The sequence below is a fragment of the Streptomyces sp. NPDC059092 genome, assembly GCF_042756365.1.
Taxonomy (GTDB): Bacteria; Actinomycetota; Actinomycetes; order Streptomycetales; family Streptomycetaceae; genus Streptomyces.
Genome location: NZ_JBHZEJ010000004.1, coordinates 171990 through 228313, shown reverse-complemented (window position 1 = coordinate 228313; position 56324 = coordinate 171990). Strand labels below are relative to the sequence as shown.

At 71.9% G+C, this 56324-nt stretch carries 55 protein-coding genes (2 of these 55 cut by a window edge); 35 read left to right on the top strand and 20 right to left on the bottom strand.

Features of this window, described 5'->3' with window-relative positions; translation table 11 throughout:
* Window positions 1-380: the start of an SDR family oxidoreductase gene (locus tag ACFXPL_RS04650; RefSeq protein WP_384912404.1), read on the bottom strand. 775 nt of this gene lie to the left of the window's left edge; the window shows 380 of its 1155 coding nt (coding positions 1-380); the start codon lies at window positions 378-380; the stop codon falls past the left edge of the window.
* Between the two features lie 598 nt (window positions 381-978).
* On the opposite strand from ACFXPL_RS04650, the gene ACFXPL_RS04645 reads away from it, so the two are divergent.
* The 3 genes from ACFXPL_RS04645 to ACFXPL_RS04635 all read left to right on the top strand — a co-directional run bounded on the left by ACFXPL_RS04645 (window position 979) and on the right by ACFXPL_RS04635 (window position 4007).
* A complete protein-coding gene (locus ACFXPL_RS04645; RefSeq protein WP_384912401.1) occupies window positions 979-2349 on the top strand; it encodes a wax ester/triacylglycerol synthase domain-containing protein in 1371 nt (456 codons plus the stop codon).
* Window positions 2350-2544: 195 nt separating this feature from the next.
* Complete coding sequence (locus ACFXPL_RS04640) at window positions 2545-3159, top strand: ABC transporter ATP-binding protein (RefSeq protein ID WP_384912398.1); 615 nt, start codon at window positions 2545-2547, stop codon at window positions 3157-3159.
* Window positions 3156-4007 (top strand): ABC transporter permease, encoded by an 852-nt coding sequence (locus ACFXPL_RS04635; protein ID WP_384912395.1) that lies wholly within the window; start codon window positions 3156-3158, stop codon window positions 4005-4007. The genes ACFXPL_RS04640 and ACFXPL_RS04635 overlap by 4 nt, the downstream gene beginning before the upstream one ends.
* Before the next feature lie 259 nt (window positions 4008-4266).
* On the opposite strand, the gene ACFXPL_RS04630 is transcribed toward ACFXPL_RS04635, so the two are convergent.
* Window positions 4267-5022, bottom strand: coding sequence for a class I SAM-dependent methyltransferase (locus ACFXPL_RS04630; protein ID WP_384912392.1), 756 nt, complete (start codon window positions 5020-5022; stop codon window positions 4267-4269).
* Between the two features lie 370 nt (window positions 5023-5392).
* Between ACFXPL_RS04630 and ACFXPL_RS04625 the strand changes: the two genes are divergently transcribed.
* From ACFXPL_RS04625 to ACFXPL_RS04595, 7 genes are all read left to right on the top strand, one after another.
* Window positions 5393-6619: a sensor histidine kinase gene (locus tag ACFXPL_RS04625; protein ID WP_384912389.1), complete on the top strand. Its 1227-nt coding sequence runs from the start codon at window positions 5393-5395 to the stop codon at window positions 6617-6619.
* Window positions 6616-7263, top strand: a complete 648-nt coding sequence (locus ACFXPL_RS04620) for a response regulator (protein ID WP_384912386.1) — start codon at window positions 6616-6618, stop codon at window positions 7261-7263. The genes ACFXPL_RS04625 and ACFXPL_RS04620 overlap by 4 nt, the downstream gene beginning before the upstream one ends.
* A gap of 458 nt (window positions 7264-7721) precedes the next feature.
* Window positions 7722-11384, top strand: a complete 3663-nt coding sequence (locus ACFXPL_RS04615; RefSeq protein ID WP_384912383.1) for a nitrate reductase subunit alpha — start codon at window positions 7722-7724, stop codon at window positions 11382-11384.
* A complete protein-coding gene (gene narH / locus ACFXPL_RS04610; protein WP_384912381.1) occupies window positions 11384-12994 on the top strand; it encodes a nitrate reductase subunit beta in 1611 nt (536 codons plus the stop codon). Before ACFXPL_RS04615 ends, narH begins: the two co-directional genes overlap by 1 nt.
* Window positions 12991-13614 carry a nitrate reductase molybdenum cofactor assembly chaperone gene (gene narJ / locus ACFXPL_RS04605; protein ID WP_384912378.1) on the top strand — a complete coding sequence of 208 codons (624 nt, stop codon included), beginning with the start codon at window positions 12991-12993 and terminating at the stop codon, window positions 13612-13614. Before narH ends, narJ begins: the two co-directional genes overlap by 4 nt.
* Window positions 13611-14366 carry a respiratory nitrate reductase subunit gamma gene (gene narI, locus ACFXPL_RS04600; RefSeq protein ID WP_384912375.1) on the top strand — a complete coding sequence of 252 codons (756 nt, stop codon included), beginning with the start codon at window positions 13611-13613 and terminating at the stop codon, window positions 14364-14366. Before narJ ends, narI begins: the two co-directional genes overlap by 4 nt.
* Window positions 14363-15421, top strand: coding sequence for a tellurite resistance/C4-dicarboxylate transporter family protein (locus ACFXPL_RS04595; RefSeq protein ID WP_384912372.1), 1059 nt, complete (start codon window positions 14363-14365; stop codon window positions 15419-15421). Before narI ends, ACFXPL_RS04595 begins: the two co-directional genes overlap by 4 nt.
* Here the strand turns inward: ACFXPL_RS04595 and ACFXPL_RS04590 are convergent.
* Entirely contained in the window at window positions 15380-15586 is a 207-nt protein-coding gene (locus tag ACFXPL_RS04590; RefSeq protein WP_384912369.1) for a hypothetical protein, read from the bottom strand. The two genes, ACFXPL_RS04595 and ACFXPL_RS04590, sit on opposite strands and share 42 nt — an antisense overlap.
* Window positions 15587-15696: 110 nt before the next feature.
* Entirely contained in the window at window positions 15697-16656 is a 960-nt protein-coding gene (locus tag ACFXPL_RS04585) for a zinc-binding alcohol dehydrogenase family protein (protein WP_384912366.1), read from the bottom strand.
* A 150-nt stretch (window positions 16657-16806) separates the two neighbouring features.
* On the opposite strand from ACFXPL_RS04585, the gene ACFXPL_RS04580 reads away from it, so the two are divergent.
* From ACFXPL_RS04580 to ACFXPL_RS04550, 7 genes are all read left to right on the top strand, one after another.
* On the top strand, window positions 16807-17685 hold the full coding sequence (locus ACFXPL_RS04580; RefSeq protein WP_384912443.1) for a helix-turn-helix transcriptional regulator: 879 nt from the start codon (window positions 16807-16809) through the stop codon (window positions 17683-17685).
* A 347-nt stretch (window positions 17686-18032) separates the two neighbouring features.
* Window positions 18033-18878 carry a HipA family kinase gene (locus ACFXPL_RS04575; protein WP_384912364.1) on the top strand — a complete coding sequence of 282 codons (846 nt, stop codon included), beginning with the start codon at window positions 18033-18035 and terminating at the stop codon, window positions 18876-18878.
* Complete coding sequence (locus ACFXPL_RS04570) at window positions 18875-19303, top strand: DUF3037 domain-containing protein (protein ID WP_384912361.1); 429 nt, start codon at window positions 18875-18877, stop codon at window positions 19301-19303. The genes ACFXPL_RS04575 and ACFXPL_RS04570 overlap by 4 nt, the downstream gene beginning before the upstream one ends.
* Before the next feature lie 194 nt (window positions 19304-19497).
* Entirely contained in the window at window positions 19498-20259 is a 762-nt protein-coding gene (fabG, locus tag ACFXPL_RS04565) for a 3-oxoacyl-ACP reductase FabG (RefSeq protein ID WP_329823190.1), read from the top strand.
* Window positions 20260-20274: 15 nt separating this feature from the next.
* Window positions 20275-21063, top strand: coding sequence for an SDR family oxidoreductase (locus ACFXPL_RS04560; protein ID WP_384912358.1), 789 nt, complete (start codon window positions 20275-20277; stop codon window positions 21061-21063).
* Between the two features lie 134 nt (window positions 21064-21197).
* Entirely contained in the window at window positions 21198-21881 is a 684-nt protein-coding gene (locus ACFXPL_RS04555; RefSeq protein ID WP_384912355.1) for a uracil-DNA glycosylase, read from the top strand.
* Window positions 21882-21951: 70 nt separating this feature from the next.
* Complete coding sequence (locus ACFXPL_RS04550) at window positions 21952-22416, top strand: hypothetical protein (protein ID WP_384912352.1); 465 nt, start codon at window positions 21952-21954, stop codon at window positions 22414-22416.
* A gap of 16 nt (window positions 22417-22432) precedes the next feature.
* On the opposite strand, the gene ACFXPL_RS04545 is transcribed toward ACFXPL_RS04550, so the two are convergent.
* The 3 genes from ACFXPL_RS04545 to ACFXPL_RS04535 form a co-directional block, all read right to left on the bottom strand.
* Window positions 22433-22918 (bottom strand): hypothetical protein, encoded by a 486-nt coding sequence (locus ACFXPL_RS04545; protein ID WP_384912349.1) that lies wholly within the window; start codon window positions 22916-22918, stop codon window positions 22433-22435.
* Between the two features lie 153 nt (window positions 22919-23071).
* Window positions 23072-23635 (bottom strand): DinB family protein, encoded by a 564-nt coding sequence (locus ACFXPL_RS04540; RefSeq protein WP_384912346.1) that lies wholly within the window; start codon window positions 23633-23635, stop codon window positions 23072-23074.
* A gap of 32 nt (window positions 23636-23667) precedes the next feature.
* Window positions 23668-24396, bottom strand: coding sequence for a TetR/AcrR family transcriptional regulator (locus tag ACFXPL_RS04535; RefSeq protein ID WP_384912343.1), 729 nt, complete (start codon window positions 24394-24396; stop codon window positions 23668-23670).
* 103 nt (window positions 24397-24499) lie between these two features.
* Here ACFXPL_RS04535 and ACFXPL_RS04530 point away from each other — a divergent pair, with 103 nt between their 5' ends.
* Together ACFXPL_RS04530 and ACFXPL_RS04525 are read left to right on the top strand one after the other, a co-directional pair.
* Complete coding sequence (locus ACFXPL_RS04530; protein ID WP_384912340.1) at window positions 24500-25702, top strand: FAD-dependent monooxygenase; 1203 nt, start codon at window positions 24500-24502, stop codon at window positions 25700-25702.
* A 104-nt stretch (window positions 25703-25806) separates the two neighbouring features.
* The gene (locus ACFXPL_RS04525; protein ID WP_384912337.1) at window positions 25807-26712 is read left to right on the top strand and encodes a Gfo/Idh/MocA family protein; all 906 of its coding nucleotides are present in this window, start codon (window positions 25807-25809) and stop codon (window positions 26710-26712) included.
* Here ACFXPL_RS04525 and lnt read toward each other — a convergent pair.
* The 3 genes from lnt to ACFXPL_RS04510 all read right to left on the bottom strand — a co-directional run bounded on the left by lnt (window position 26636) and on the right by ACFXPL_RS04510 (window position 29067).
* Window positions 26636-28171 (bottom strand): apolipoprotein N-acyltransferase, encoded by a 1536-nt coding sequence (gene lnt / locus ACFXPL_RS04520; protein WP_384912440.1) that lies wholly within the window; start codon window positions 28169-28171, stop codon window positions 26636-26638. The two genes, ACFXPL_RS04525 and lnt, sit on opposite strands and share 77 nt — an antisense overlap.
* A gap of 145 nt (window positions 28172-28316) precedes the next feature.
* On the bottom strand, window positions 28317-28772 hold the full coding sequence (locus ACFXPL_RS04515) for a nuclear transport factor 2 family protein (protein ID WP_384912334.1): 456 nt from the start codon (window positions 28770-28772) through the stop codon (window positions 28317-28319).
* Between the two features lie 124 nt (window positions 28773-28896).
* Window positions 28897-29067 (bottom strand): hypothetical protein, encoded by a 171-nt coding sequence (locus tag ACFXPL_RS04510; RefSeq protein ID WP_384912331.1) that lies wholly within the window; start codon window positions 29065-29067, stop codon window positions 28897-28899.
* A 166-nt stretch (window positions 29068-29233) separates the two neighbouring features.
* Between ACFXPL_RS04510 and ACFXPL_RS04505 the strand changes: the two genes are divergently transcribed.
* Entirely contained in the window at window positions 29234-29413 is a 180-nt protein-coding gene (locus tag ACFXPL_RS04505) for a hypothetical protein (RefSeq protein WP_384912328.1), read from the top strand.
* 71 nt (window positions 29414-29484) lie between these two features.
* On the opposite strand, the gene ACFXPL_RS04500 is transcribed toward ACFXPL_RS04505, so the two are convergent.
* Window positions 29485-30357 (bottom strand): undecaprenyl-diphosphate phosphatase, encoded by an 873-nt coding sequence (locus ACFXPL_RS04500; protein WP_384912325.1) that lies wholly within the window; start codon window positions 30355-30357, stop codon window positions 29485-29487.
* Window positions 30358-30816: 459 nt separating this feature from the next.
* Between ACFXPL_RS04500 and ACFXPL_RS04495 the strand changes: the two genes are divergently transcribed.
* From ACFXPL_RS04495 to ACFXPL_RS04480, 4 genes are all read left to right on the top strand, one after another.
* Entirely contained in the window at window positions 30817-32712 is a 1896-nt protein-coding gene (locus ACFXPL_RS04495; protein ID WP_384912322.1) for a methylmalonyl-CoA mutase family protein, read from the top strand.
* Window positions 32712-35006 (top strand): methylmalonyl-CoA mutase, encoded by a 2295-nt coding sequence (gene scpA / locus ACFXPL_RS04490; RefSeq protein WP_384912319.1) that lies wholly within the window; start codon window positions 32712-32714, stop codon window positions 35004-35006. The genes ACFXPL_RS04495 and scpA overlap by 1 nt, the downstream gene beginning before the upstream one ends.
* Window positions 35007-35010: 4 nt before the next feature.
* Entirely contained in the window at window positions 35011-35997 is a 987-nt protein-coding gene (gene meaB / locus ACFXPL_RS04485; RefSeq protein WP_384912316.1) for a methylmalonyl Co-A mutase-associated GTPase MeaB, read from the top strand.
* Between the two features lie 95 nt (window positions 35998-36092).
* Window positions 36093-37178, top strand: coding sequence for an enoyl-CoA hydratase/isomerase family protein (locus tag ACFXPL_RS04480; RefSeq protein ID WP_384912313.1), 1086 nt, complete (start codon window positions 36093-36095; stop codon window positions 37176-37178).
* A 15-nt stretch (window positions 37179-37193) separates the two neighbouring features.
* On the opposite strand, the gene ACFXPL_RS04475 is transcribed toward ACFXPL_RS04480, so the two are convergent.
* Window positions 37194-37934: a TVP38/TMEM64 family protein gene (locus ACFXPL_RS04475; protein WP_384912310.1), complete on the bottom strand. Its 741-nt coding sequence runs from the start codon at window positions 37932-37934 to the stop codon at window positions 37194-37196.
* 381 nt (window positions 37935-38315) lie between these two features.
* Between ACFXPL_RS04475 and tuf the strand changes: the two genes are divergently transcribed.
* From tuf to ACFXPL_RS04460, 3 genes are read left to right on the top strand one after another with little or no spacing between them, the layout of a single operon-like run.
* Complete coding sequence (gene tuf / locus ACFXPL_RS04470) at window positions 38316-39494, top strand: elongation factor Tu (protein ID WP_384912307.1); 1179 nt, start codon at window positions 38316-38318, stop codon at window positions 39492-39494.
* 57 nt (window positions 39495-39551) lie between these two features.
* Window positions 39552-40397 carry a spermidine synthase gene (locus ACFXPL_RS04465; protein ID WP_384912304.1) on the top strand — a complete coding sequence of 282 codons (846 nt, stop codon included), beginning with the start codon at window positions 39552-39554 and terminating at the stop codon, window positions 40395-40397.
* Window positions 40398-40425: 28 nt separating this feature from the next.
* On the top strand, window positions 40426-41073 hold the full coding sequence (locus ACFXPL_RS04460; RefSeq protein ID WP_384912301.1) for a class I SAM-dependent methyltransferase: 648 nt from the start codon (window positions 40426-40428) through the stop codon (window positions 41071-41073).
* A 117-nt stretch (window positions 41074-41190) separates the two neighbouring features.
* Here ACFXPL_RS04460 and ACFXPL_RS04455 read toward each other — a convergent pair whose 3' ends face one another.
* Window positions 41191-42303, bottom strand: coding sequence for a hypothetical protein (locus ACFXPL_RS04455; protein ID WP_384912298.1), 1113 nt, complete (start codon window positions 42301-42303; stop codon window positions 41191-41193).
* 92 nt (window positions 42304-42395) lie between these two features.
* On the opposite strand from ACFXPL_RS04455, the gene ACFXPL_RS04450 reads away from it, so the two are divergent.
* From ACFXPL_RS04450 to ACFXPL_RS04440, 3 genes are all read left to right on the top strand, one after another.
* Window positions 42396-42848 (top strand): DUF4442 domain-containing protein, encoded by a 453-nt coding sequence (locus tag ACFXPL_RS04450; RefSeq protein WP_384912295.1) that lies wholly within the window; start codon window positions 42396-42398, stop codon window positions 42846-42848.
* 197 nt (window positions 42849-43045) lie between these two features.
* Window positions 43046-43714: a DedA family protein gene (locus ACFXPL_RS04445; protein ID WP_384912292.1), complete on the top strand. Its 669-nt coding sequence runs from the start codon at window positions 43046-43048 to the stop codon at window positions 43712-43714.
* 107 nt (window positions 43715-43821) lie between these two features.
* Window positions 43822-45048, top strand: a complete 1227-nt coding sequence (locus ACFXPL_RS04440; RefSeq protein ID WP_384912289.1) for a cytochrome P450 — start codon at window positions 43822-43824, stop codon at window positions 45046-45048.
* Between the two features lie 104 nt (window positions 45049-45152).
* Here the strand turns inward: ACFXPL_RS04440 and ACFXPL_RS04435 are convergent, their stop codons facing one another.
* From ACFXPL_RS04435 to ACFXPL_RS04415, 5 genes are all read right to left on the bottom strand, one after another.
* On the bottom strand, window positions 45153-46421 hold the full coding sequence (locus ACFXPL_RS04435) for a cytochrome P450 (protein ID WP_384912285.1): 1269 nt from the start codon (window positions 46419-46421) through the stop codon (window positions 45153-45155).
* Window positions 46418-47032 (bottom strand): ATP/GTP-binding protein, encoded by a 615-nt coding sequence (locus tag ACFXPL_RS04430; RefSeq protein ID WP_384912281.1) that lies wholly within the window; start codon window positions 47030-47032, stop codon window positions 46418-46420. Before ACFXPL_RS04430 ends, ACFXPL_RS04435 begins: the two co-directional genes overlap by 4 nt.
* On the bottom strand, window positions 47013-47369 hold the full coding sequence (locus ACFXPL_RS04425; RefSeq protein ID WP_384912278.1) for a DUF742 domain-containing protein: 357 nt from the start codon (window positions 47367-47369) through the stop codon (window positions 47013-47015). The genes ACFXPL_RS04430 and ACFXPL_RS04425 overlap by 20 nt, the downstream gene beginning before the upstream one ends.
* Complete coding sequence (locus ACFXPL_RS04420; RefSeq protein WP_384912275.1) at window positions 47366-47785, bottom strand: roadblock/LC7 domain-containing protein; 420 nt, start codon at window positions 47783-47785, stop codon at window positions 47366-47368. Before ACFXPL_RS04420 ends, ACFXPL_RS04425 begins: the two co-directional genes overlap by 4 nt.
* 118 nt (window positions 47786-47903) lie before the next feature.
* A complete protein-coding gene (locus ACFXPL_RS04415) occupies window positions 47904-49721 on the bottom strand; it encodes an ATP-binding protein (RefSeq protein ID WP_384912273.1) in 1818 nt (605 codons plus the stop codon).
* Between the two features lie 496 nt (window positions 49722-50217).
* Between ACFXPL_RS04415 and ACFXPL_RS04410 the strand changes: the two genes are divergently transcribed.
* Window positions 50218-50790, top strand: coding sequence for a helix-turn-helix domain-containing protein (locus tag ACFXPL_RS04410; protein WP_384912270.1), 573 nt, complete (start codon window positions 50218-50220; stop codon window positions 50788-50790).
* Window positions 50791-50836: 46 nt separating this feature from the next.
* Here ACFXPL_RS04410 and ACFXPL_RS04405 read toward each other — a convergent pair whose 3' ends face one another.
* Window positions 50837-51271, bottom strand: coding sequence for a CoA-binding protein (locus ACFXPL_RS04405; RefSeq protein ID WP_384912268.1), 435 nt, complete (start codon window positions 51269-51271; stop codon window positions 50837-50839).
* A gap of 303 nt (window positions 51272-51574) precedes the next feature.
* On the opposite strand from ACFXPL_RS04405, the gene ACFXPL_RS04400 reads away from it, so the two are divergent.
* Complete coding sequence (locus tag ACFXPL_RS04400) at window positions 51575-52219, top strand: SMI1/KNR4 family protein (protein WP_384912264.1); 645 nt, start codon at window positions 51575-51577, stop codon at window positions 52217-52219.
* A 195-nt stretch (window positions 52220-52414) separates the two neighbouring features.
* Complete coding sequence (locus tag ACFXPL_RS04395; protein WP_384912261.1) at window positions 52415-52831, top strand: cold-shock protein; 417 nt, start codon at window positions 52415-52417, stop codon at window positions 52829-52831.
* 331 nt (window positions 52832-53162) lie between these two features.
* Here ACFXPL_RS04395 and ACFXPL_RS04390 read toward each other — a convergent pair whose 3' ends face one another.
* Window positions 53163-54761, bottom strand: a complete 1599-nt coding sequence (locus tag ACFXPL_RS04390; protein WP_384912258.1) for an MFS transporter — start codon at window positions 54759-54761, stop codon at window positions 53163-53165.
* 306 nt (window positions 54762-55067) lie between these two features.
* Between ACFXPL_RS04390 and ACFXPL_RS04385 the strand changes: the two genes are divergently transcribed.
* A complete protein-coding gene (locus ACFXPL_RS04385; RefSeq protein WP_384912255.1) occupies window positions 55068-55703 on the top strand; it encodes a YigZ family protein in 636 nt (211 codons plus the stop codon).
* 126 nt (window positions 55704-55829) lie between these two features.
* Window positions 55830-56324, top strand: partial view of an exonuclease SbcCD subunit D gene (locus ACFXPL_RS04380; RefSeq protein WP_384912252.1) — the beginning only. 672 nt of this gene lie beyond the right edge of the window; the window shows 495 of its 1167 coding nt (coding positions 1-495); it begins with the start codon at window positions 55830-55832; its stop codon lies beyond the right edge, outside the window.

Here is a 56324-nt window from a genome sequence, read left to right as displayed (position 1 = left end):
GCGGCGGCCAACTCCAGTACGTGCCGGGTTCCTTCGACGTTGGTCCGGCGCAACTCGGGTAGTTCTCCCTCCAGGTTGATACTGCCCGCGCTGTGCCAGATCGCGCCGAGACCGTCGGCCAGTTCCTGGAAGGCGCGCTCCGGGAGACCCAGCCGGGGCCGCTCCAGCTCGGTCTCCACCACCCGCAGCCGGTCGGTGAGTTCGGCGGTGAACTCCCCGGGCGCGCCGGTCAGTTCGAAGAACCGGGTGATGCGGTGCAGCGCGTCGCCCGAGCCCGCGTGGGCCAGGACCGTCACCGATCGGTGCGTGGCGAGCAGGCGACGTAACAGGCGCAGTCCGAGGAATCCGGTGGCGCCGGTGAGGGCGACCTGCACGACCATGCCTCCAAGGCTTCGAAAGGGACGAGACCGCGACCGCGTACGGTGGCGGGTTGTCGTCGGTGCGGAGCTATCAGGGCATTTCGGCAACGCGGAAAGCGCGCGTGCCGATGCGCGACCGCCCTGCCAGAGGTCACCCGAGAGGCTCTCAGGCCCTCCCCCGGGACCGGTGACCCGCTGACGCACCGCACACAGTGTCAGAAGGCGGCCGGCGGCCGGGCGCCGTTTCCCCCTACTCACCCGAACGGGGGACCCGCACCACGGCGCGGGTGCGCCTGGGACGGCCCCGCGGAGCCTCCGTCGCAGGTCAGGGTGGTCGACCGTACGCATGTACGGGCTGCCCGCGGTCATGTCCTCCTTTCGGGTGGTTCCACGGGCGCAGGCCGGGACGTGACCCCGGGGCGCGCGACGCTGGTCGACGGCCCGCGCGGGCCGGCCCCGGGGCGATGGTCCGCCGCGGCCCGTCGGGCGGCGCCCGGTCCTGGCCGGTCGGGCCGTCCGCCCGTCCGGGCTCGCCCCGCCACCGGTCCGCCACCGCCATGCCACCGACTCGCCCCGCCACCGGCCGGCCCGCCCCGTCGGCACGAACTGGAGTCCTCCGATGCCCGAGTCCGTTCCGTCAGTCCCGGCAGTCCCGTCCGTTCCCTCGCCCCGCCATCCCGCCCACGCGCTCGACCGCGCGTTCCTCAACCTGGAACGCCGCCACCCCGACGTCCGCTGGGACGCCGGCGGCGTCGCGTATCTGAGCGGTCCGCCCCCGAGCCTGGCGGACCTCCGCGCGTACGTGGGCTTCCGCCTGCCCCAACTGCCCCTGCTGGCCAGCAGGGTCGAGGGCGGACCGCGAAACCCCCGATGGCGGACGGACGCGGACTTCGCCGTCGACCGGCACGTCCACGAAGTGGTCGCGGACGGCCCCGGGCAGTGGGACCCAGCTCTGAACACCGCGCTCAACGCGCCGTTCGCGCCCGGCACCTACTGGGGGGTCTGGCTGATCCACGGCCACGCGCCCGACCGGTACGCGGTGTGTTACCGCTTCCGCCACGCCTGCCAGGACGGTTCGGCCGCCGCGATGACGTTCCGGGCCATGCTGGGCGAGGGGGAAGCCTCGGCCCGCCCGGTACCGGGGAGGGGCCGCGGGGCCGACCTGCCTCGACGGGTGGGCAGGGCCGTCGGGCTGGCCGCGAAGTTCGCGGCCGGTGCCCTCGTGGTCCGAGGTCCCCGTCCGGCCGTCCCCTTCGTCCGCACGGGCGAGAGGCGACTGTGGCGCGGCCGGGTACCGGCGGACGCCCTCCGCCGGATCGGCGCGGCGCGCGGCGGCTCGGCGCACGACGTGCATCTGGCGGCGCTCGCCGGGGCGTTGGCGGCCTGGTCGGCGCGGTCCGGTGTACCGCTCCCACGGGTGACGGCACTGGTACCCGTCGACGCGCGTCGCCCCGACGAGGACCAGACCTGGGGCAACCGCTGTTTCGCCCTGCCGCTGGAGCTGCCCGTACGGACGGGCCCGAACGGCACGGACGCTTCCCAGGGCGCGCAGGGCGGTCTGGGCGGTCTGCGCGGTCAGGATGGGTTGGGCGGCGATTCGCCCCTGTGGCGAGTGGATCGCGTCATGGCGAGGACCCGGGAGCTGCGCGGCGAGGCCTGGCGCCGGGCCATCCAGGACCTGGTCCGGTTCATGCCGAGCCGTCCGACCGAGTGGTACCTGCGACGGGTGATCTCCCCGCGCGTCACCCACGTCATGGCCACGTCCATGCCTCTCGCCGACAAGGGCAGCCTGGGGGAGACCCGGGTGACGGGAACCGCCCTGCTCCCCCTGCTCGTGCCCGGACACCTCTTCGGGGTGGGCCTGTCCTTCTTCGACACCTGGGCCGAGGTGTCCTTCCTGGCCGACCGATCCCTCCCCCTGGGGGAGGCGCTGCCCGGGCTGTGGGAGCGGGCCGTGGCCGAACTGGAGGAGGCCCCGGCGCCCAAGTGAGCGACGTGCGGCGCCGTTTCCGCCGCGCCGCACGCTCGTTGTGCACGGACGGGGCGGTTCCGCCGCCGTCCGGAAGCACCGAGGACGGAAGCCGCAAAGATCCGAAGTCGCGAAGCCCGGAAGTCCCGAAGCCCGGAAGTCCCGAAGAACCGAAGACCGGAAGTCCCGAAGACATGGCATTGACGGAGCGGCCCGATGGACGTCAGAGAAGTGCGTCATTCCTACCGTCGGCACGCCGTCCTGCGGGGCGTCGACCTCCATCTGGGATCCGGGGTCCTCGCCGGGATCGTCGGGGAGAACGGCGCGGGGAAGACGACGCTGCTCAAGATCCTCGCCGGTGAACTCGCGCCCGACCGTGGCTCGGTGCACCACAGCGGGAGGTTCGGCTACTGCCCGCAGTCCGTGGTCCTGGACGACTCCTTCACCGTCCGCCAGCACCTGGACCTCTTCCGGCACGCCTTCGGGCTCGCGGATCTGCGGCGGGCCGAGGAGGTGATGGAGACCCTGGCCCTCACCGAGTACCTCGACCAGCGCGCGGGCCTGCTCAGCGGGGGCTCGCGGCAGAAGCTGAACCTGACCCTGGCCCTCATGCACGACCCGGACGTACTGCTGCTGGACGAGCCGTACCAGGGCTTCGACTGGGAGACGTATCTGCGCTTCTGGGAGCTGGCGACGGAGCTGCGCGACGCCGGACGGTCGGTGCTGGTCGTCTCCCACCTGGCGTACGACGTCGACCGGCTGGACGAGTTGTGGCGCTTGGAGGGCGGACGTCTCACCCGCCAGGACCGGCGGCCGGAGGCGGCGGCATGAGAAGGCACTGGGCCCTGTTCACCACGGCTTCCCGGTACGCGCTGATCGGACACGCCCGCAACCGGTTCGCGATGCTGCTGGTCGTCGTGTACATCCCCGTCTGGATCACCCTGGCCTACGTGACCATTCCCGACCGGCCGGCGCCCTTCCGGCTCCGGGCCACGGGCGAGGTGCTGTCCCCGCCCGGCAACCACCTCACCCAGATCACCGGAGCGCTGAACGCGGTCACCCTGATCGCCGGGTTCATGATGTTCGCCGCCACCTTCACGGGCGGTGCCTTCGACCGGCGCCTGGCGATGGCGGGATACCCGCGCTTCCACCTGGTGCTCGCCAAGCTCTCCGCGCTCACCCTGGTCTGCGCCGCCATCGCCGCGTACGCCACGGCCGCCGCCGGCTTCGCCTGGTCCCCCCGGCAGCCCCTCATGCTCGCCGCCGCGCTGTTCTGCGCCGCCATGACCTACGGCGCGCTCGGAGTGGTCTTCGGGTCGGTGCTCCGCCGGGAGGTGGAGGGGATGTTCGCCATCCTGATGATCAGCATCCTCGATGTCGCACTCCAGAACCCCCTCTCCAGCTCCGGATCGGACAGCGCCGTCGTACGCTTCCTGCCCTCGTACGGGGCCGTGCAGGCCAGCATGTCCGCGGCCTTCTCCACCGCGTCGGTGGCCCAGGGCCTCGCGATCCAGCTCCTCTGGCTCACCGGCGCGGCGTTCGCCGCGTTCCTGGTCTTCCGCCGGCGTACCCGAAACGCGCTCCCACCGGTACGGAAGCGACGCACCCCGGACCGTCGCGGGCCGAACACGGACACGGCCGTGCGGCGCGAACACCACGACCGACCACCGGCCAAGTGACGTGGAGCGCCCGTTGCGTGGAGACCCGCACGGCGGGTGCGAAGGACGGGGGCGGGGAAACGGGTTGGTCGTAAGGCCAGTGCCGCGCCCCGGCCGTAAACGGCGGTGATCTCGCGAGGGTGCCACCGGCGCGGGTGGGTCCGGAGCCGCACGGCTGCGCCGAGGCGACGCCTCACGTCGACGATCGACGACCGTGACCGTACCGCGTGGGACCGGAGACGAGTTGGTTGAGCACCGGACGCCGCCGAAGCCCGGCAGGTCATCGGCCCGGGGCTTGCCACGGCTTGACCGCTCGGGCGGTTGCCCGGGGAAGCGGACGAGGTTTCGCCGCGGGAACGCCGACGTGCCACACGCGTGCCGGGGGCACATTGCCCCACACGGTGCGGCAGTCGGCACCATGGGTCTGCTGGAAGGCTTCGAGGACATGGGTGACGCCGCTGTGCCGGGCCAGGCTCCGGGAGGTGCCCAGCAGCGCGCGGAGGCGGGCGGTGCCCCGATAGCCGAAGTACGTCAGATGGCCGCCGGGCTTGAGCGCGGCCAGATAGCCCGCGAGCAGACCTGACACCTCGTCGGGGGCGAAGTTGGCGAACGGCAGCCCGGAGACGATCACGTCGTAGCGCGCCCGGGGGTCGAGCTCCGCGACCGGCCCGGCGATCAGCGTTACGCGTTCCCCATGGGCCGCCAGCCGCGGATCGGCACGCAGATCGGCCGCGAGCAGACGGGCGAAGCGGGGGTTGGCCTCGACCAGGTCCAGAGTGTCCTCGGGGCCGAGCAGGTCCGCCAGTACCCGCGAGACCGCACCGGTCCCGGCGCCTACCTCCAGCACCGTGCGCGGCTGCCCGGTCCGGTGCGCCAGCGGCGCGGCGAGCGCCTCGGCGAGGTGACGGCTGCTGGGGGTCACGGCCCCGGTCGTACGGAAGGTCCGGAGTGTCTCGGCGAGGAACAGCCGGCGGTCGGCGAGACGGCGGGCCGGGGCGGGTCGGACGGCTGGGGCGCGCGTCGGGGAGAAAACCATGACAGGGACGCTAGGCAGCTCCGGACGCCACGGAATCGGCCGATGTGCGGCGACGGCACCCGACGAAAGTCGGGGGTCGCGATGTCCGTTCGTCGGGGACACGGGGGCAGGTCGTCCCTAGGCTCTGTCTGACGAATAGCGCCGTCCGCCCGTAGGACGGGGCGCGCGGCGTCCGGTGCGCTGCACTCGCTCCGCTCGCTCCGTCTCGGCACACTGGATCCTCCTTCGGATGCCGAGCGCGATCGCGAGGAGGAGGATCGGCACCCTCGATGGCCCGGACGTACGTGGACGACTCCGACAACGCGGCGAGCGTGCGTGCCAGGCGTCGCGTGCCAGGCGGGATTTGTCAGACAGAGCCTAGGATGGCGAGGTGACATCCGGAGCAGAACGCGGGGTGCCGCTGTGGGTTGAGGCGCCGGCGGCGGTGCTGCTCGCCCTCCTGTCCACGCTGGAGGGCTTTCGGGCCGCCGGTGACACCCTGGCCGATCCCGCGCCGTGGGTCGCGGCGGCCGGGTCGGTCGGGGCGCTCGGCCGCCACCGGTTCCCGCGGGTGGCGGCGGGCCTTGCGTTGGCCGCGGTCGTCCTGGGCTCGGTGTTCCCGTTGCTGGTGACTCTGTATCACTTCGCCTCGCGGGGCCGGTTGCGGGCGGTGTGGGTGTGCCTGGGAATCGCGTGCGGCGCCGGGCTGCCCTGGCTGGCTCTCGCGCCGGCGCTGGGACGCCCGCTCTCCTGGGAACGGCTGAGCACCTGGACCGGCTCCGGCGTCGGCAATGCCGTACTGGTGGCCCTGGCACTGGCCCTCGGTATGTGGGCGGGCAGCCGGCGCAAGCTGCTCGGCGCGCTGCGGGACCAGGTGGAACAACTGCGGGTGGAGCGCGAACTCCGGTCTGAGCAGGCACGGTTGGCGGAGCGGGCCCGGATCGCCCGGGAGATGCACGACGTGCTCGCCCACCGGCTGAGCCTGCTGATGCTGCACGCCGGAGTGCTTCAGTTGCGCGAGGAAGGGATGTCCCCGGCCGGCCTGGAGCGATTGGCTCTGTTGCGCGGCACGGCCGGGCGGGCGCTGGACGATCTGCGCGAGGTGCTGGGGGCGCTGCGGTCCGACCGGCCCGACGAGGCCGAGGGCGCGATACCTGTTCCGGCGCCGGCTCTGCGGGACCTGGAAGAGTTGCTGACCGAGGCCAGGGCCGCCGGTCAGGTGATCGATTCGGTGGTGTCCGGTGAGGTGGAGAGCGCGTCCACCAGCCACCGGCTGGCGGTCCACCGCCTCGTACGGGAGGCTCTGACCAATGCCCGCAGACATGCCCATGACGCACCCGTCGTGGTCAGCGTGCACTACGGGCCACCGGCCACCATGGTGGAAGTGGTCAACGGGCCCGTTGACCGCATCGGAGGCATCGGAGGCATCGGAGGTAGCGGACACTCCGCGGCCTCCGAAGATTCCACGGTGCCGGGCGGTTACGGCCTGATCGGTCTGGCGGAGCGGGTCGCGGCGCTCGGCGGCCATCTGCACGCCGGTGCCTCCGGTGACGGTTGGCGGCTCTCCGCCCGGTTGCCCGCGCCTTCGTCCGTCCCCCCGTCGGCGTCGGTCTCATGATCAATGTTCTGGTGGTCGACGACGACGCCTTGGTCCGACTAGGTCTCGTCGACCTGCTGTCCACCGACCCGGGGCTCACCGTCGTCGCCGAGGCGTCGGACGGCCTGGCCGCGGTCGAACAGGCGAGCCTGCACCGGGTCGACATCGCCCTGGTCGACGTGCGGATGCCCCGCATGGACGGCATCACCGCGACCCGACGGCTGCGCGCGCTCCCCAACCCACCGCGGGTGATCACCCTGACCACCTTCGACCTGGACGAGTACGTCTACGACGCGCTCGCCGCCGGTGCCGACGGTTTTCTCCTCAAGGACACCGAACCGCGCGAGATCATCCGCGCGGTCCACGTGGTGGCGGACGGTCACGGCATGCTGCATCCGGCCGCCGCCCGTCACCTGATCGACCACTTCCACCGCGCGGCCCGCCCCGAGGCGCTGGAAGCACGCGCCCGCGTCAAGGGACTGACGCCCCGTGAGACGGATGTCCTCGCACGGCTCGCACAAGGCGATTCCAACGCGGAGATCGCGACGGCGCTGGGGATGCGCGAGAGCACCGTGAAGGCACACGTCAGCCGGATCCTCAACGCCTTGGGCTCCGGCAATCGCGTCCAGGCCGCCCTGCTGGCCCGCGACGCGGGGCTTGAGTGATCAACAGGCCCCACGGGACGGGCTCCGCTCAAGCGGAGCGTGGCCCTGGTCGGCGGGTTGCCACCCTGGTGGGCCGGGCTGCCACACCGCCCGTTCACAGTCATACGGCTCACGGAAATGGAACCGCCGTTCCCCCGGGGAAGCCGGAGGCGACCATTTCGCGTTGGGCCGTCGGTCGAATTGAGATCCGAACACATCGTCCGTAAACCGGGCGGCAACTATTTCTTTCCAAGCGGCGAATTCACCTCAGGTCGCCGCGCGGTCATATTTTGCACGGTCTCCGCTTTCACCCTCCATCAACCATTGCAAAGGGCAAGAAAAATAAGTTCTAGGAACATCCAAGTGGGCGGAAAGCGATCCACGCCGCGACTCCGGCAGGCGCACTCTGTACTCCGTTCACCCAGGTCCGCACCGGACGGCGTGTTCCGGTGCGGCGTTCCCCGAGGGGAGTCCGTGGAATGGTGCGTGGCAGGGCGAAAGCGGAGCGCCTGGCGATGGAAGCGTCCGAACGGCTGTTGTCGGCCGGTCGATTGCTGTCGCGGGCGCCGACGACACCGGAGGGGCGAGCGGTCATCCGTACGACCCAGACGGTCAATGACGCGCCGTATCGGGAGCGTTGGGCGCACGACAAGGTGGTGCGCTCCACGCATGGGGTGAACTGCACCGGCTCCTGCTCGTGGCAGGTGTATGTGAAGGACGGGCTGATCACGTGGGAGACCCAGGCGACGGACTATCCGTCGGCGGGGGCCGACCGGCCGGACTACGAACCTCGCGGATGCCCGCGCGGTGCGTCCTTCTCCTGGTACACCTATTCACCCACACGCGTGCGCTATCCACACGCCCGCGGAGTGCTCGTCGAAATGTTTCGTGCCGCAAAGCGACGTCATGACGGGGACCCGGTGGCGGCCTGGGCGGAGATTACGTCCGATGCCGGAATGCGCCGTCGCTATCAGTCCGCCCGGGGCAAGGGCGGACTGGTCCGGGTGGGGTGGGACGAGGCGCTGGAAATCGCCGCGGCGGCCCATGTCCACACCCTTCAGGAACACGGTCCGGACCGGATCGCGGGGTTCTCCCCGATCCCGGCGATGTCGATGGCCTCGCACGCCGTCGGCGCGCGCTTCATGTCGCTGATCGGCGCGCCGATGCTGTCGTTCTACGACTGGTACGCGGACCTGCCGATCGCCTCGCCGCAGGTCTTCGGCGACCAGACGGACGTACCGGAGTCCGGGGACTGGTGGGACGCGGCGTATCTGATGCTGTGGGGCTCGAACGTGCCGGTGACCCGGACGCCGGACGCGCACTGGATGGCGGAGGCCCGTTACCGGGGCCAGAAGGTGGTGGTCGTCTCCCCGGACTTCGCGGACGCCACGAAGTTCGCCGACGAGTGGCTGCACCCGCATCCGGGCACGGACGGCGCCCTGGCCATGGCGATGGGCCACGTCATCCTGCGTGAGTGCTTCGTCCAGCGGCAGGTGCCGTACTTCACCGACTACGTGAAGCGGTTCACCGACCTGCCGTTCCTCGTCGCTCTGGAGGAGAAGGAAGCCGGTACGCACACACCCGGAGCCTTCGTGCGGGCCCAGGACCTGGACCTGGAGAGGGGAGCCGGAGCCCGGGCGCGGCGCTGGATGCCGGTCCTCATGGATACGGAGTCCTGGGAGCCTGCCGTGCCCAACGGGACGCTCGGCGACCGGTGGGACAAGGAGAGGGAGGGGCGGTGGAATCTCGACCTCGGCGGTCTGGAACCGGCGCTGACGCTCCACAGCCATCCCGAAGCCACGGCGGCGACGGTGGTGCTGCCGCGCTTCGACGAGGAGGGCGCGGTGCTGCGCCGCGAGGTTCCCGCCGTGCGGGTGGGCGGGCACCTGGTGACGACGGTCTTCGACCTGATGCTGGCGCAGTACGGGGTGGGGCGTGCGGGACTGGGCGGTGAGTGGCCCGCCTCGTACGACGACGCGTCGACGCCCTGCACTCCCGCCTGGCAGGAGGCGATCACCTCGGTGCCCGCGGGGGCGGTGGTGCGTGCGGCGCGGGAGTTCGCGCGCACAGCGGAGCAGACCAAGGGCCGCTGCATGATCGTGATGGGGGCGGGGACGAACCACTGGTTCCACTCCGACACGATCTACCGCTCGTTCCTCTCCCTGCTGTTGCTCACCGGCTGCCAGGGCGTCAACGGCGGCGGCTGGGCCCACTACGTGGGGCAGGAGAAGGTACGCCCGTACGCGGGATGGCAGCAGTTGGCCACGGCCTCGGACTGGGCGCGCCCGTCGCGGCAGATGGCCGGCACACCGTACTGGTACCTCCACACCGATCAGTGGCGTTACGAGAAGTTCACCGCCGACACCCTCGCCGCCCCGACCGCGCCGGGTGGACTGGCCGGGCTGCACACCGCGGACCTGGTGGCGCGCTCGGCCCGGCAGGGCTGGATGCCGTCCTACCCGACCTTCGGCGCCAACCCGCTGGAGCTGGGGCGGCGGGCCCGCGAGGCGGACGGGGACGTGGGGCGGTGGGTGGCCGGCGAGCGGGACGCGGGGCGCCTGACGTACGCCGCCGAGGATCCGGACGATCCCGCGAACTGGCCGCGTGTGCTGACGGTGTGGCGGGCCAACCTGATCGGGTCGTCGGCCAAGGGCAACGAGTACTTCCTGCGGCACCTGCTGGGCGCCGCCGACAACGCGAGCGCCCAGGAGGCCGCGCCCGCCGACCGGCCGAAGGAGGTGGCCTGGCGGGAGGAGGCGCCGCGCGGGAAGCTGGACCTGCTGCTCAGCCTGGACTTCCGGATGACGTCCACGACGCTGTTCTCGGACCTCGTGCTGCCCGCCGCCACCTGGTACGAGAAGCACGACCTGTCCAGCACGGACATGCACCCCTATGTGCACGCCTTCTCGCCGGCCATCGACCCGCCGTGGCAGGCCCGTACCGACTTCGAGATCTTCCACGGCCTCGCTGCCGAGGTCAGCCGGCTGGCGAAGGGCCGCCTGGGGATCGCGCACGACCTGGTGGCCACACCGCTGCTGCACGACACCCCCGGGGAGGCGCCGCCGGAGGGGCCCACCGGGCCGCGGTTCACCCTGGTGGAGCGCGACTACACCGCGATCGCGGACAAGCTCGCCGCGTACGGCCCGCTGCCCGACGAACTGGGCATGACGGTCAAGGGAGTCACCGTTCAGCCCGACGCGGAGCGCCAGTGGCTGGCCGCCCGGTGCGGCACGGCTGCCCAGGGAGCCGCAGCGGGACGCCCACTCCTCGACACGGACATCAAGCTGTGTGAGGCGATCCTCGCCCTGTCCGGGACCACCAACGGCCGGATCGCCGCGGAGGGATTCCATCGGCTCGCCGAGCGGTGCGGTCCCGGATCCGGCCTGGACGAGCTCGCCGCGCACGTCGCCGCACGCCGCGTGGAGTTCTCCGACACCCAGGCCCGGCCGGTCCCGGTCGGCGCCAGCTTCGAGTGGTCCGGCAAGGAGGGCCACGACCGGCGCTACGCCCCGTTCACCATCAACACGGAGCACCGCAAGCCCTGGCACACCCTCACCGGCCGCCAGCACTTCTACCTCGACCACGAGTGGATCGTCGAGTACGGCGAGCAACTCCCTGTCTACCGGCCGCCGTTGAACCTCGCCGCCCTCGGTGAACAGCCGGTCCCCGGCAACGGCCCGGACCGGTCGGTGACTGTGCGCTACCTCACGCCTCACTCCAAGTGGTCCATCCACTCCGAGTACCAGGAGAACCTGCTGATGCAGACCCTGGCCCGCGGCGGACCGGCCATCTGGCTCAGCGTCCAGGACGCCGAAGCGGTCGGTGTCGCGGACAACGACTGGATCGAGGCGCAGAACGCCAACGGCGTCGTGGTCGCCCGCGCGATCGTCTCCCACCGCATGCCGCCCGGCACGGTCTTCATGTACCACGTGCAGGAACGTCTGGTGAACGTGCCGAAGTCGGAGGCCTCCGGGCGACGCGGCGGCGTCCACAACGCCCTCACCAAGCTGCTGATCAAACCCACCCATCTCATCGGCGGGTACGCCCAGCTGTCGTTCGCCCCCAACTACTACGGCCCCACCGGCAACCAGCGCGACGCGGTCACCGTCATCCGCCGTCGCAAGCAGGAGGTTGAGTACTGATGCGCGTCATGGCACAGGTGGCGATGGTCATGAACCTCGACAAGTGCATCGGCTGTCACACCTGCTCGGTCACCTGCAAGCAGACCTGGACCAACCGGACCGGCACCGAGTACGTGTGGTTCAACAACGTCGAGACCCGCCCCGGCCAGGGCTACCCCCGCGGCTACCAGGACCAGGACAAATGGCAGGGCGGCTGGCGGCTCAAACACGGCCGCCTCGTCCCGCGCGCCGGTGGTCGCGCCCGCCGCCTGGCCCGCCTGTTCGCCAACCCCGAACTGCCCACCCTGGACGACTACTACCAGCCCTGGACGTACGACTACGACAACCTGCTGTCCGCCCCGCTCGGCGACGACGTGCCCACCGCCCCGCCGCGCTCCCTGATCGACGGCCGCCCCACCCAGGTCACCTGGGGCCCCAACTGGGACGACGACCTCGGCGGCGGCCCCGACCACATCGCCGGCGACCCGGTGCTGCGCAAAATGAACGAGAAGGTGCGCCTGGAGTACGAGCAGGCGTTCATGTTCTACCTGCCGCGCATCTGCGAGCACTGCCTCAACCCGTCGTGCGTCGCCGTCTGCCCCTCGGGCGCGCTGTACAAGCGGATCGAGGACGGCATCGTCCTGGTCGACCAGGACCGCTGCCGCGGCTGGCGGATGTGCGTCAGCGGCTGCCCGTACAAGAAGGTCTACTTCAACCACACCACCGGCAAGGCCGAGAAGTGCACCTTCTGCTACCCGCGCATCGAGGCGGGCGAGCCGACCGTCTGCTCCGAGACCTGCGTCGGCCGCCTGCGCTACCTCGGCGTCATGCTGTACGACGCCGACCGGATCGGGGAGGCCGCATCCGTAGAGGACGCACAGGACCTGTACCAGGCCCAGCTGGACTGCTTCCTCGACCCCGACGACCCCGGGGTGGCGGCGGCCGCCGAAGCGTCCGGTATCCCGCACGACTGGATCACCGCGGCCCGCCGCTCCCCGGTGTACGACCTCATCCACCGCTACCGGGTCGCCCTGCCGCTGCACCCGGAGTACCGCACCATGCCCATGGTCTGGTACATCCCACCGCTCTCCCCGGTCGTCGAGACGCTCACCGCCACCGGACACGACGGCGAGGACCCCGCCAAACTCTTCGCCGCCATCGACTCCCTGCGCATCCCGCTCGCCTACCTCGCCGAACTGTTCACCGCCGGCGACACCGCACCGGTCGAGGCGGCCCTGTGCCGTCTGGCCGCCATGCGCACCTACATGCGGCGCGTCAACCTCGGGGAGGAGAAAGACCCCTCCATCGCCCGCGCCGTCGGCATGGCGCCGCGGGAGATCGAGGCCATGTTCCGTCTCCTCGCCCTCGCCAAGTACGACGAGCGGTACGTCATCCCCACCAGCTACACCACCCCGGCACCGGGCGATGACCCCGGCGGATGCAGCCTGGACGGCGCGGGCGGCCCCGGCATGTACGACGCGGACACCTTCCACGCCCCGCTGATCGCCGACGCACCACCGCCGGCCGAGCACGCGGGAGCCTCCCTGCGGGACCGCGTCAACCTCCTCAACTGGAACGGCCGGGGCCGCCCCGACGGCCTCTTCCCGCGCGGCAAGGAGAAGAAGGCGTGAACGACACCGCCCCGCTGATCCACCAGGCGGCCTCCCTGCTGCTGCTCCACCCCGACGAAGCCTGGCCCGACCGACTGGCCTTGGTCACCACGGAGCTGAAAGAACAGCCAGGCGCCGAAGCCGGTCTGCTGCGCGCGTTCTGCGAGGCCGTCTCCGGTGCCCCGGTCCTCGAACTGTCCGCCCGCTACATCACCACCTTCGACCGCAGCCGCCGCCGCACCCTCCACCTCACCTACTACACCGACGGTGACACCCGCCGACGAGGCCAGTCCCTGCTGAGCTGGCGGCAGCTCTACCTCACCCACGGCTGGCAGCCGCCTGCCGACGAACTCCCCGATTTCCTGCCGCTGGTTCTGGAGTTCGCCGCCCGCTGCCCCCGGCCCGGCCAGGACGCCCTCCAGGGCCACCGCGCCGGACTCGAACTGCTCCGCCTCGCCCTGCGCGACCACAAGAGCCCCTACGCCGACCTCCTCGAAGCCGTCTGCCGCACCCTGCCCGGCGCCTCGCCCGCGAACCGGGCCGCCGCCCTGCGCCTGGCCCGCTCCGGCCCGCCCACCGAAACCGTCGGCCTCCTGCCCTTCCCCCAGCTCGCCCCGCACCTTCAGGAGGCTCCCCGGTGAACCACCTGCACATCGCGCTGTGGGGCGTTCTGCCCTACCTCACCGCCACCCTCATGATCGCCGGCACCGCGTGGCGCTACCGCTACGACCGATTCGGCTTCACCACCCGCTCCAGCCAACTCCACGAGAGCCGCCTGCTGAGCACCGGCGGCCCGCTCTTCCACTACGGCCTGCTCCTCGTGTTCGCCGGCCACGTCATCGGCCTGCTCATCCCCGAATCCCTCACCGAACGCGCCCACATCCCCGAGTGGCTCTACCACGCCAACGCGGTCCTCGTCGGTGGCGCCGCCGGCCTCGCCACCCTCACCGGCCTGGCGATCCTCCTCCACCGTCGCCTGCGCGTCCCCGCCGTCCGCGCCGCGACCAGCCGCAGCGACCGCGCCGTCTACCCCGTACTCGCCGCCGTCCTGCTCGCCGGACTCGCCGCGACGGCCACCACCCTCCAACCCCACCCCTACGACTACCGCCTGGGCGTCTCCCTCTGGTTCCGCTCCCTGCTCACCCTGGACCCGGACATCCCCGCCATGGCCCACGCCCCGCTCGCCTACCAGGTCCACGCGCTGCTCGCCATGACCCTGTTCGCCCTGTGGCCCTTCAGCCGCCTCGTCCACGCCTTCACCGCACCCGTCGGCTATCTCGTACGCCCCTACGTCGTCTACCGGTCCCGCGGGGCACGAACGGCAACGGCCGCCCGTGACTCCCGGCCCTGCCCGGCGCGAAAATCGCCCCCGAACACGGTCACCCGCCGGTGACCCGCCTCGCACTGACCGAACGGTGCCGGGACCTGCCGCCCGCGTGCTTCGCCCCCGTCATGGCCACCGGCATCGTCGCGCGCGCCCTGAACGAGGCCCACGCCGTGACCGTGGCCGAAGCCCTGCTCATCACCGCCGCGTCGCTCCACACCGTCCTGCTCGCGGGGCTCACCGTCAAGGCCGTCCGGCACTCGGCCCACCTGATGGCAGAACTACGCGACCCCACACGCCTGTTCGGACACTTCACCCTTGTCGCCGCCTGCGGAGTCCTGGCAACACGCCTCGGGACGGGCCCGCTGCGCGCCGTCGCGTACGGCCTGGTCTCCCTGGCGGCCACCACGTGGGTCGTCTTCATGGCCTACGCCTGCGCCGGGCTCCGCCGCGCGTTCCGGCCGGCGCTGCGGCATGCGGACGGCACCTGGTTCCTGGCAGCGGTGGGGCTGCAATCGATCAGCCTCGCCCTCACGGCCCTGGGCCCCCGCCCCCTCCAGATCGCCGTCGCGTTCGCCCTCTGGACAGGCGGGGTCTTCCTCTACCTGGCGACTCTCGCCGTGGTGGCATGGCGTCTGTGGTGCCACCCGCCCGGCCCGCACCTGCTGACACCCGCCTACTGGGTCACCATGGGAGCCGCCGCGATCAGCACACTCAGCGGCACCCAACTGGCAGCCCACGGGGAGGCACTACCCGGCTCGGCGGCCCGGCTCGTCACCTCCACGGTGAGCGCGCTCTGGTGCTGGGCCACCCTCCTCATCCCGCCGCTGACCGCCGCCGGAGTCTGGCGTCATCTGCGTCATCGCGTCCGCGCCGGCCACGAACTCGCCCTGTGGTGCGTCGTCTTCCCGCTCGGCATGTACGCCACGGCCACCGCCCGGCTCGCCGAGGTGGAGGGAATCACCGTGCTGTCCGCCGCGGTCCCACCCCTGGCCTGGACCGCGGCGACAGCCTGGACCGCGGTCACCGCATGCCGCCTCCGCACCCGACACCACGCCGGCCGGGCGCGGCGCGGGGACGGCTCAGTCCGGACCGCCCCGGAACTCCAACGCCACACCGGGTAGCGCCACGGACCGTTCGCCCTCCGCCTCCAACAGCGCCCGAAGACCGAGAAGCAACCCCTCGGCCGGTGTCGAGGCGTCGTCGGCGTTGTAGCCGAGCAGGGCCCAGTGGGGGTCCTGGAGGAGGCTGAACAGCCGGGTGGGGAGGCCGCCCGCGCCGGTGAACACCCCTTGGCCGCGGGGCTGGACGCCCTTGCCGCGGGAACCGGTGAACGGCTGCGGCGCCCTGTCGATCAGCGGGAAGGGGGCGTTTCTGCGGGCGAGGCCGATGGCCAGGGTCAGAGGGAGCTGCGCGGCACCGTCACCACGTGCTTGCCCACGACGCCGCCGCGCTCGAACGCCTCGTGCGCCGCGGCGATGTCCGCGAGCGGATACACGCTGTCGATCACCGGGCGCAGCGCACCCGACGTGACCTGGTCGGCCACATCGCGCAGCACGGGGGTTCCGGGGTTCGCGCTGAAGGTGCGGATGCGGCGGGAGCCGTGCACGCTCGACGCGGCGATCGCGGCCAGGGCCGACGCGGACAGCCCGACAGTGACCATCCGGCCGCCCTTGGCCAACCTGCTTCGGTAGCAGTGCAGTTCCGTACCGGCGGTGTCGACGATGACGTCGAACGGCCCGATCCGCTCCGAGGTGGTGGAGCGGTAGTCCAGGACCTCGTCGGCACCGAGGTCGGTGAGGATCTCGGCGTGGCGGTCGCGGGCCATCGCGGTGACGTGGCCGCCCATGGCATGCGCCAACTGCACGGCGGCCGTGCCGACTCCGCCGGCCGCGCCCCGGACCAGGACCCGTTCCCCGCTCGCGAGGCGCACGCTGTCGCGTAGCGCGATCAGCGCCGTGGAACCCGTGACGACCAGGGCCGCCGCCTCGGCCGACGACAGGTCCGCCGGGGCATGCGCGAGGCGGTCCGCGGGGACCACGACGTACTCCGCCGCCCCGGCGACGGAGTGCCGCTGCCGGGGATGCACCGTGCCCCACACCCGGTCCCCGGCCCGGTAGCCCTCGACACCGGCGCCGATCGCGGCGACGGTGCCCGCGAAGTCCAGTCCCACACCGATCGGGAACCGGCGTCCCGACACCATCTTCAGCTCCCCCGCCCGGACGATCACGTCGTGTCCGTTCACGCTGGACGCCTCGACCGCGACCCGTACCTCACCCGCGCCGGGAGCGGGACGATCCACGTCATTGATCCGCAGTACGTCCGCCGTACCGAAACTCATGATCTGAACGGCCTTCATGTCGCTGTCCTTCCGTGACCTGCTGTGGTGCTCCGATGCTGGACCCCGCACGCGGCATCACGGTCGTACTCCTTTTCCTGGGTCCGGCGGACCCACCCTCGCGAGCCGCGCCGACGGCATACTGACGCCGTGACCGACTCCTCCCACGCCATGAGCGACGATCCCCGACGGGAACTCGCCGAGTTCCTGCGAACCCGCCGAACCCGGCTGCGGCCACAGGACGTCGGCTTGGAGCCCGGCCCGCGGCGGCGCGTCGCCGGGCTGCGGCGGGAGGAACTGGCGCTGCTGGCCGGGGTGAGCACGGACTACTACCAGCGCATGGAGCAGGGACGCGACGTACGCCCCTCCGAACAGGTCCTGGACGCTCTCGCGCGCGCCCTCGACTTCTCCGCCGAGGAGACCCGCCACCTGCACAGCCTCGCCGCCGCCGCACGCGTCCCGGCCCGTCCGCCGCGTTCGTACGAGCCGGAGGAGGTTCCGGACACCACGCTGCGACTGCTGCGCACCATGACCTCGCCCGCGCTGGTCGTCGGCCGTTTCCTGGACGTGCTGGCCTGGAACCCGCTCGGCGGCGCCCTGCTGGGGGAGTTCACCCGGCAGCCGCAGAGGGAGCGCAACCTGCTGGCGCTGTTCCTGCGCCCCGAGGCCGACCGGACGTGCCCGAACCGTGCGGCCACCGTCGCGGAGCTGATCGGAATGCTGCGAACACAGGTCGCCGCCGACCCGGGACATCCGCGCGCGGTCGAGCTGGTGGGTGAACTCGCTGCCCGAAGTGACGAGTTCGCCGCGCTGTGGGCCCTCCACGACGTGGAGGAACCGACCCGCGGCCATATGAGCCTCAACCACCCCCAGGTCGGCGAACTGAACCTGGACTGGGACGCCTATCCGATACCGGGCGACCTCGGCCCCGCGCTCATGGTCTGCACCGCCTCCGAAGGCAGCCCCGCCGCCGAACGGCTCCAACGGCTGGCTGTTCTGTCCAGGGAGGCCGGTGACGGATTCCACGGCGGGGTGATCTTGAACGAGTGAGGGGCTTCCGGATCCGGTGTGGATCGCGACATCCGCACGAACGGTCAGAAGGCCCTCACCATGCCTCGATGCCGTGGGAGGCCGGGGAGTCCGTCGTCACCTTGGCGTGGTGGCTCGGGCACCCCTCGCCCGCGATCACACTCGGTTACTATGCTCACTTCATACCGGAGGCTGGAAGCAGGGTGCGTACCGTCGGCGATGGACTGCTGCTCGGGGAGCGGGGAGGACCGCCTGCCGGTCGGAACTCCCCAGTTCTCCCCAGGGCCGTCGAGGGACGATTTCCGCTGCTGCACCCTTCTGTGAATGACTGTGGATTGCAAGGCTGAAGAGACAGGTAGCCTGGGAAAATGCTGAATCAGGTCATCGCGACCCGCTACATCACGCCCCTGCGTGAGGGTGGTTCGCTGCCGGGGCTCGTCGAGGCCGACGATCTCGGCACGTACGTCATGAAGTTCACCGGAGCGGGGCAGGGCCGCAAGACGCTCGTCGCGGAGGTCATCTGCGGGCAGCTCGCGCGCAGGCTGGGGCTGCCCATTCCCGAGCTGGTGGCGATGGAACTCGACCCGGTCATCGGGCTCTCGGAGCCCGATCAGGAGGTGCAGGAGCTGCTGAAGGCCAGCGGTGGGCTGAACCTCGGGATGGACTATCTGCCGGGGTCCATCGGCTTCGATCCGCTGGCGTACGAGGTGAGCCCCGAGGAGGCGGGCCGGATCGTCTGGTTCGACGCCGTCATCAACAACGTCGACCGCTCCTGGCGCAACCCCAACCTGCTGGTCTGGCACGGGGATCTGTGGCTCATCGACCACGGGGCCACCATGATCTGGCACCACAACTGGCCGGGCGCCCAGGCGTCCGCCGCCAAGCCGTACAACGCCTCCGACCACGCGCTCGCGCCCTTCGCCCCCGATGTCGCCTCCGCCGCCGAACAGCTCGCGCCGCTGGTCACGGAGGAGTTGCTGACCGAGGTCACCGCCGACGTACCGGAGGAGTGGCTGGCCGACGAGCCCGGCTTCGACTCCACCGACGCGCTGCGCCGCGCGTACGTGGCGCCGCTGCTGGAGCGCGCCGCGACGATCCACCGGCGCGTCACCCTCGACGCGCCGAGCGCCGAGCGGCCCTCGCGCGCGCCGGGGTGGCTGGCCGACCGGCTGGCCCCGCAGGGTGCGCGGAGCGGGAAGGGCGGCGCCCAGTGAGCACGAGGGACTTCACCGCGCCCACGTACGTCAAGAACGTCAAGGGCGAGAAGGACACGTACGAGTACGCGCTGCTGCGGGTCGTACCGCGCGTCGAGCGCGGCGAGTGCTTCAACGCCGGGGTGCTGGTCTACTGCCGTGCGCGGTCCTACGTCGGCGCGCTCACCCACCTCGACGAGGCCAAGCTGTCCGCCCTCGACCCACGGGCGGACCTCGCGGGGGTACGGGCGGCGCTGCGCGCGGTCGAGGGCGTCTGTGCGGGCGGTGACGCGGCCGGACAGGCCGCCTCGGACGACGCGGGCCGGCGCTTCCGCTGGCTGATCGCGCCACGCTCGACCGTCGTACAGCCGGGGCCTGTCCACACGGGGCTGACGGCTGATCCGCGGGCCGAGGCGGAACGGCTGCTGCGCCTTCTCGTCCTGTGAGTTCCTGGCGTCCGTTCCCGCTCCTCCTCGGCCCTTTCCGCCGTTTCGAGCCGGCCGATCGCGCCACCGGTGTCGTCGGCCGGTGTCGTCGGCCGTTGACACGGCGTGCTGCGGCTTCTAGCGTCATTCTGCTGAACCTACTAAGCGGTTGCTCAGCATCAGGGCCGCAGGATCCTAGGGCGAGGAGATCAGGGATGTCCACCACCGAGCAGCGCGTAGCGGTCGTGACCGGGGCGGCGCGTGGCATTGGCGCCGCCACCGCGGTACGGCTGGCCGCGGAGGGCCGCGCCGTGGCCGTACTCGACCTCGACGAGGCGGCCTGCAAGGACACCGTGGAGAAGATCACCGCCGCGGGCGGCACCGCCCTCGCCGTCGGCTGTGACGTCTCGGACGGCGCACAGGTGGAGGCGGCCGTCGCGCGGGTCGCCGCCGAACTGGGCGCGCCGACCGTTCTCGTCAACAACGCGGGCGTGCTCCGGGACAACCTCCTCTTCAAGATGAGCGAGTCCGACTGGGACACCGTGATGAACGTCCACCTCAAGGGCGCCTTCCTGATGGCGAAGGCCTGCCAGAAGCACATGGTGGACGCCGGGTTCGGCCGTATCGTCAGCCTCTCCTCCAGCTCCGCGCTGGGCAACCGCGGCCAGGCCAACTACGCCGCCGTCAAGGCGGGCCTCCAGGGGTTCACGAAGACCCTCGCCAAGGAGCTGGGCAAGTTCGGCATCACCGCCAACGCGGTGGCCCCCGGTTTCATCGTCACCGAGATGACCGCCCAGACCGCCGCCCGGGTCGGCATGGGCTTCGAGGAGTTCCAGGCCGCCGCCGCCACCCAGATCCCCGTGCAGCGGGTCGGGCGGCCGGAGGACGTCGCGAACGCGATCGCCTTCTTCGCGGGCGACGCGGCCGGGTTCGTCTCGGGGCAGGTCATGTATGTGGCCGGCGGACCGCTCAACTGACAGGGGGCGGCCGACATGACGGAGCAACCGGAGCGTAAGGAGCGGGGCGCGCGGGCCCCGGAGAGCGGGAGAGCCGCGCTGGTCACCGGCGCGAGCCGGGGTATCGGGTACGGAGTGGCCGAGGCGCTCGTCGCGCGCGGCGACCGGGTGTGCATCACCGGCCGGAACGAGGACGCGCTCAAGGCGGCCGTGGAGCGGCTCGGCGCCGACCGGGTGATCGGCGTGGCGGGCAAGGCGCACGACGAGGCGCACCAGGCCGTCGCCGTCGAGCGCGCCATGGAGACGTTCGGACGGGTCGACTTCCTGGTCAACAACGCGGGTACGAACCCGGTCTTCGGCCCGATGGCCGAGCTGGACCTCAACGTGGCCCGCAAGGTGTTCGAGACCAACGTCATCTCCGCCCTCGGCTTCGCACAGCACACCTGGCGTGCCTGGCAGAAGGAGAACGGCGGCGCGATCGTGAACATCGCGTCCGTCGCCGGGATCTCCGCGTCCCCCTTCATCGGCGCGTACGGGATGAGCAAGGCGGCCATGGTCAATCTGACCCTCCAGCTCGCGCACGAGTTCGCGCCGGGTGTCCGGGTCAACGCCATCGCGCCCGCCGTGGTCAAGACCAAATTCGCCGAGGCGCTGTACGAGGGCCGGGAGGCCGAGGCCGCCGCCGCGTACCCGCTGGGCCGGCTCGGGGTGCCCGAGGACATCGGCGGCACCGCCGCGTTCCTCACCTCCGACCAGTCGGACTGGATCACCGGGCAGACGCTCGTGGTCGACGGAGGGATCTTCCTCAACACCGGGGTCGGCTGACCGCCGGGCCAGGGACCCCGCGGACGGTGGCGCGTACGCGGGGGCCGAGCCGTCGAACGGGCTGGCAGGAGCCGTTGTCAGTGGCCACCGGTAGGTTCAGGGGCACAAGTGATTGCTTACCGGAGGTTGTTGACGTGACCGACACCGACATGCTGCCCGCGTCCTGGCGTGGTGTTCTCGGCGAGGAGCTGGAGAAGCCCTATTTCAAGGAGCTGACCGACTTCGTCGAGGAGGAGCGGGCGAAGGGGCCGGTGTACCCGCCGCGCGAAGAGGTCTTCGCCGCGCTCGACGCCACGCCGTACGACCAGGTGAAGGTCCTCATCCTGGGCCAGGACCCGTACCACGGCGCGGGGCAGGGGCACGGGCTGTGCTTCTCGGTCCGCCCCGGGGTGAGGACGCCCCCCTCCCTGCGCAACATCTACAAGGAGATGAAGGAGGAACTGGGCCATCCGGTGCCGGACAACGGCTATCTGATGCCCTGGGCGCGGCAGGGGGTCCTGCTGCTCAACGCGGTGCTGACGGTCCGCGAGGGAGAGGCCAACTCCCACAAGGGCAAGGGCTGGGAGAAGGTGACGGACGCGGTGATCCGCGCCGTGGCCGAGCGGCCCGATCCGGCGGTCTTCGTGCTGTGGGGCGCCTACGCGCAGAAGAAGCTCCCCCTGATCGACGAGGAGCGCCATGTGGTGGTGAAGGGCGCGCACCCCTCGCCGCTGTCGGCGAAGAAGTTCTTCGGCTCGCGTCCTTTCACCCGGATCAACGAGGCGGTCGCCGCGCAGGGGCACGCGCCCATCGACTGGCGCATCCCGGACCTCGGCTGAGGGCGGATGCCCGTCATGGCGGTTAGCGTGAGGTTCGTCGGAGTGACGGGACGAGCATGCGGAGGCGGCAGTGGCGGAGCGGCGGCAGACGTCGGCGGACGCGGTCCCGACCAGGATCGGGCAGGCGGTCATGCTGCTCCACGGCGGCGACCGCGAGGAGGCACGCAACCGCTTCGGTGAGCTGTGGGCGGAGATCGGTGAGGCGGGGGACGCGTTCCACCGCTGCACGCTGGCGCATTACCTGGCCGACACCCAGGACGACCCGGGGGACGAACTGGCGTGGGATCTGCGGGCGCTGACCGCCGTGGAGGGGCCGGACGGGGGTACGGGGGAGCATTCGCCCGCCGTGCGCGCCTTCTTCCCGTCCCTCCATCTCAACCTCGCGGCCGACTACCTCAAGCTCCAGCGGCCGGAGGCGGCGCGGCTCCATCTCGACCGGGCGCGGGACGCGGCGGACGCGCTCGGGGCCGCCGGGTACGGGAACGGGATCAGGACGGGCATCGACCGCCTGGAGCGGCGGCTGGGGGAGCCCTGAGCCCGCGGGCGCGGGGTCAATCTCCGTGCGTCCCCCGGCAGATGCGGGCCTGGGGGCTGTCGGCCGGCCAGCGCCCGTACCCCTCGCCGAAGGCGCAGACCTCGGTGAGAGTCGGTACGGACGGCAGTGTCGCGGGCAGCCGGGGCACCGACCGTTCGTGAGCCGCCTCGCGGGGCTGTTCCCGGAGCCCGGGTGACGACGGGGCCGGGGAGCGTTCCGCGCTCGCCGGCCGGCCGCCGGCCCCGTGGCCGGGTGCCGGGCGCCGTGCCCCGGGGGAGGCGTCCGGCACCACGCCGCGGGTCGGGGCGATCCGCTCCAGGGCCTCCTCGACCGGAGCCTGGACGACGTGTGGCTCCGCGCCGCCGGGCCCGGTGGAAGGGGCCGCCGCCGGGGGCGCGGGCCGGATCTCCTGCGCGGGCCGCGGCCCCACGGCCACACATCCGGAGGCGGCCGTGACCGCCACGCCCACGAGGACCATCACCACGTTTCTCGTTCGCTGCACGCGCGTAACTCTGCTGGGCGCGGGGCGCCGTTGGCGAGCGGAAGCGCGCGCCTTGGCCCGTACGGGTGAGGCCGATCGGGGGTACGGCCGCCTCCTGTTGACGGCTCGACGCGACTGGCCGCGCGGCGCGTGTCTCGCGGCACGCGCACCGGGTCAGTCGCCCGTCGTGCCGTCCAGGCGCTCGCGCAGGAGGTCCGCGTGGCCGTTGTGCCGGGCGTACTCCTCGATCATGTGCGTGTAGATCCAGCGGAGGTTGAAGGGCTCGCCGGTCCTCCGGTTGCGCTCGCCCGTGCCGAGATGGTCGAGCGGGAGCGGCGCGGCCACCTTCCGCGCATGGGCGATCTGGGCCTGCCAGGTGGCGTACGCCTCGTCCCAGGTGTCGTCGTCGCCCGGGTGGAGGTCCCCGTCGGGGTCGGCGTCGGTGTAGTAGAGCGGCGGGACCTTCTCGGCGGTCAGCCGGTTGCGGAACCAGGAACACTCGACCTCGGCCATGTGCCGGACGAGACCGAGCAGGCTCAGATCCGACGGCGGTACGGCCCTTTCCCTGAGCTGTTTCCCGTCCAGTCCGGCACATTTCAGGGCGAGGGTCTGCCGATGGAATTCGAGCCAGCCCTCCAGCATCTCGCGTTCGCCCGCGACGGTGGAGGGCAGAGCGCGGGCGGGAGTGGCCGGTGCGGCGGGCGGGGAGGCGTTCTCAGTGGTTGTCATGGCGGTCATCCTCACGTACGGCCGTCCACCGCTGCCAGGGGTTATCCGGCGGGCCCCGTGCCGTCGCCCGCAGATGGCACGGCATCGCCCAGCATGCCGCGCAGCAGTTCGGCGAAGCCTCGGCGCAGTTCGTCCAGGGAGGGTACGGCGCTGTGGTAGGAGCCGGCCGCGCAGGCGAACATCAGCCCCTCGCACCACGCGACCAGCGAGAGCGCGTGCCGTTCGGGTTCGGCGGAGCCCGCCGCCGTCATCATCGCGACCAGCGGTTCCCGGAACTGCCCGCCCGTCACGTCGTAGAAGGCCCGCAGCTCCGGACGGCGGGTGGCCTCCAGCGCCAGTTCGTAGCGGGCGATGAGCAGATCGGGGTGGCGGGTCAGGTACCGGTGCAGGGCCAGGGCCAGCGCGTCGACAGGGCCGGCCCCGCCGCCCATGGCCGCGGGCATCCCGTCCGGGGTGAGCACCCGCATCTCGCGCTCCGCGTGGCGTCGTACCGCCGCCTCCAGCAACGCCTGCCGGGTGCGCGCGTGGTTGGAGGTGGAGCCCTGCGGGAGCCCGGCCCGCTCGTCCACCGCGCGGTGGGTGAGTCCGCGCATCCCGCGCTCGACGAGCAGGGCGAGGGCGGCGTCGGCGATCAGCTCCGCGCGAGCCGTACCGCCCGTGCCTGAAGTGCTTGACGCGCCTGAAGTGCTTGAGGCACCTGAGGCACCTGAGGCACCTGAGGCACCTGAGGCGCTGGTGGCGCTGGTGGGGCGTGTCGTGCGTGGGGGCATGGCACCAATCTATCCCCATCACTACGCCTGTAGTACGCTGATGACGCCAACCACTACACCTGTAGTTCGCGCCGATGCTGGTGCGGCGAGTGGAGGAGACGCCATGAACCTGCCCAGGGCCGTCGTCATCGGCGGCGGAATCGGCGGACTGACCGCGGCCATCGCCCTGCGTCAGCGGGGCTGGGCGGTCACCGTCCTGGAACGGGCCCCCGCGCTCACCCCGGTCGGTGCGGCCATCGGCCTCATGCCCAACGCGCAGCGCGCGCTCGATGTCCTCGGCCTCGGCGGCCGGGTCAGGGAGCTCTCCGCCTGGCAGGGCGCAGGCGGACTCCGTACCCCCGGCGGCCGGTGGCTGAACCGGATGGACGGGCAGGCGGCGGCCGACCGGTTCGGCGGCCCCCTCGTCCTGCTCCACCGCGCCACGCTGCTCGGGATACTGCGCGACGCGCTCCCGGACGGCGCTGTCAGAACCGGGGCCGCCGCCACGCTCGCCGACCCCGGCGGCGAACGGAGGTCCGCTGTCGTGAACACTACGGAGGGCGTACTGGAGGCCGAACTCGTCGTCGCCGCCGACGGGATCCACTCCGCCGCACGCCGGGCGCTCTTCCCCGGTCACCCGGGTCCCGCGTACGCCGGGTACACCACCTGGCGCGTGGTCGTCCCGCCGCCCGGACGGCCGTTCGCGCCGCACGAGACCTGGGGCCGGGGCCGCCTCTGGGGCACCCAGCCGCTCAAGGACGGCAGGGTCTACGCGTACGCCATGGCCGTGGTGCCCGCCGGCGCCCACGCCCCCGACGACGAACGGGCGGAACTGCGCCGGCTCTTCGGTGACTGGCACGACCCCGTGCCGCGCGTCATCGAGGCCGCCACGGCGCGGGACGTCCTGCGCCACGACGTCCACGAGATGCGCGTGCCGCTGCCCGCGTACCATCGCGGCCGGGTCGCGCTGATCGGGGACGCCGCCCACGCCATGCAACCCACCCTGGCGCAGGGCGGCAACCAGGCGATCGAAGACGCCGTCGTCCTCGCCCACCACGCCGGACCGGGCGCCGGGACCGGCCACGGCCTCGCCGCGTACACCGCGGAACGGCTGCCCCGGACGACGGCGATCGTCCGCCAGGCCCGCCGCACGGGCAGGCTGTCCGCCGCCGACGGGGCCGTCACCGTGGCCCTGCGCGACAACCTCCTCGCCGGGGTCTCCCGGCTCGTCCCCGGGCTCGTGCTGCGGAACTTCGACGGCATCGCCGACTGGCGGCCTCCACGGCACACGTATGCTTCCGGGGCACCGCGCGGGCAGCGGGAATGACGCCCCGCATCAGGTCGTCAGGCCGCGCGGAACACCGAACCGCACCGCGGAACACGGAACCGCACCGTGGAGCACCGCACTCCACCCACGCCAGGGAGACCCACGTGAAGGTCGGCTGCATCGGGCTCGGCGACATCGCGCACAAGGCGTATCTGCCGGTGCTCACCACCCTGCCCGGGGTCGAGCCGCACCTCCAGACCCGCACCCCCGCCACCCTCACGCACACCGCCGAGACCTTCCGCATCCCCGCCGGGCAGCGCCACACGGATCTGGACGCGCTGCTCGCCCAGGGCCTCGACGCGGCGTTCGTGCACGCCCCGACCGCCGCGCACGCCGGGATCGTCCGGCGGCTGCTGGCGGCGGGCGTGCCCACGTACGTCGACAAGCCGCTGGCGTACGAACTGGCCGACGCGCGGAGCCTGGTGGAGCTGGCCGAGGAGCGCGGCGTCAGCCTCGCCGTCGGTTTCAACCGCCGCTTCGCGCCCGGCTACGCCCAGTGCCTGGAGCACCCGCGCGACCTGATCCTGCTCCAGAAGAACCGGGTCGGGCTCCCGGAGGACCCGCGCACCTTCGTCCTGGACGACTTCATCCATGTCGTCGACACCCTGCGCTTCCTGCTGCCGGGACCCGTCGAACACACCGACGTACGGGCCAGGATCAAGGACGGACTGCTGCACCACGTCGTCCTGCAGCTCTCCGGTGACGGCTTCACCGCGATCGGCGTGATGAACCGGCTGAACGGCTCCACCGAGGAGATCCTCGAAGTGTCAGGACAGGACACCAAGCGCGCCGTCCACGATCTCGCCACGGTCGTCGACCACAAGGGGCAGCCGAGCGTACGGCGGCGCGGCGACTGGGTGCCCGTCGCCCGCCAGCGCGGCATCGAGCAGTGCGTGCTGAGCTTCCTGGACGCCGTACGGGCGGGCACGCGCCTCAGCGCGCAGGACGCCCTGCGGACGCACGAGCTGTGCGAGCGGGTGGTACGCGAGGCGCTCGACCAGGCGGCCTGAGCGACCGTACGCCCTCCACCGCGAGCGCGAGCGCCAGCACGGCGAGCGCCGCGTACACCGCCCAGTCGCCCAGCCTGACGTACGGGGTCCTGCCCGTCGCCAGCGGTACGTCGAAGACGGCGGCGGTGGAGCGGTCCGTACCGACGGGGCCCCCGGCCCGCCGCCCGTCAGGGCCGAAGACCGCGCTGACGCCGGTGAGCGTGGCGTGGACCATCGGACGGCCGCTCTCCGCCGCCCGCAGCGCCGCCAGCGACGCGTGCTGCTCCGGCGCCCAGCTCCCCTGGAACGACGAGGTCGACGACTGCGCGACCAGTACCTGGGCGCCCGATTTCACCAGCCGCCGGCTCAGATCGGGGAACGCCGACTCGAAGCAGATCAGCGGCCCGAACCGCAGCCCGCCGTCCGGCCCCTGCGCCGGCATCACCACCTGACGGGTGCCGCGCACCCGGTCCTCGCCCGCCGCCTTGCCCACCGAGGTCGCCCAGCCGAGGGCGGCGCGCGCCGGTACGTACTCGCCGAAGGGGACCAGGCGCATCTTGTCGTACGGAGCGCCGGCCGGCCCGCCGGGGCCCACGAGGACGCTCCGCTTGAAGATGCCCGTACGGCCCGAGGCGTCCGTGCTGCGCGCGTCCACGTTGACCAGGATCTCCGCCCCGACCGTACGCGAGAGCGCGGCGAGCCGTCCCGCGAGATCGGGCCGCCTCTCCAGGTCCGCCCCGACGCTGCTCTCGCCCCACACGACCAGATCGAGGTCCTGCCCGGCCAGCGGGCGGGTCAGGGCCTCGCCGCGCGCGAAGCGCCGCTCGACGGAGTCCGCACCGCCTATGACACCCGGCTGGACGACCGCGATCCGGGTGTGGCCCGCCGGCTGCGGCCGCGGCGCCCACGCCGCCACCGAGCCGACGGTGAGCCCGCACACCACCAGGGCGACGGCGGCGGCCGTCCGGGCCGCGGCCACCGCGATCAGCAGCGTCAGCGCCGTGTTCACCGCGACCACCAGCAGACTCACCAGCCACACCCCGCCCACCGAGGCGAGCCGCAGGGCGGGGGAGACCTCCCACTGACTGGCGCCGAGCAGCCCCCAGGGCCCGCCCAGCCCCTCCCAGGACCTGGTCAGCTCGATCACCAGCCACCCCGAGGGCACCACGACGAGCGCGCCCGCCGCGCTCCCGGCGGACGGAGCGGCGCCACCCAGCACCGTCCGCACCAGCCACCCCCAGGGTGCCCAGAGCAGACCGAGCAGGCCCGCCAGCAGCACGATGAAGACATGCAGGCTGGGCATCAGCCAGTGGTGCACGGCGACCATGAACCCGAGACCGCCCAACCAGCCGTCGAGCGCGGCCCGGCGGGAGGTGGGGGCGCTCCGTATCAGCAGCATCCAGGGCACCAGCGAGACATACGCGAGCCACCACAGCGACGGCGCGGGAAACGCGAGCGCGGAGAGCGCGCCCGCCGCCACCGCCGCGGCGCCTCGCCACCACGGCGACGCCAGGTCGGGTCCGTACCGCGACCGCTCCCGCCGGCCGACCGTGGTCCCTGTCACCGCGCCTCCTCGCCGAGTCCGTCCGTGGAGTCCTGCCCCGCCGGAGGGCGGCGAAGCGGGCTCAGGGGGCCGCGGGATCCGCGCCGCGCCGCCACTTCTCGTGGACCGTGACCGTACGCAGCCGCCACCGCGCGTCGTCGCGGAGCAGCCCGAACGTGAGGGTGCCGCCGCGCAGCAGGTCCGCGCCGGAGTCATGGCGCAGCGGGGTCAGATAGTCGGCGCGCACCTCGGCGCGGTCGCCGGTGTAGCCGCCGAGGTCCTGGAGCCGCAGCCGGCGGTTGACGATCAGGTGCTGGCGTACGGGGTACGGCCGCAGCGTGCCGGCCAGCCAGTCGGCGATCTCGGCGGCCGGTCCTTCGATGCCGCCCGCCGCGGTGTAGTCGGCGCGGCCGTCCGGCGCGAACAGTGCCCGGTACCCCGGCCAGTCCGCCTCGTCCACGGCGACCGCGTAGCCGGTGATCACCTCATCGATGGCGAGCCGGTCCATCACGGTCGCGAGGTCCACACGCTGTGTCATCGGTTCAGTCTCCGGCAGGGAACGCCCCAGGCCAAGAGGCGCGCACGCCGGTGGCAAAAGGAACAGCCCCCGGATGGTCCAGGGGCTGTGCGGTGCGCGGGCGGACGGTCGCCGGCCGGTGGAGTCAAGCGGCCTGGTCGACCTCGTCGTGCAGGGCCGCGGCCCACTCCAGCAGGAGGACTTCGTACGCCTCCGAGGGCCACGTTCCGTCGGCCGCGTCGACGAGGGCGCGGATCCGCTCATTGGCCGCGACGGCACCGGAGGCCGGGACGGCGGGTGCGGAAGAAGAGGACATGCGCCAAGCGTAGGCGCAGTGGAGGGGCGCCTGGTGCCGATCCGGGAGCGTCCTTGCTCACACTCGTGGTAGGCAACCCCTTACACATCGGGAGGTATTTTTATGTGCATTTGATGTATTTGTGGGTATGAGAGAGATGACTCGTGACCTCTGTGAGGAGGTTCGGATGAAGACCGAAGCGGATTTCTACGCGAGCGACAGGCCGCCCCACCCGAAGCTGCCGGAGGACCGGCCGCGCGGCGGGGGGCCGAAAGCGCCGCTGGTGCACACCGGCACCTGGAGCATCATCGCCATCGTGGCCATCGTCGTACTGGTGATCGCTGTCGGGATCGTGCTGTTCCCCTGATCCGCCGATCCTTCGAGCAGTTGATCCTTCGATCACCTGGAGCCCCTGCGGAGCCCTGAGCCCGTACGCGGTCAGCCGGCCGACTGGCCCGCGTGCGGGCTCAGTGTGTCCGTGCCGACCAGGACGAAGAGGGCGATGCCCAGCAGGATCCGGTAGATCACGAACGGCATGAAGCTCTTGGTGGTGATGAACTTCATGAACCAGGCGATAACCACATACCCCACAGCGAAAGCGACGAAAGTGGCGAAGATCGTCGGGCCCCAGGAGACGTGACCCTCGCCCGCGTCCTTCAGCTCGTACGCCCCCGAGGCCAGCACGGCCGGGATGGCGAGCAGGAAGGAGTAGCGCGCGGCCGCCTCGCGGGTGTAGCCCATCAGCAGACCGCCACTGATGGTGGCGCCCGAGCGGGAGACGCCCGGCACCAGGGCCATGGCCTGGCAGAAGCCGAAGATCAGACCGTCCTTGACGCTCAGGTCCTTGAGGGACTTGCGCTCCTTGATCGCGCGGTGCTTGCCGCCCGTCTCGTCGCGGGCCGCCAGCCGGTCGGCGATGCCGAGGACGATGCCCATCACGATCAGCGTGACCGCGATCAGCCGCAGATCCCGGAACGGGCCGTTGATCTGGTCCTTCAGCGTGACCCCGAGGACCCCGATCGGGATCGATCCGATGATGACCAGCCACCCCATCTGCGCGTCATGGTCGGCGCGCAGCTCCTTGTCGGTCAGCGAGCGGAACCACGCCGAGAGGATGCGGGCGATGTCCTGCCGGAAGTAGATCAGCACGGCCGCCTCCGTACCGATCTGGGTGATCGCGGTGAACGCCGCGCCCGGGTCGTGCCAGCCCGCGAACACTGCGGTCAGCCGCAGATGCGCGCTGGACGAGATGGGCAGGAACTCGGTCAGTCCCTGGACGAGCCCCAGGATGAAAGATTCGAACCAAGACATGGGAGTACGACGCCATCCAAAAGATGATCAGGTACCGGCCGGCGCGAGCGGCGGCGCGGTGAGCGGCAGGGAACGGGCGGGGGTCGCGGGGCGGATGAGAGCTGACGGGCCGGACGCGGAGTCGCTCATACGGAGGAAGGGAGGGGCCCGTCCCTGCCGGCTCCTCCTCCGGCGGCGCGCCGAAAAGGTGGATTCATGGCATGTCAAATGACCCCGTTCCGGCGCAAACCATGGCGATCTCATCGTCCCGGGCGTGGGCAGCGTAGCGCCTGCGGGTGAACGGACAGCGGCAGGGAACTGACGCCGCGGGGTCCGCCGCACGGCGCGCGCCGCCCCACGCGCCGCCTCCGATACCGCTCCTCGCCCCGGGAAACCCCCACACCGGTGAAAACAGGGGGAGGGCAAGCTCACAGTCGCGCGCTCTGCTGCGCGGTGAGAGCGCTGTCCTACGATCACGCCATGACGGTCCTCAATGACGACGGGCTCTCCCTGGCAGCCGAGTTCCCCGACGCGACCCGCGAGCAGTGGCAGAACCTGGTGTCAGGTGTGCTGCGCAAGTCGGGCCGCGACGCCGAGGGGGCGGCGGCCGAGGAGGCCCTTTCCACCCCGCTCCAGGACGGGCTGTTCACCCGTCCGCTCTACACGGCGCAGGACGCCCCCGCCGGCGCCCGGGACGGAGCGGCCGGCGGCTTCCCGGGCTTCGCGCCGTTCACCCGCGGCGGCAGACCGCTGGGCGGGGCCGTCGCCGGCTGGGACGTACGCCAACGGCACGCGCGCCCCGACCCCGCCCTGACCAACGAGGCGGTCCTCTCCGACCTGGAGAACGGGGTCACCTCCCTGTGGCTCGCGGTCGGCGCGGACGGTGTGCCCGTGCCCGAGCTGGCCGCCGCGCTCGACGGCGTCTATCTCGATCTGGCGCCCGTCGCCCTCGACGCGGGCGATGAATTCGGCCCCGCCGCCCTTGAGTTGCTGAGGATCTACGACGAGCGCGGAGTGCCGCGCGAGGCGGCCCGCGGCACCCTCGGCGCCGACCCGGTCGGCCGGTTCGCCCGTACCGGACAGGAAGTGACGGGCCGTACGGCCGAGGCCGCCGCACTCGCCGCGCGCTGCGACCGCGACCACCCCGGAGTGCGCGCCATCGCCGTGGACGCCCTGCCCTACCACGAGGCCGGCGCCTCCGACGCGCAGGAACTGGGCTGTTCGCTCGCCACCGGCGTCGGCTGGCTGCGCGACCTCACCGCGAGCGGGCTCTCCGTGGACGCCGCCTGCCGCCAGCTCGAATTCCGGTACGCGGCCACCGCCGACCAGTTCCTGACCATCGCCAAACTCCGCGCCGCCCGGCGACTGTGGGCCCGCGTCGCGGAGGTCAGCGGCGCGGGCCCCGCCGCCGCGGCGCAGCGTCAGCACGCCGTCACCTCGACGGTGATGATGACCCGCCGCGACCCCTGGGTGAACATGCTGCGCACCACGGTCGCCGCCCTCGCGGCCGGGGTGGGCGGCGCCGACGCCGTGACCGTGCTGCCCTTCGACCACGCACTCGGACTCCCCGACGCCTTCGCCCGCAGGATCGCCCGCAACACCTCGACGATCCTCGTGGAGGAGTCCCACCTCGGCCGCGTCATCGACCCGGCGGGCGGCTCCTGGTACGTCGAGCGGCTGACCGACGAACTCGCCCACGCCGCCTGGGCCTGGTTCCAGGAGATCGAACGCGCCGGCGGGCAGCGCGCCGCCCTGCGCTCCGGGCTCGTCGGCGAACGGCTCGCCGCCACCTGGGCCGAGCGCTCCGCGAAGCTGGCCACGCGGCGCGAACCCATCACCGGCGTCAGCGAGTTCCCGCAGCTCTCCGAGGCTCCCGTGGAGCGCGAAGCGCCGCCCGCGCCGCCCACCGGCGGGCTGCCCGTCGTCCACCGCGACGAGGCGTACGAGGAACTGCGCGCCCGCTCCGACGCACACCTCGCCGCCACCGGCGCCCGGCCCCGCGTCTTCCTCGCCGCGCTCGGCCCCGCCGCCGCGCACACCGCGCGCGCGACCTTCGCCACCAGCCTCTTCCAGGCCGGCGGCATCGAACCCGTCCACGAGCCGGTGACGGTCGACGCGGCGACCGTCGCCGACGCCTTCACCCGCAGCGGGGCGGGCGTCGCCTGCATCTGCTCCAGCGACGCGCTCTACGCCGAGGGCGCCGCACCCGTCGCAGAAGCGCTCAGGTCGGCAGGGGCGCGAAGGGTGTTCCTCGCCGGCCGCCCCGGCGAACAGCGTGAGACCTATGTACGGGCCGGGGTCGACGACTTCGTCGTCGCGGGCGGCGACGCGATCGCCGTCCTCACCTCGGTCCTCGACCGGATGGGAGTGGCGTGATGGGGATCCCCGACTTCACCGAGATCGAGCTGGGCCCCGGTGACAGCGCCGGGGTCACCGCCGACCAGTGGCGCGGCGCCGTCAAGGAACAGACCGGGAAGGGCGACGACGACCTGCGCTGGGACACCCCGGAGGGCATCGCCGTCAAACCGCTCTACACCGCCGACGACCTGACCGGGCTCGACTTCCTCGGCACGTACCCCGGGATCGCGCCGTACCTGCGCGGCCCGTACCCGACGATGTACGTCAACCAGCCCTGGACCATCCGGCAGTACGCCGGATTCTCCACCGCCGAGGAGTCCAACGCCTTCTACCGGCGCAACCTCGCCGCCGGACAGAAGGGCCTCTCGGTCGCCTTCGACCTGCCCACCCACCGCGGCTACGACAGCGACCACCCCCGGGTCACCGGCGACGTCGGCATGGCCGGGGTCGCCATCGACTCGATCTACGACATGCGCCGGCTCTTCGAGGGCATCCCGCTCGACCGGATGAGCGTGTCGATGACGATGAACGGCGCCGTCCTGCCCGTACTCGCCCTCTACATCGTCGCCGCCGAGGAACAGGGCGTACCCCCCGAGAAGCTGGCCGGGACCATCCAGAACGACATCCTCAAGGAGTTCATGGTCCGCAACACCTACATCTATCCGCCGAAACCCTCGATGCGGATCATCTCCGACATCTTCGCGTACACCTCGCGGAAGATGCCGCGCTACAACTCCATCTCCATCTCCGGCTACCACATCCAGGAGGCCGGCGCGACGGCCGACCTGGAGCTGGCCTACACCCTCGCCGACGGTGTCGAGTACCTGCGCGCCGGACTCGGCGCCGGGCTCGACGTGGACGCGTTCGCGCCCCGGCTCTCCTTCTTCTGGGCCATCGGCATGAACTTCTTCATGGAGATCGCCAAGTTGCGGGCGGCCCGGCTGCTCTGGGCCAAGCTGGTCAGGAAGTTCGACCCGCAGAACGCCAAGTCGCTCTCCCTGCGCACCCATTCACAGACCTCCGGCTGGTCCCTCACCGCACAGGACGTCTTCAACAACGTCAGCCGCACCTGCGTCGAGGCGATGGCAGCCACCCAGGGCCACACCCAGTCGCTGCACACCAACGCGCTGGACGAGGCGCTGGCCCTGCCCACCGACTTCTCCGCCCGGATCGCCCGCAACACCCAGCTCCTCATCCAGCAGGAGTCCGGCACCTGCCGGGTCACCGACCCGTGGGGCGGCAGCGCGTACGTGGAGAAGCTCACCTACGACCTCGCGCGCCGCGCCTGGCAGCACATCGAGGAGGTCGAGGCGGCCGGCGGCATGGCGCAGGCCATCGACGCGGGCATCCCCAAGCTCCGCGTGGAGGAGGCCGCCGCCCGCACCCAGGCGCGGATCGACTCCGGGCGCCAGCCCGTCATCGGCGTCAACAAGTACCGCGTCGAGACCGACGAGAAGATCGACGTCCTCAAGGTCGACAACTCCTCCGTACGCGCCCAGCAGATCGAGAAGCTGCGCCGGCTGCGCGCCGAACGCTCCGAGCCCGCCTGCCAGGACGCGCTGCGCGCCCTCACCGCCGCGGCCGAGGCGGGACCGGGCCCCGGGCTCGACGGCAACCTGCTCGCCCTCGCGGTGGTCGCCGCCCGCGCCAAGGCGACCGTCGGCGAGATCTCCGACGCCCTGGAGAAGGTGTACGGGCGCCACTCGGGCCAGATCCGTACCATCGCCGGTGTGTACCGCAACGAGGCAGGCAGCTCCCCGGCCGTCGAACGCACCCGCGTGGCGGTCGAGGACTTCGAGCGGGCCGAGGGGCGCCGCCCCCGCATCCTGGTGGCCAAGATGGGCCAGGACGGCCACGACCGCGGCCAGAAGGTGATCGCTACCGCCTTCGCCGACCTGGGCTTCGACGTCGACGTCGGCCCGCTGTTCCAGACGCCGGGCGAGGTGGCCCGGCAGGCGGTCGAGGCCGACGCGCACATCGTCGGCGTCTCCTCGCTGGCCGCCGGGCACCTCACCCTCGTACCGGCGCTGCGCGAGGAGCTGGCCGCCGAGGGCCGGGAGGACATCATGATCGTCGTCGGCGGGGTGATCCCGCCCCAGGACATCGAGGAGCTGCGCCGGGCGGGCGCCGCCGCGGTGTTCCCGCCGGGCACGGTGATCCCGGACGCGGCGCACGACCTGCTGGTCTCGCTGGCGGCGTCGCTCGGCCACGGGAGCCCGGGGGCGGAGCCCGCCACCGGGGCCGTGTCCGAGCCCGCCACCGTGTCCGAGCCCGCCACCGTGTCCGAGCCCGCCACCGGCCACGAGCGGTGAGCGCGTGGCGCCCCGGATCGACATCGACACGTACGCCAAGGGCGTCCTGAACGGCTCCCGTTCGCACATCGCCCGCGCCATCACCCTGGTGGAGTCCACCAGGGCCGACCACCGCGCGCTCGCCCAGCGGCTGCTGACCGAGCTGCTGCCGCACGCGGGACGGGCCCGCCGCATCGGCATCAGCGGCGTGCCCGGCGTCGGGAAGTCGACCTTCATCGACGCGCTCGGCACCCTGCTCACCGGCCTCGGCCACCGGGTCGCCGTACTCGCCGTCGACCCGTCCTCCAGCCGGACCGGCGGCTCCATCCTGGGCGACAAGACCCGGATGGAGCGGCTGGCCGTGGACCCGGCCGCGTTCGTCCGCCCCTCGCCCACGGCGGGCACCCTCGGCGGGGTCGCCAAGGCCACCCGCGAGACGATCATCGTGATGGAGGCGGCCGGGTACGACGTCGTGCTCGTCGAGACCGTGGGCGTGGGGCAGTCGGAGACCGCAGTCGCCAACATGGTCGACTCGTTCCTGCTGCTCACCCTCGCGCGCACCGGCGACCAGCTCCAGGGCATCAAGAAGGGCGTCCTGGAACTGGCCGACGTCATCACCGTCAACAAGGCCGACGGCCCGCACGAACGCGACGCCCGCTCCGCCGCCCGGGAACTCGCGGGCGCGCTGCGGCTGATGCACCCGGTGGACGCGGCCTGGACGCCCCCGGTGCTCAGTTGCAGCGCCCGCGAGGGGACCGGGCTCGAAACGGTGTGGGAACGGCTCGAACAGCACCGCCAGGTCCTCGACGCCGACGGCCGTCTCGCGCGCAAGCGCAGCGACCAACAGGTCGACTGGGCATGGGCGATGGTCCGTGACCACCTCCTGGACCGGCTGCGCGAGCATCCGGGGGTACGGGAGGTGGCGCCCGCGCTGGAGCGGGAGGTACGGGAGGGCACGCTCACCGCGACGCTCGCCGCCGAACGGATCATCGCGGCGCTGGCCCTGCCGTGACCGGGGCCGCCGGTCCCCGGGGCCGCCGGTCCCCGGGGCCGGCCACCGGGGCCGGCCACCGGGGGACGCGTGGGCCGTACCCCATACTGGGCGGTATGGTCCACGACGACGAACCCGTGCTGCTCGGCCGGGCGGGCTCCACGGCCCACATCACGCTGAACCGCCCGCGCGCCCTCAACGCCCTGACCCACCCCATGGTGGCGACGATCTCCGCCGCCCTGGACCGGTGGGAGCCCGACCCGGGCGTCACGGCCGTGATCCTCTCCGGCGCCGGGGAGCGCGGGCTCTGCGCCGGCGGCGACATCCGCGCCATCCACGAGGACGCCCGTACCGGCGGGGAAGCCTCGCCCGCCTTCTGGCGCGACGAGTACCGGCTCAACTCCCGTATCGCCCGCTTCCCCAAGCCCTTCGTCGCGCTGATGGACGGCATCGTGATGGGCGGCGGCGTCGGCCTCTCCGGCCACGCGGGGGTACGGATCGTCACCGAGCGGTCCGCCGTCGCCATGCCCGAGACCGCCATCGGTCTCGTCCCCGACGTCGGCGGCACCTATCTGCTCGCCCGCGCGCCCGGTGAACTCGGCACCCACCTCGCCCTCACCGGGAACACGGTGGGCGCGGCGGACGCGCTGCTGTGCGGGCTCGCCGACCACTTCGTACCCTCCGAGCGGCTGACCGCGCTCCGTGCGGCGCTGGCGGCTCCCGGGGTGCGGGACGCGGCGGACGTACGGGAGACGGTCCTGCGGTACACGTCCACGCCCCCCGGGGGCCGGCTCGCCGCGGACCGCGCGTGGATCGACGCCTGTTACGCGGCCGGCTCGGTGACGGAGATCGTCGACCGGCTGCTGGACAGCGGGCTGACCGCGGCGAAGGAGGCCGCGCAGACGCTGCTCTCCCGCTCACCGACGGCGCTGAAGGCGACGCTCGCCGCGATGCGCAGGGACGGGCCGCCCAGCACGCTGGAGGAGGTCCTCGACCGGGCGTACCGCGCCTCGTGCGCGGCTCTCACCCACCCCGATCTGGTCGAGGGGATCCGCGCCCGGGTCATCGACAAGGACCGCGCTCCGCGGTGGTCCCCCGGCGAGCCGGCGCAGGTCACGGAGGCGGACGTGGCACGGTTCGTGGCCCCGCCGCCCGGCGGCGACCTCGGACTCGCGCAGGGAACGGCGCACCTCGCGCCCTGAGACGCGGGCACAGGGCTACGGGGCTACGGGCGGCTCCGGCCGTCGCTCCGCGAGACGGTGCCGCTCCCGCCAGGCGAGGACGGCCGCGCCCACGGCCGTGACCACGATGAACCCCGTCGCCACCAGGAACGCCGGTGACGTCGGGGAGGTCGCCCGGCTGCCCGCGATCACGTACGCCGCGGTGTTCGGGACCGACCCCACCGCCGTCGCCAGCAGGAACGGCGCCGCCCGCATCCGGGAGACCGCCGCGCAGTAGTTCGCCGCGGCGAACGGCACCCCGGGAAAGAGCCGGATCGCCAGCATCGACCGGAAGCCGTGGCCGCTGAGCTGCCCGTCCGCCGCCTTCAGCCAGCGGCCCCGCAACAGGGGCCGCAGCGCCTGCTGTCCCAGACAGCGGCCGAGCGCGAACGACGCCCCGGCCGCCAGTACCGTCCCCCCGAGCGCCGCCGCCAGCCCGAACACCGAGCCGAAGAGCGCGCCCGCGGCGAGATTGAGCAGCGGGCGCGGGACGAACGCGGTGGCGCACAGCCCGTACGCCACCGCGTACAGCGCCACGGCCGGGCCCCCGCCGAGCTGGGCCGGCCAGCCGTCCGCGAGCAGTCGCTGCGGCTCGTACAGCACCACCACGGTGGCCGCCGCGCCCAGCACGACGATCAGCACGGCGAAACGGAACCAGGGCGAGAGCCGTGCTCCGGAGCGGTGGTCAGCGACAACAGGGCCTTGGTCCGGGGAAGACCGGGGGACGGTGTCGAGCATCCGGGGAGACTAGCCGACCCGAGGGAGGAGCGACGTAAAGTGTGGCGCACGTCGTACCGGGCCCCCACACCACGAGGCCGCGCCGGCCGCCGGGCCCCGCCAACTTCCCCGCGGTGGAAAACCATTCGACGCGGCCCCCGGCATGGGACAGGATCAGCCCCATGTTCCGGTACGCCTTCCTCGCAGCGCCGTCCGCAGTCGCGGACGCGCCGAAGGCTGCCGCACACCTGACGGCGGTGCCGCTCGCAGCAGCGGCGACCGTCACGGCGCCCCTCGGCGGCGCCCGAAGCTGACCCTTCCCGGAACGTCCGGCGGACCCCACAGGGGGAGGGTCGGCAAGGCCCAGGGGTCCCGCTCACGCTTCGAGTTCAGGCAGGAACCATGCCCAAGACGGCATACGTGCGCACCAAGCCGCACGTCAACATCGGCACCATGGGCCACGTCGACCACGGCAAGACCACCCTGACCGCCGCCATCACCAAGGTCCTCAGCGACCGGGGGACCGGCACCTTCGTGCCCTTCGACCGGATCGACCGGGCGCCGGAGGAGGCGGCCCGGGGGATCACCATCAACATCGCGCACGTCGAGTACGAGACCGACACCCGGCACTACGCGCATGTCGACATGCCCGGCCACGCCGACTACATCAAGAACATGGTCACGGGGGCGGCCCAGCTCGACGGGGCGATCCTCGTCGTGTCCGCGCTCGACGGGATCATGCCGCAGACCGCCGAGCACGTCCTGCTCGCCCGCCAGGTCGGCGTCAACCACATCGTCGTCGCCCTCACCAAGGCGGACCTGGGGGACGACGAACTGACCGACCTGGTCGAGCTGGAGGTCCGCGAACTGCTCACCGACAACGGCTACGGCGGCGACGCGCTGCCCGTCGTACGGGTCTCGGCGCTCGGCGCGCTGGCGGGTGAGGAGCGGTGGACCGCCGCCGTGGAGGCGCTGCTCGACGCGGTCGACACGTACGTGCCGATGCCGGTCAGGTACACGGACGCGCCGTTCCTGCTCCCGGTGGAGAACGTCCTCACCATCACCGGGCGCGGCACCGTCGTCACCGGCGCCGTCGAGCGCGGCACGGTGCGGGTCGGGGACCGGGTGGACGTGCTGGGCGGCGACACGGGACCGCAGGCCACCACCGTCACGGGCCTGGAGACCTTCGGCAAGCCGATGGAGTCCGCCGAGGCCGGCGACAACGTCGCGCTGCTGCTGCGCGGGATGGCGCGCGACGCGGTCCGCCGGGGCCATGTCGTGGCGGCGCCGGACAGCGTCGTACCGAGCCGGCGTTTCACCGCGCGGGTGTACGTCCTGTCCACCAAGGAGGGCGGCAGGACCACACCGGTGAGCAGCGGCTACCGGCCGCAGTTCTACATCCGCACGGCGGACGTCGTCGGCGACATCGACCTGGGCGGGACGGGCGTGGCGCGCCCCGGGGACACGGTCACCGTGACCGTGGAGCTGGGCCGCGACATCCCGCTGGAGCCGGGACTCGGCTTCGCGATCCGCGAGGGCGGCCGTACGGTCGGCGCGGGCACGGTCACCTCGCTGCTGTGACGATGCCGCCCCCGGGACCCGGGAGACCGGACCCCGGGGGCGGCGCACAATGGAACGGTGAACGAGCCGATCCCCGTCATCCGCGAAGTCGACCGCGGCACCGCCAAGCTCCTGCCCGACGTGGACCGGGAGCGGGCCTGGCTGCTGACGGTCGACGGCGCGCCCCAGTCGTACGTGGACCTGGACGATCCGGCGCACCTGGAGTTCGAGTACGTACGGCGCCTCGCCCATGTCGTCGACTGCGCGGCGGGCGACGGCGCTCCGCTCACGGTGCTCCACCTCGGCGGCGGCGCCTTCACCCTGCCCCGCTACGTCGCCACGACCCGGCCCGGCTCCGCGCAGTCCGTGGTGGAGGCCGACGCGGCGCTGCTGGCGCTGGTCGAGCGGGAACTGCCGATACCGGCCGGCGCGGGGATCACCGCCCACACCGCGGACGCCCGCCGCTTCCTGGAAACGGCGCCCGACCGCTCCGTGGACATCCTGATCGCCGATGTCTTCGGCGGTTCGCGGATCCCCGCGCACCTCACCTCCGTCGAGTACGCGCGGGAGGCCGCCCGGGTCCTGCGTACCGACGGGATCTACGCCGCCAATCTCGCGGACGGTGCCCCGTTCGCCTTTCTCCGCTCACAACTGGCCAATTTCGCCACGGTCTTCGAGGAGCTGGCGCTGATCGCGGAACCACCCGTCCTGCGCGGGCGCCGCTTCGGAAACGCCGTACTGGTCGCCTCGCGCCGCCCGCTCGACACGGCGTCCCTGGCCCGTCGTACCGCCTCCGACGCCTTCCCCGCCCGCGTCGAACACGGCGCGTCGCTACGGCGGTTCACCGGGAACGCGGCACCGGTACGGGACAGCGGAGCGGTTCCCTCGCCCCGGCCTCCGGACGGGGCGTTCTCCGTCGACTGACGTGACGGCGGCGGCTACTGTCCTCGCCATGACCGAACCCACCTATCTGCGCGACACCCGCGACGGCTACGACAAGATCTCCGCCGACTACGCCGAGAAATTCCCCACCATGCTGGTGGACGGCCCCCTGGGGCGCGCCATGCTCACCGCCTTCGCCGAGCTGGTGGGGGGCGCCGGCGGCGGCCCCGTCGTCGAGGTGGGGAGCGGTCCTGGCCGGGTGACCGCGTTCCTGCACTCCCTCGGCGTGCGCGTCTCCGGTGTCGATCTGTCCCCGGCGATGGTGGCGCTGGCCCGGCGGAACCACCCGGAGCTGGGCTTCGTCGAGGGAACGATGACCGCGCTGGACCTCCCGGACGGCTCCCTGGCGGGCCTTCTCGCCTGGTACTCCGTCATCCACGTCCCGCCGGAGCTGCATCCCGGGGTGTTCGAGGAGTTCCACCGTGTGGTGGCCCCCGGCGGCCACCTCCTGGTCGCCTTCCAGGTCGGCGACGTACCGCTGAGCTTCACCGAGGCGTGGGGCCACACCGTGTCCCTCGACTTCCACCGGCTCTCGCCCGACCGGGTCACCGAAGCGCTGGAGAAGGCCGGATTCGCCATGGACGCCCGTCTGGTGCGCGAGCCCAGCGGCGACGAGAAGGTCCCGCAGGCGTACCTCCTGGCCCACCGGCGTCCGTAGCGGGCCGGGCCGGTGCCCGGCCCGGCCGCGGCACCTCGGACGCCGCTGATCCCCGCGACGTTCGAGGTGATCGGCGGCGTTCGAGGCGGCGGGTTCCGGGACGGTCGCGGTGACCGGTCAGGACTCCGAGGGTGTCCCCGTGAGCCGGACCGTACCCATGATCTTCTTCATCGTCGCCCCGGACACCTCGTCCGGCACGCCCGTGCTGGAGTACAGCACCCACGTCGAGTAGTCGCCCTTGGCGGTGGTGAAGGTGAAGGCGATCGCCTTGCCGTCGGTGTCGCACTTGTTCTTCTTTTCGAGGCCCGCGGACTCGGCCGTCGTGAAGTGCCCCTTGAGCCCCGCCGTGGTGGTGAACGCCTCGGGCTCGCCGACCGTGATCTTCTTCTTCAGCACGGCCATCGGCTCGGGCTGGCCGTAAGCGGCCCACACCCAGCTGCCCGCCTCGTTCGACGAGGCCGTCGCCGTGTCCGTGGCGCCCTCGCCACCCTTCGTACCGGTACCGGCGAGGCTGGTGTACTCCAGTTTGCCGTCCTTGTCGGCGTCCTGCGAGCACCACTGGGACTTGAGGAAGGCCGGGGCGGTGAAGGAGAGCGCGGGCGATCCGTCACCCTTCTCGATGTCCTCGAAACCGGATATGACGCCCGTCTTCGAGACCTCCCAGTCGGCGGGAACGTCGAACTGCGTCCCGTACTTGGGGTTGGTCACGACCTTCCAGCCCTCGATCTGCGGCTCGGCCGCCGCGCCGTTGCGCGGATTCTCCTGGGAGGCGTCCGTGCTCGGCTCGTCGGAGCCGGAGGCCGACGCGGACGCCTTCGAGCCGTCCGCCCGGTCGCTCGGACCGTCGTCCTTGCCCAGGACGAAGAACGCGGTGCCCGCGGCGGTGAGCACGACCACCGCGGCCGCGACCACCGCCACGACCGTCGTCCTCCTCCTGTCGTCGCCCGGGGGACCTGATCCTTCCGGCGGTCCCGGTACGGAGTACTGCGACGGCACCGTCGGCTGCTGGTACGGGTTGGGCTGCTGGTAACCGGGCTGCTGCCCGCTCTCCGGCTGCTGCGGATAGCCGTAACCGGGCTGCTGCTGGTACTCCGGCTGCGGATACCCCGGCTGCTGGTATCCCGGCTGCTGGTACGGGTTCGGCTGCTGGTACCCCGGCTGCTGGTACGGATGGTGATTCTGGTCCTGCGGGTTCTGCTCGCCCCCGGGCGGCTGCTGTCCTGGCCACATGGCCAGTAACGATAGAGGGGCCCCATGGGCCTGTGACGTGCGCCCCGTCAGGGGATGGTGAAGCTCGCTACCCATGGGTAACATAATTGCCCATGAGCGCTGATCAGATGTCCGTCGGCGAGATGCTCGCCGCGACCGTTCCCATGGCCAGGACCCTCGGCCTCGCCTACCAGGAGATCACCACGGAGCGGGCCGTCGTCCGCCTCCCCGACCAGCCCGACTACCACAACCACGTCGGTGGACCGCACGCCGGAGCGATGTTCACCCTTGCCGAGTCCGCCAGCGGCGCGATCGTGATCGCCGCCTTCGGACACCTCCTCGACCGGGTCGTCCCTCTCGCCGTCAGGGCGGAGATCAGCTACAAGAAGCTCGCGATGGGCCCCGTCACGGCCACCGCGGTCCTCGGCCGCCCGGCCGTCGACGTCATCGAGGAGCTGGACGCCGGAGGCCGCCCCGAATTCCCCGTCGCCGTCACCCTCACCCGTGAGGACGGCGCGGTCACCGGAGAGATGACCGTGGTCTGGATCCTCCGCCCGCACTCCTGACCCCGCCGCGGTGCTCCTGAGCCCGCCCGCGTGCCTGGGGCCCGTCCACACCCCGGAGCCGCCCGGGGCTCCGGGGTGTGGATTCCTGACCCCGCCCGCTCACCGGGTAGGCTGCCCGGCGTGCGCCCGCGCGGCGCGCGCCGGGCACGCCGGGCACACCGGCACGCCGAACCAGGGACGCACAGGAGGAACCGCCGTTGCACGTCCAGGAGTGGCTTGAGACCGTTCCCGCGGTCAGTATTTACATCCTGGTCGGGGTGGTCATCGGACTGGAGAGCCTCGGCATCCCGCTGCCCGGCGAGATCGTCCTCGTCAGCTCCGCGCTGCTCGCCTCCCAGCACGGTGACATCAACCCGTACGTCCTCGGCGCCTGCGCCACGGCCGGCGCGATCATCGGTGACTCGATCGGCTACGCCATCGGACGCAAGGGCGGCCGGCCCCTGCTCGCCTGGCTCGGCGCGAAGTTCCCCAAGCACTTCGGCGCCGACCAGATCGCGATGGCGGAGCGGTCCTTCGAGAAGTGGGGCATGTGGGCGGTCTTCTTCGGCCGCTTCGTCGCCCTGCTCCGGATCTTCGCCGGACCGCTCGCGGGCGTCCTGCGCATGCCGTACTGGAAGTTCCTGATCGCCAACGTCCTGGGCGGCATCGTCTGGGCGGGCGGCACGACCGCCGTCATCTACTCGGTGGGCGTCGTCGCCGAGGCCTGGCTCAAACGCTTCTCCTGGCTGGGACTGCTGCTTGCGGTGCTCATCGGGATCACCTCCATGCTCGTCCTGAAGAGCCGCGCCAAGAAGGCCGGTGAGCAGGCACGGCTGGCCAGGGCCGCGGAGCCGGCCGAGCCCGACACCGTACCCGTAGCCGACTGACGTTCTCCGGAACGGTCGGGACGTGGCCTGTTTCTGCTGGACAATGATCAATACCCTTAAGGGTGCCGTCCGTTACCGATCGGAACGGCACCTACAGAGGGAGCGCCATGGCTACCGCACAGCAGATCCCGGACATTCTGTCGCCGGAATTCGCGGAGAACCCCTATCCGGCCTACCGTGCGATGCGGGAGAGCGCCCCGCTCATCTGGCACGAAGCCACGAAGAGTTACATCATCTCGCGGTACGACGACGTCGAACGGGCCTTCAAGGACAAGGAGTCGGTGTTCACCACCGACAACTACGACTGGCAGATCGAGCCCGTGCACGGCAGGACGATCCTCCAGCTCAGCGGGCGGGAGCACGCCGTACGCCGCGCCCTGGTCGCGCCGGCCTTCCGTGGCGGTGATCTCCGCGACAAGTTCCAGCCCGTCATCGAGCGCAACTCCCGCGAGCTGATCGACACGTTCCGGCACACCGGATCCGTCGATCTGGTGGAGGCGTACGCCACCCGCTTCCCCGTCAACGTCATAGCGGACATGCTGGGCCTCGACAAGGCCGACCACGGCCGCTTCCACGGCTGGTACACGGCGGTCATCGCCTTCCTCGGCAACCTCTCGGGCGACCCCGAGGTGACGGCGGCCGGTGAGCGGACCCGGATCGAGTTCGCCGAGTACATGCTGCCGATCATCCGGGAGCGGCGCGACCACCTCGGCGACGACCTGCTCTCCACCCTCTGCGCCGCCGAGGTCGACGGCGTACGGATGAGCGACGAGGACATCAAGGCCTTCTGCAGCCTGCTGCTCGCCGCCGGAGGCGAGACCACCGACAAGGCGATCGCCAGCATCTTCGCCAACCTCCTGCTCCACCCCGAGCAGCTCGCCGCCGTACAGCGGGACCGTACGCTGATCGACCGGGCCTTCGCGGAGACGCTCCGGTTCACCCCGCCGGTGCACATGATCATGCGTCAGACGGCCGCCGACGTGGAGCTGAGCGGCGGTACGGTGCCGGCCGGCGCGACGGTCACCTGCCTGATCGGGGCCGCCAACCGCGACGGCTCGCACTACCGGGAGCCGGACTCCTTCAACATCTTCCGTGACGACCTGACCGCCACGACCGCGTTCTCCGCGGCGGCCGACCATCTCGCCTTCGCCCTCGGCCGCCACTTCTGCGTCGGGGCGCTGCTGGCCAAAGCCGAGGTCGAGACCGGGATCAACCACCTGCTCGACGCGATGCCGGACGTCCGGCCGGCGGACGGCTTCGACCCGGTCGAGCAGGGAGTGTTCACCCGGGGACCGCAGTCCCTGCCGGTGGAGTTCACGCCGGCCGGGAAGTGACGACGTCCGCCGGGCCAGGAGACTCCCGGGCCCGGCGGACGGTACGTACGCGTGACCACCGCGCCGCCACGTCCCCGACGCGCCACTACCGCGTCACCGCGCCGCTACTGCACCACGGGCGTGAAGCTCACCGGCAGCGCGGTCAGCCCGCGCATCCAGATCGACGGCCGCCACGTCAGCTCGTGCGGATCCACGGCCAGCACCACGTCCGGCAGCCGCTCCAGCAGCGTTTCCACCGCCGTACGGGCGATGACGTCAGCGAGGAGCGGGCCCGGGTAGAGACAGCGGTGCTCACCGTTGCTGAACGAGAGGTGCGCCGAGTTCTCCGCCCCGACATGACCCTCGGGCCAGATCTGCGGATCGGTGTTGGCCGCGGCGAAGCCGAGGACCAGGCAGTCGCCCGCCTTGATGTGCCGCCCGGCGAGCTGGGTGTCGCGCACCGCCCACCGGCCGATGAAGTTCTGGGTCGGGGTGTCCAGCCACAGCACCTCGTTGAGGGCCTGCCCGACACTGAGCCGCCCGCCCGAGACGTTCAGCGCGAACCGGTCGTCGGTCAGCAGCAGCCGCAGGGAGTTGCAGATCCAGTTGGCCGTCGGCTGCTGCGCGGCGGCGATCAGGGTGATGAGGTCCTGGACGACCTCGTCGTCCGTCAGCCCGGCGGGATGGGCCAGCATCCGCGAGGTGACATCGGTGCCGGGGGTGCTCCGCTTCTCCTTGACGAGCTGTTCTATGCGCGCCTGCACCCGCAGATACGCGGCGACCGGGTCGTCGTCCTCGGGGGCGTCCAGCGAGATCCGCAGGTCCCGTACGAGATCCTCGGTGTCCGTGGCGCCGACCGGCATCCCGCAGAGCTGGACCACGGCGCGCATCGGCAGCGCGTGCGCGTACAGCTCCATCAGCTCGGCCTGGCCGCTGCCCGCGAACGCGTCGATGAGCCCTTCGGCGATCTCCCGACAGGTGTGGGCGAGTTCGAACTGGTCGACGGCCTCCAGCGCCTCCGTGACCACCCCGGCGCGCCGCTGGTGCTCAGGGCCCTCCGTGAACAGCAGTGAGGGCTGGTAGCCGACGAACGGCATCAGCGGCCAGTCGGCGGGGATGTTCGGCCACTGGTTCCAGCGCCGCGAGTCCCGGGCGAACAGCTCGTCGTGGCCGGTGACGTACGAGACCTCGGCGTAGCCCAGCACCAGCCAGGCGGGGATGTCCCCGTCGAGCAGGATGGGCGCGACCGCGCCGTGCTCGGTGCGCAGGGCGCGGTAGAGCTGGGACGGCGTCTGCTGGTATTCGAGGCCGCTCAGCCGGATGGCGCCCCCGGCGTGTGCGGGGCAGCCGCGCGGCGGCGCCTGTTCTTCGACGGCTTGTGCGGGGTCGGTCACGGTGTCAGCTCCCGGGCCATGGCCAGTTCGTGGAGGTGGTCAACGAGGGTGATGAGGACGTTCTTGCCGGACGACCGCACCCGCGCGTCGCAGTCGATCAGCGGCACGTGGTCCGGCAGCGAGAGAGCCTGGCGGATCTCGGCGAGCGAGAACGCCGAGACGTCGTTGTCGAACCGGTTCACGGCCACCACGAAGGGGGTCCGGTGGTGTTCGAGCCGGTCGATGGCGTACCAGGACTCGCTCATCCGCCGGGTGTCGACCAGGACGACCGCGCCCAGCGTGCCGGAGAAGAGCCGGTCCCAGAGGAACCAGAACCGCTCCTGACCGGGCGCCCCGAACAGGTAGAGCACCATGCGCTCGTTGAGACTGATCCGGCCGAAGTCGAAGGCGACGGTCGTGGTCGTCTTCGTGGTCAGCCCGGCGGTCTCGTCGACTCCTATCCCGGCCTGCGTCATCACCTCTTCGGTGTTGAGCGGCCGGATCTCGCTGACCGACCGGACCAGGGTGGTCTTGCCGACCCCGAAACCGCCCACGACGACGATCTTCAGACCGGTTTCGGCCGAGTCGCTCAGTGGAGTACGCGCCGGCAGCTCAGAGGTTACGGAGTCCAAGGAGCACCTCCTTCAGGAGATCGGAGTCGGGAAGGTCGGCGGAGCGCGCGGCGCGCGGGTGCCTGGCGGTGATACGGCCCGTCGCGAGGAGATCGCCGAGGAGGATCCGTACCACCATCACGGGCAACCGCAGCTCGGCGGCGATCTCGACGACCGCCGTGGGATGGTCGCACAGCTCCAGGATCCTGACGTGCTCCGACTGCATCCCGGCGGTCGGCCGGCACTCGCTGACGATCAGGGTGACCAGGTCGAACGTGTTGTCCTCGACCCGGCTGCGGCCACCGGTGACGGTGTACAGCCGGTCGGGGTCTCCGGTGTCGACGGGCCGCCTGGTCATGAGCGCGTACTGTCCTGGGCGGGTGTGCGGGGTTCCGCCCGCAGATGCTCACCGATCTGTTCGACCAGCTCGCTCATCTGATGACCCACCACACCGGGGTCGGCGCCGTCCTCGGCCACGACCGCGAGATGCGCCCCGTCGCCGGCCTCCACGATGAACAGCAGCCCGCCGTGGAACTCCGTCATCGAGTGGCGTACGCCGCCGCCGCCGCTGCCGAACTCCACCGAGGCGCCCTGGGCGAGCGCCTGGATGCCGGAACAGATGGCGGACAACTGGTCGGCCTGGTCGAGGGTGAGATGACGGCTCCAGCAGAGCTTCAGTCCGTCGCGGGAGAGCACGAGGGCGTGCCGGGTGCCGGGGGTGCGTTCCAGCAGGTTCTCAAGGAGCCAGGTCAGGCTGTTGTCTGTGGTCTGCATGATGCGCGTGGGGCGGGATGGAGCCGGTGGTCCGGCCACCTGCCCGTGCCTCCTTGTCACGTTCCGGGTGGGGGGATGGGCGCCGGTACCCCGGGCGCCGTGCGGGGTGGGCGCTGCCCTATCCGGCCGGAGTGCCGGGGGTGGCGGACGCGCCGGGAGCGTCGGGAGGACCGGCCGGGCCCTGGGGCCGGGACGCGGGGCCGGCCGGAGGCCGGGCGCCGTCGGACGGCGCGCCGTCCTCGGCGGCCGGGGCGTCAGCGCTCTCGGCGGCGTTACGCGCGCGGTGGAAGGCGCCGAACTGGGCGCCCACGTCGCGGCGTTCCGGCCGGACCGTCGTGGCCTCCGGCTCCGGGTTCGGCCTGCCGCGGTCGGCGGCGGCCATCGTACGGCCGGGCGGGCGCACGGGCAGGCCGCCGGGCGTCGCGACGCGGGGCCCGGCGGTCGGGGCGGACGGCGAGGGCAGTACCGGCCACGCCGTGGACGTGGGGACGGGCGGGGGCTGCGGGGCCGCGGTGACCGGCGGTGCCATGACGGGGGGCACGGTCGCCTCCGGCGCCGGGCGGCGCAGCGACTGCTCGGGCGCCATGCCGCGCTGCTGGGCCATGAGCTGCGGCGGGAAGAGGACGACGACGCCCGTGCCGCCGCGCGACGACGGCCGGTAGTTGACGCTGATGTGGTACTTGGCGGCCAGCCGGCCGACCACGGCCAGACCGAGCCGGGTGCCCTGGAGCGTCGCGAGGTCGGTGACCCGCCCCGAGACGGACTCCTCGGCGCGGCGCATCGCGGCGGCGGCCATCTTCAGGCCGCTGTCCTCGATGGTCACCACGATGCCGGCGGTGCGCTCCTCGACATAGACATGGACCTCGTCGATCGGCGGGGAGAAGTTCGCCGCGTTGTCCATCAGTTCGGCGAGCAGGTGCATCACCGGCTCGGCGGCGAACCCGGCGATCGCGGCCTGGCTGGAGCAGTGCAGCCTGACCCGCTGATAGGCGGCGATACGGCCGACCGCGCCGCGCAGGATGGACTCCATCCCGATCGGCTTGTTCCAGGCGCGGCTCGCGCGCCCGCCCATCAGCAGGGCCAGCCGGTCGGTGAGCAGTCCGAGCTGCGAGGTGTTGTGGTCGAGCTTGAGGAGGTCGCCGAAGACCTCTTCGCCGTAACGGTCCTGCATGTCACGCAGGTCGGCCAGCATGGACACGGCCTTGGCCTGCACCCGGCTCAGCGCCTTGGCGCTCGCCGCCTGCGCCGCCGCCCCGCGCCGCTCACTGACGGCGAACTCCCGGACCACCGCGTCCACCAGGACGCGCAGCCGGGGGTCGTCGGGCGGTACGACGGTGGAGAGCACGGTGTCGGCGGAGCCACCTGAGCGCAGTCCGGCGAGCGCGTCGGGCAGTGTCTTGCCGGTGAGCAGGTCCAGCTCGTCGGCCGCCTTGGTCAGCTGGGCGACAGCGGTCTCGCTGTTGGCGAGCGCCCGGGCCGCGCGCCCCTCGGCGGCGGCTATCTCGCCCGTGAACGTCTCCAGGACACGGCGGAGTTGGGGGTCGGACGGCGGCGGAGTGGTCGTGAAGATCTCCTGGGCGCTCAGGCCCTCGTGGAGCTTCTTGACGACCGCGGGCAGCGTGACGTTCAGCAGGTGCGCGCACTCGGCGCCGTTCCGGGCGAGCTGTGTCTGCGCGGCGTTGCTCTCGCTCTGGGCAGCCCCGGCGCCACGCCGCGCTCCGCGCAGCAGCAGTGCGGCGGTGACGACGGTCGCGGCCAGGCAGGCCCAGGTGACGGCGACGGTGGCGGCCACCCAGGAGCGGGCGGGTCCCGGCGCCGCCGCGACCACCGCTCCTCCGGCGGCGCCGGCCACCACCAGCAAGGTGAGCGGGACGGTGAGCGGCAACGACCGCGTGGTGGGTATGCGGTGCGGACTGGGGGCGACAGGCACTGACATTCCGCGGTCCCTCGGTACTTGAGTGCGGGGGGAACAGACCGGCCGACCTGCGGGCTTCGGCCGCATGGGCGGGATCTGACACCGATGGGGACGGTGATCTTCCGCACCACATGTGGCGCTCATGCTAACCACGGGACGCGGTACGGAAGCACTCAGGGCCTCCCGAGCCCACAGAACGGGCGACTTCGTCCCGAGGTCGCCCGTGGTACAGGGGGGACGTGATAAAGGGAATCTGCTGTTGCGAGTCCGGTCATATGCGCCCTCTCCGTGTCGGAGTGAGGTCCACAGGCCCGTTTCGGCTGCGGATACGTTTTTTCACCTGGCGTCATCTCGCCTGTGCAGCGATGGGTTTCAGTCAACTGCCCGCGTCGCGTCTGGTGGCCCGGTGCCGGGTGAGGCCGGAGGGCCGGGCCTCGCAGTACAGTGCGGTGCATGCCCTGGTGCACCACAAAGTAGTGCAAGCTGCTGAGCCCTTCTTGAACATATTGGACGGAATGTGTCGGACCTCGACCAGCTCACCCAGTCGCTCGCCCGCAATCTCAAGCGCTGGCGCGGCGAGCGGGGCTTCACGCTCGACGCCCTCGCGGCCCGTGCGGGGGTCAGCCGCGGGATGATCATCCAGATCGAGCAGGCCCGTACCAATCCGAGCGTCGGCATCACCGTCAAGATCGCCGACGCGCTCGGGGTCCCCATCACCACCCTGCTCGACTACGAACAGGGCACCCACGTCAGGGTCGTCCCCGAGAGCCAGGCCGTACGGCTGTGGTCCACCCCGGCGGGCAGCCGCAGCACGCTCCTGGTCGGCGCGGAGGCGCGTGGCCCGCTGGAGCTGTGGTCGTGGACGCTGATGCCCGGCGACGCCAGCTCCTCCGACCCGCACCCGCCGGGCACCACCGAACTGCTCCACGTGACCGCCGGTGAGCTGACGCTGCTCGTCGACGGCGAGCCGCACGCCGTACCGGCGGGTGCGTCGGCGACCTTCGAGGCCGGCGTTCCGCACTCCTACCGCAACGACGGTTCCGAAACGGTCGAAATGATCATGTCGATCTCCGTGCCGCCGGTGCGCTGACGAGCGGTCCGTACGGGGCGGGGACCCGCGCCGCTCGGCCAGGCTTCTACCGGCCGAGCAGGGGGATCTCGATCGCGGGGCAGCGGTCCATCACCATCGCGAGCCCGGCCGCGCGCGTCCGCTCGTACGCCTGTTCGTCGATCACCCCGAGCTGGAACCAGACGGCCTTCGCGCCGACGGCGACCGCCTCGTCCGCGACCGCTCCGGCCAGCCGGCTGTTGACGAAGACGTCCACCACGTCCACGGGGAAGGGGATGTCCGCGAGCGAGGCGTACCCGCGCTCGCCGTGCACCGTCTCGGCCTTGGGGTGCACCGGTACGACGCGCTTGCCGTAGCGCTGGAGTACCGCCGCGACGCCGTAGGCGGCCCGGGAGGTGTTGGCGGACAGGCCCACGACGGCCCAGGTGTCGCCCGCCTGCTGAAGGATCTCGCGGATCGTCCCCGGGTCGGCGTGTCCGGTCTGTGCTCTCTCTGCGTCCATGCCGGGGCAACAGATTCGCTTCGTGCGTCATTCCGCAGGCCGCCGCGCTGTGGTTTCCCCGTGAAAACTCCATGTCTCTTTCGTGAGTCCCTCGCCGCACGCGGCCAGGCATACCGTCATGAGGTGCACCACCTCGGATCGGATCGTGGGCGTCGGGCTCCGTTCCGGTGCGGTCCAGGCGGCGGAGCCCTACGCGTGGATGTCTGCGGCGAGGTGTCGCGGTACGCCGGGTCCACCCCGTGGTCGGACACGGAGAGCCGGACGAGAGGAGGTTGTCGGCACCAGGTGGCAGGATGCCGTGCCATGACCGCACCGATCAGTGAGTCGTGGACGCGAATCGAGAACTGGCTCGCCGAGCACGCCCCGGCGACCTACGCTGCGCTGGCGCCGCCGGCGGATCCGGCGGACATCGCCGCGGTCGAACGCGTCATCGGCCGGCCGCTCCTCAAGCCCGTGGTGATGTCGCTGCTGCGGCACGACGGTCTCCTCGACCGGCGGGGCTCGCTGCTGCCAGGGTCCTACAGGCCGATGAGCGCACGTGAGATAGGAGCTGATTGGCAACTTTTCACCGGCTTCTACGACAAGCGCACGGCGGATGAGAAGGGAGAGGAGGCGGACTACGACTTCATGAAGATCGGGTTCAGTGGCGTCCTGTACGGACACCCGCAGTTGATCCCCATCGCGCGGGACGTCGGCGGGGGTTACCTCGTGCTGGACCACCGTCCCGAGATCGACCGGGGGCGCGTCCACGAAGCCGAGGCCGTGGAAGGCGTCAAGCGCGCATCGCACGAGATGTGGACGTCCCTGCCGGTGCTCATGGAGGCGCTCGCCATGTCCCTCGAGACCGACCAGCCCCTCAACGGCTACACGCCGGTAGTGGACGAGGAGCAGAGACTGTACTGGGACTTCATACCGCTGGGCAGTGACCGGACCTTGCACCGGTCATGACACAGCAGCGGATGGTGAGGTCGGCGGAGCTTGCTCCGTGGCGAGTGATCATGGCCCCGAAGAAGCCGTACCTGGACGACCTCTGCAAGCCGCGCACGATCCGGCACAGCAACGCCGTGCTGCGCGGCTTCTACGAGTTCTGGACGTCCGAGGTGTACAGGTGTATGAGGTATTGGTTCGTGTGGAGGTGTGGTTGTGCTGAGGACAGGAAAGATCCAGCGGTTCGACGAGACGCGCGGGTACGGGTTCATCATCCCGAACGAGGGAGGTGACGACGTTTTCATGCACGCGAACGACCTGCTGGACGAGAAGTACCTCTACCAGGCCGGCCGCGAGGTCGAGTTCTTCGTCGAGATGGGGGACAAGGGGCCGAAGGCGTCCGAGATCCGGCTCATCCACCAGCCCTCGCAGCGCCGCCCGGAGCGCGACCGGGCATCGAGCCCGGTGACGTACCAGACCGCGGACGGCGTCGGGTCGACCGTCGACGCTCTGCGCGGCGAACTCACCGAGGCGTTGCTGGAGGCGGACGGCACTCTGACGGCCGACCAGATCAAGAGGGTCAGGGCCCGCGTCGTCGACCTGGCACGCGCGCACGGCTGGGTCACCGCCTGAGCGGTGCCGCACACGAGGGCCGCGGAATCACGGGATGTCCGGTGATTCCGCGGCTTTCTGCCGTACGGGAATATCGGGCCTCGAAACAGGGTCCGGTATCGGGCCCCGACACCGAGGTCCGATACAGGGGCCTTTTGCCGACAACGGAGACTGTGGTGACGGCGGAATCCGGGTGGTTACGCTGCCTGGACAGGAACGTGAAGTTCTCTGCGGCTGCCCGTCGCCGTACAGGACTGGACCGGCTGCTCGGACGAGGAGGGTGCGGAGCGGCTGACCGCCGCGGGCCGTACGTGATGTGGCGTGGCGCGTTCCGCCGGGGGCGGTGCGTGCCCTAGGCGCTCGGCGCCTTCGTCTTCTCGGTACCGGCGTCGGTAGCGGCGTCCGTACCGGCGTCCGCTCCTACGTCGGCACCCGCGGCTGTGGCCGTGTCTGTAGCTGGAGCCGCGTCGGCCCGTTCCGCGCGGCGCAGCAGCAGAGCCGCCAGCACCCCGCCCGTCAGTACCGCGACCGCGCCGAAGAGCTGGCTGGTCTCCAGACCTGACGCGAACCCGTCCGCGATGCGCTGCTTCGCCGCCGCGCCGTCAGCCCCGGCGAGCACGGTGGGCAGTGACGCCGCTCCCGCCGCACCTGGGACGAGAGCGGCGAAGCGGGAGTTGAGCACGGCGCCGAGGGTGGCGACGCCGAGGCCGTTGCCGAACTCGCCGAGCGCGCCGTTCACCCCCGCGCCCACGCCGGCCTTCTCCGGTGGGATCGCGCTCATGATCGCGTTGGCCATGGCCGGCGTGGCCAACGCGATGCCGGCGCCCATCACCACGAGCCCGAGCAGCATCCCCGTATACGCGTGGTTGCCCAGCACGGCGATCGCCGACAGTCCCGCGGAGAGCATGGCCATCCCGACGGCGATCGTGAGCGGTGTGCCCAGCCGGGGCAGCAGCCGGGCTCCGATCCCGGTGAGATTGAGCGCGACGACGGTCAGCGCGAGCGGAGCGGTCCGCAGACCGGCCTCCAACGGTCCGTAGCCCAGGACGAATTGGAGGTGCTGGGTGAGGAGGAAGAGTGAGCCGCCCATCCCGAAGGCGATCAGGACCGCTCCCGCCACGGCCCCGACGAACCGCCGGTCGCGGAAGAAACGCATGTCCAGCATCGGGTACGGGATACGCGGCTCCCAGAGCACGAAGGCGGTGAGTACGGTCACACCGACAGCCCCGGAGGCCAGGACCTGCCCCGACGCCCAGCCGTGCTCGGGGCCCGAGATGATCGCGTAGACCACCCCCGTCATCCCGATGGTGGAGAGCAGCGCGCCGACCAGGTCGGGACGGTCGCCCTCCTTGGTCTTCGACTCGGGTACGAGGGCGATCACCGCGGCCAGCCCCATGACGGCGACCGGGATGTTGATCAGGAAGATCGCGCCCCACCGGAAGTGGTCCAGCATCACCCCGCCGACCAGCGGCCCCACGGCGAAGCCGAGTGAATTGACCGTGGCCCAGAGCGCGATGGCCCGTACCCGCTCCTGCTCGTCGAAGATCTGCACGACCACGGCCAGGGTGGTGGTGATCAGCAGCGCGCCGCCGACACCCATCCCCGCACGCGCCGCGATGAGCTGTGCGGAGGAGTCCGCCAGCCCGGCCACGAGTGACCCGGTGCCGAACAGGGCGAGCCCCGCGACCAGCATCTTCTTCCGGCCGTACCGGTCGGCGGCGCTGCCCGCGGTGAGCAGCAGACCCGACTGGACCAGGGAGTAGGCGTTGATCATCCACTGGATGTCGGCGGTGGACGCGTCCAGCTCCCGGGTGAGGGAGGGGATGGCGACGTTCAGCACCGTGTTGTCGAGCAGCACCGTGAGCTGGGCCAGGCAGATGACGCCGAGGATGAGCCAGCGCTGCGGATGGCCCGACGGGGCTCTGCCCGCGTCGGTGGTCGTGACTGTCATGCGGCCCTGCCCTTCTTGTCCTTCTCGATACTTATGTACGGAACTGTTCTGGAGGGTGCCGACGCGGGTGGAGTCACCCCGGTGGAGTGCCGCCCCGGCGGAGAGCCGCCCCTTGAGGGGGCGCCCCGATGAGGGCGGCGCACCGGCCGTCGTCACCGAACCGTCGGGGCGGTCACAGTCGTCGGACCCATGGCATCCGTGCACGCTCATGACCCCGCACCGGCCCCGACAGGGGTTCCGCGCAGCCCGAAAGGCGCTTCCCGGCGTCGGTCGAGGGGGCGATCGGGCCCCGCATAGGGTGGGGGCATGCAGGAGCAGTACCGGACCGTCGCCCGCGCGGGCGTCCACGAGACCGAGGTCAACCGGTCGCGCTTCCTCTGCGCGCTGGCACCGGCGGCGACCGAGGGGGAGGCGCAGGAGTTCATCGCGCGCGTCCGCAAGGAGCACCCGACGGCCACGCACCACTGCTTCGCGTACGTGATCGGCGCCGACGCCGCCGTGCAGCGGGCGAGCGACGACGGCGAACCGGGCGGCACGGCGGGCGCGCCGATGCTCCAGATGCTGACGCGACGTGAGGTGCGCTACACGGTGGCGGTCGTCACCCGCTACTACGGCGGGGTCAAGCTCGGCGCCGGCGGCCTGATCAGGGCGTACGGGGGAGCGGTCGGTGAGGCGCTGGACGCCCTCGGCACCCGGACCAGACGGCGCTACCGGCAGGTCACCGTTACCGTCGGCCACCAGCGCGCGGGCCGGCTGGAGAACGATCTGCGCGCCACGGGACGCGCGGTGCGCGAGGTGCGGTACGCGGAGGCGGTGACGATCGAGCTGGGGCTGCCGGACGCGGAGGTCGACGCGTTCCGCGCCTGGCTCGCGGACACGACGGCGGGCACGGCCGCCTTGGAGCTGGGCGGGGAGGCGTACGGCGATGGACCCCCGGAGTGATCCCCGCGCGCTCCACGCGCCGGGCGTGCCGGGCACGTGGTGCGAACTGGTTGGACAGTACGAACGGCATGAACGGCATGAACGGCATGAACGGCGCGTAACGCGCGAACGAGAGGAAAGCCCCTCTTGAGGATTCTGCACACGTCGGACTGGCATCTCGGACGGTCCTTCCACCGCGTGAGCCTGCTCGACGCCCAGGCCGCGTTCCTCGACCACCTCGTGGCGACGGTCCGCACCCACGACGTCGACGCGGTCCTCGTCGCCGGCGACGTCTACGACCGGGCCGTACCGCCGCTCGCCGCCGTGGAGCTGTTCGACCGCGCGCTGCACCGCCTCGCCGAGGCCGGAGTGCCGACCGTCATGATCTCCGGCAACCACGACTCGGCCCGCAGGCTCGGTGTCGGCGCCGGGCTCATCGAGCGCGCCGGCATCCATCTGCGGACCGACCCGGCGGGCTGCGCCACCCCCGTCCTGCTCGCGGACGCCCACGGCGAGGTGGCCTTCTACGGGCTGCCGTATCTCGAACCGGCTCTGGTGCGCGAGGAGTTCAAGGCGTCCAAGGCCGGGCACGAGGCGGTGCTCGGCGCCGCGATGGAGCGCGTACGGGCCGACCTCGCCGCC

Coding starts and splice junctions, on each gene's coding strand:
- ACFXPL_RS04645 (WP_384912401.1), top strand. CDS start 979: ATGCCCGAGTCCGTTCCGTCAGTCCCGGCAGTCCCGTCCGTTCCCTCG.
- ACFXPL_RS04640 (WP_384912398.1), top strand. CDS start 2,545: ATGGACGTCAGAGAAGTGCGTCATTCCTACCGTCGGCACGCCGTCCTG.
- ACFXPL_RS04635 (WP_384912395.1), top strand. CDS start 3,156: ATGAGAAGGCACTGGGCCCTGTTCACCACGGCTTCCCGGTACGCGCTG.
- ACFXPL_RS04630 (WP_384912392.1), bottom strand. CDS start 5,022: ATGGTTTTCTCCCCGACGCGCGCCCCAGCCGTCCGACCCGCCCCGGCC.
- ACFXPL_RS04620 (WP_384912386.1), top strand. CDS start 6,616: ATGATCAATGTTCTGGTGGTCGACGACGACGCCTTGGTCCGACTAGGT.
- ACFXPL_RS04615 (WP_384912383.1), top strand. CDS start 7,722: ATGGTGCGTGGCAGGGCGAAAGCGGAGCGCCTGGCGATGGAAGCGTCC.
- narH (WP_384912381.1), top strand. CDS start 11,384: ATGCGCGTCATGGCACAGGTGGCGATGGTCATGAACCTCGACAAGTGC.
- ACFXPL_RS04585 (WP_384912366.1), bottom strand. CDS start 16,656: ATGAAGGCCGTTCAGATCATGAGTTTCGGTACGGCGGACGTACTGCGG.
- ACFXPL_RS04580 (WP_384912443.1), top strand. CDS start 16,807: ATGAGCGACGATCCCCGACGGGAACTCGCCGAGTTCCTGCGAACCCGC.
- ACFXPL_RS04575 (WP_384912364.1), top strand. CDS start 18,033: ATGCTGAATCAGGTCATCGCGACCCGCTACATCACGCCCCTGCGTGAG.
- fabG (WP_329823190.1), top strand. CDS start 19,498: ATGTCCACCACCGAGCAGCGCGTAGCGGTCGTGACCGGGGCGGCGCGT.
- ACFXPL_RS04560 (WP_384912358.1), top strand. CDS start 20,275: ATGACGGAGCAACCGGAGCGTAAGGAGCGGGGCGCGCGGGCCCCGGAG.
- ACFXPL_RS04540 (WP_384912346.1), bottom strand. CDS start 23,635: ATGACCGCCATGACAACCACTGAGAACGCCTCCCCGCCCGCCGCACCG.
- ACFXPL_RS04535 (WP_384912343.1), bottom strand. CDS start 24,396: ATGCCCCCACGCACGACACGCCCCACCAGCGCCACCAGCGCCTCAGGT.
- ACFXPL_RS04530 (WP_384912340.1), top strand. CDS start 24,500: ATGAACCTGCCCAGGGCCGTCGTCATCGGCGGCGGAATCGGCGGACTG.
- ACFXPL_RS04515 (WP_384912334.1), bottom strand. CDS start 28,772: ATGACACAGCGTGTGGACCTCGCGACCGTGATGGACCGGCTCGCCATC.
- ACFXPL_RS04510 (WP_384912331.1), bottom strand. CDS start 29,067: ATGTCCTCTTCTTCCGCACCCGCCGTCCCGGCCTCCGGTGCCGTCGCG.
- ACFXPL_RS04505 (WP_384912328.1), top strand. CDS start 29,234: ATGAAGACCGAAGCGGATTTCTACGCGAGCGACAGGCCGCCCCACCCG.
- ACFXPL_RS04500 (WP_384912325.1), bottom strand. CDS start 30,357: ATGTCTTGGTTCGAATCTTTCATCCTGGGGCTCGTCCAGGGACTGACC.
- ACFXPL_RS04495 (WP_384912322.1), top strand. CDS start 30,817: ATGACGGTCCTCAATGACGACGGGCTCTCCCTGGCAGCCGAGTTCCCC.
- scpA (WP_384912319.1), top strand. CDS start 32,712: ATGGGGATCCCCGACTTCACCGAGATCGAGCTGGGCCCCGGTGACAGC.
- ACFXPL_RS04480 (WP_384912313.1), top strand. CDS start 36,093: ATGGTCCACGACGACGAACCCGTGCTGCTCGGCCGGGCGGGCTCCACG.
- ACFXPL_RS04475 (WP_384912310.1), bottom strand. CDS start 37,934: ATGCTCGACACCGTCCCCCGGTCTTCCCCGGACCAAGGCCCTGTTGTC.
- tuf (WP_384912307.1), top strand. CDS start 38,316: ATGCCCAAGACGGCATACGTGCGCACCAAGCCGCACGTCAACATCGGC.
- ACFXPL_RS04460 (WP_384912301.1), top strand. CDS start 40,426: ATGACCGAACCCACCTATCTGCGCGACACCCGCGACGGCTACGACAAG.
- ACFXPL_RS04455 (WP_384912298.1), bottom strand. CDS start 42,303: ATGTGGCCAGGACAGCAGCCGCCCGGGGGCGAGCAGAACCCGCAGGAC.
- ACFXPL_RS04450 (WP_384912295.1), top strand. CDS start 42,396: ATGAGCGCTGATCAGATGTCCGTCGGCGAGATGCTCGCCGCGACCGTT.
- ACFXPL_RS04440 (WP_384912289.1), top strand. CDS start 43,822: ATGGCTACCGCACAGCAGATCCCGGACATTCTGTCGCCGGAATTCGCG.
- ACFXPL_RS04425 (WP_384912278.1), bottom strand. CDS start 47,369: ATGACCAGGCGGCCCGTCGACACCGGAGACCCCGACCGGCTGTACACC.
- ACFXPL_RS04420 (WP_384912275.1), bottom strand. CDS start 47,785: ATGCAGACCACAGACAACAGCCTGACCTGGCTCCTTGAGAACCTGCTG.
- ACFXPL_RS04415 (WP_384912273.1), bottom strand. CDS start 49,721: ATGTCAGTGCCTGTCGCCCCCAGTCCGCACCGCATACCCACCACGCGG.
- ACFXPL_RS04405 (WP_384912268.1), bottom strand. CDS start 51,271: ATGGACGCAGAGAGAGCACAGACCGGACACGCCGACCCGGGGACGATC.
- ACFXPL_RS04400 (WP_384912264.1), top strand. CDS start 51,575: ATGACCGCACCGATCAGTGAGTCGTGGACGCGAATCGAGAACTGGCTC.
- ACFXPL_RS04390 (WP_384912258.1), bottom strand. CDS start 54,761: ATGACAGTCACGACCACCGACGCGGGCAGAGCCCCGTCGGGCCATCCG.
- ACFXPL_RS04385 (WP_384912255.1), top strand. CDS start 55,068: ATGCAGGAGCAGTACCGGACCGTCGCCCGCGCGGGCGTCCACGAGACC.